Here is a 55066-nt window from a genome sequence, read left to right as displayed (position 1 = left end):
ACCTGCTCAAGCAAGGCCTGGCCGTGGACAAGCTGGTGCTGGTGCCGGTGTGGCACGATGCACGAGATGTGTTCACCGCCCGTGAACGCATCGCCCTGGCCTTCGCGGAAGCGGTCACCCACAGCGACGTCTCGGACGCCGAGTACGCAGCGGCCTCCGCGGAGTTCAGTGCCAAGGAACTGGCCGACCTGGCTTATGGTATTGCCTTGATGAACGCCTTCAACCGCCTGGGTATCACCTTTCGCACCACGCCGGCGGCTGCCAGCTGAAACATTGCGCAATAAGGCAATTTAATGGCCCATTTGTAACAAAATCCTCGCCAGAATCGCTTTTATTTTCAGGTGGTTAGGTGAGGATGCAAATGCGCTCTGTTGGAATCATGCTGATCGCCTGCTCCCTGGCTGGCGGCGCGGCTGCCGTGCAGGCACGGGAGCTGCGCGAGGGTGACAAGTACATGTGCAGTTGGGGCGCCGGCACCGCCGCCAGGGCCCAAGAACTCAAACTGTCCGGCGTTTCGCTATACGCGGCGCGGCAGAAGATCCAAAGCATGAAGTTCAACAAGTCGTGGATGCGCATGATGGCCATGGGCATCACCGAGCAGACCTACGACAGCCGTTCACGGCTCAAGCCCGAGGCGATCCGCCAGGGTTTCTATCAGGATTGCGTGCGCTACAAAGTCGCACGCAAATAACCGCTTAACGTGACAGCGGCGAGCTGGCGTCCTCCTGGAAATACACCTTCGCCGTTTCAATGAACCGCCGATTGGCCTGGGACAGGTATTCGCTGGCGCGCCAGCACAGGTTGAAGTGCATGAATTGCGCCGGCTCGAATGACACGCCGGCCAACCCTGGCTCTTGCTCCTGCACCGACCGCAGCAAGGTGGAGACGCCCATGCCGTTGCGCGTGGCGGTAATCACCAGCGGCACGAAGTTGCTTTCCAGGGCAATGTTGAAACGCACCCGGGCGTTGCTGCAAAAGGCGTCCAGCAGATGGCGTTGCAGGAAGGTGTTGTCGAACACCAGCATCGGTTCGTGTTGCAGCCGCTGCGCCGCAATGGACGAGTTGCCCGCCAGCGGATGATCTTCGGCCATGCACAACACCATCTCATCGCTGCCGAGCAGCACCGACTCCCATGCCGGATCCACCCGTCGCGACTCTAGCAGCGCCACATCGATATCCCGTGTGGCCAGGCGTTCGCTGATGTCATCGGCGCTGCCTTCCACCACATGCATGGCAATGCCGGGGTACTGGGCGCGAAATTGCATCAGCAGTTCGGGAATATGGCGGATGCCGTACATGGGCGGCACGCCCACGCGGATTTCGCCGCTGTGCAGTTGGGTCAGGTCCTGCAATTCACGGCGGGCACCGGCCAAACCTTCAAGACACGCTTCGGCGCGTGCCAGGAACAGCTGGCCTTCGGCGGTCACGCTGATCTGCCGCGTCGCGCGGTTGAACAGGGCCACACCCAGTTCATCCTCCAATCGGCTCACCGCCATGCTCAGCGCCGGCTGTGCCACGTGCAATGCCTGGGCGGCCTTGGTGAAGCTGCCTTGGCGGGCGATTTCGACGCAGTACTCCAGCGCTTTCAGGTTCATGATGGCTCGCATAACAAAGAGTGATAGCTGGTTTCACAAATGGATATTTTCTGTGATGAAGGCAAGTCTATAGCCTGTCGGCATTCTTCTCCATGCCGAGTACCCGACCATGCCCAACCATTGGCTCTTCACACTGATTATCGGCGCGCTGGGCGGCAGTCTTGCCAGTTGGGCGGGGTGGCCGTTGCCCTGGGTGATCGGTTCGCTGGTCGCCGTGATGCTGACCCGTTGCGCCGGCAGCCTGGTGCCGGAAATTCCCCACGGCCGTCAGGCCGGGCAACTCATCGTGGCGGTTGCCATCGGCTGTCATTTCACGCTGCCGGTGATGCAGCAGGTGGCGGCTCATCTCGGGCTGATCGTCACGGCGGTGTTGCTCACGCTGGTACTGGCGCTGTGTTCGGTGCTGCTCCTGCATCGCTGGGGCGTGCCTTTCAGCACCGCATTCTTTGCCTTGATGCCGGCCAATTCCAGCGAGATGGTGCACCTTGGCCGCCAACGCCAGGCGGACACCAGTTTTATCGCCGCCGCCCATAGCATCCGATTGTTGCTGATTCTTTTGACGGTGCCGGCAGCCGCCACCTTCGGCATGCCCCCCGTCGCTGCGCATGCACCGTTGCCGGTGATCTGGCCCTGGCTGATCTTCATCCTCGGTGTGGGCTGGCTGGCGGCCCTGGGTTTCAAGCAGTGCAAGTTGCCTAACCCTTGGACGTTCGGGCCGTTCCTGATTTGCGCGGTGGGCGTGGGCTGCAATCACCTGTCGATGAGCATGCCGGGCTGGCTCAGCGGCAGCGGCCAGTTGCTGATCGGCTGTGCATTGGGCGTTGCGTTTGACCGCAATTTCTTCCAGCGCGCGCCGGGCCTGCTGGGCAAAGTGCTGCTGCTATTGACCGGCTCGGTGGTCGCCAGCGCATTGGCCGCCTGGGCGCTGGGTGCCGGGTTGGGCATGCCGTGGCTGTCGCTGGCCCTGGGCATGATGCCCGGCAGCGCGCCGGAAATGAGCCTCACCGCCGAGGCCCTGGGCCTGGCCGTGACATTGGTGACGGCGATGCAGGTCATCCGCATGTTGTTGATCCAGGCGGCGTGCCTGCCGTTGTATCGCCTGTTGGATCGGTCGCCTCAAGCACCGGCCAGTGCAAAATCTGCGTAGACCTGTCCAACTTCGCCCCGGCGCCACTCGCCATACTGGCGCCAGGTAACGACGAGGCCCAAGCCATGACTGACTATGTATTCACCCCGACGCCCATCCCATCCCTGGCCGTGCAGGGCAGCGAAGCCCGCTTCCCGCTGCGCCGGGTGTTCTGTGTGGGCCGTAACTACAGCGAACACGCCCGTGAGATGGGGCATGACCCGGACCGCGAGCCGCCGTTCTTCTTCATGAAACCGGCGGATGCCGTGGTGCCGGCCGAAGGCGTGGTCGCCTATCCGCCACTGACCACCGACCTGCACCACGAAGTGGAACTGGTGGTGGCCATCGGCAAGGGCGGGGTGGACATCAGCCCGGAACAAGCGTTTTCCCACATCTGGGGGTATGGCGTCGGTATCGACCTGACCCGCCGCGACCTGCAAGCCCAGGCGAAAAAGCTCTCACGCCCGTGGGATTGGGCCAAGGCGTTCGATGCATCCGCACCGACAACTGCGCTGCAGCCGGTGAGCGTGGTCGGGCATCCGTCCAGTGGCAAGATCTGGCTCAACGTGAACGGTGAACAGCGTCAGGTGGGCGACCTGGCCGACCAGATCTGGTCCGTCAGTGAAGTGATCAGCCATGCCTCCAAATCCGTTGCACTGAAGGCCGGCGATTTGATCTTCACCGGCACTCCGGTAGGTGTCGGCACCTTGCAACCGGGCGATGTCGTCACCGCCGGCATCGACGGCATCGGCGAGTTGCGTTTCACCCTCGGCCAGGGTTGAGGCTACAGTGGTGCCCAGGCCACCCGAGAGACCGTTATGCCAGGCACCCGCGTCACCACTTACGGCATGCAACAACGCAGCGACCGCCCCGACTTCTATATCCGCGACAAACGCGGGCGGGCGGCGCTGACCAGCCCTCATCGCCATGAGTATTTCCAGATCCAGATCAACCTCGGCGGCGACACCGTGCAGCATATCGGCGGCGCGGTGCGGCCGTTTCCGCGCAAAGCCCTAGCGTTCATCCTGCCCCATCGCTTGCATGTGATTCCCCATCCCGAAGAGGGCGAATTCATGCTGATCAACTTCAGCCAGGCGTTTTTCCTGCCGCAATTGACCTGCGACCCCTTGGACCTGGAAGACATCCCCATCGGCCAGGCGCCCGAGCTTTCGCCGTTTCGCTTTCAGGAACAGCTGGACTTCATCCTTGAAGATGCGGCGTTCGAGCAGGTAAAAACCTGGCTCGCCCATATGCGCGAACTCGATGCCCACCGTACCTTCGGCGCCCGCGAACGCCTCAAGGGCTATCTGTTTCAACTGGTCGGCCTGGTCTGCGAGCAATACGCCGAGCCGTTGCAGGCCTTCGCCGCCAACAATGCCACGCGGCGCGGGCGCAAGGATGCGTTGGCACGGGTGCAGGGCTATATCCGCGAGCACTTGCATGAACCGACCCTCAACCTCACGGATGCAGCGGCGGCGGCGTTCCTGTCGCCCAACTACCTCACTCATTTGTTGCGCAAGGAAACCGGCAAACCCTTCTCGCAACTGGTACTCGACCGGCGCATGCAGTTGGCGCGCACCTTGTTGCTCAACAGTGCGCAGATGATTGGCGTGGTCGCGCACCGCTGCGGTTTCACTGACGAGGCGTATTTTTCCCGGTGTTTCCGCAAGGCCCATGGCCTGGCACCGGGGCAGTTCCGTCGCCAGCAGCGCGAGGCTCTGTAGGGCGTTTTACAAATCCACGACATTCACTGTGTTTCTATTTGCATACAATTGCGCTTCGTCACAGATAGAGCAGGGCGCTCGAGGATTATGCAACAGCCACAAGATGCGCCGTCCAACAGCTTTCGCTACTTCGTGCTCGGCGTGCTCTGCGCTGCAGTGTTGCTGGGATTCTATTTTGTGCGGCTCAACGCCGAGGTTGACCGCGAGCGGGAAGCCGCCAACGAACGCCTGACGCTCTGCCGGCAGGTGGAAAGTGTGGGGCGCTCTGTACTGCCCAACAGCCTAGAAACACAAGAAGCCTGCAAGCAACTGAATGAACGTATATCCAAAAGTGTGACGCCGCTTTAACCCAATAACCCTTTTTTATAAGTGGAAATACTGTTGGTAGTTGCACCATAAAGTGGCACTGATACACCGCGCTACCTTAAAAAACGTGTGGTTATTGAATGACTTACAGCACTTTTAATCCGACGAAAGGATTAAAATAATCTTGTTACAGGTTTTTACAATCGTTACTATAGCCGGGCGTTCACCTCCCACGGTTTATGCATTTTTAAATCCCAAGTTTCCATCAGCTACTTGGGATTTTTTTTGCCTGCGATTTGACCCTCGCGTCACATTTCACCGTCAGCGAACTCCGCGCGCATGCGCCCATTACGTTTGGCCTGGTACAACAACTTGTCGACGGCCTCGACAAACCCCAGCATCGGGCTGTCGGGTTTCACGATGCGCGTACCGACGCCCAGGCTCAGGGTCAGCAGGTTCGACACCGGCGAAAAACCGTGCTCAATGTGCTGCTGGCAGATCAGGTGCAGGCAGCGCTGCGCCACCTGCCGGGCGGACGCCGCATCGGTTTCCGGCAACAACCACACAAACTCTTCGCCGCCAATACGCGCAATGAAATCCCTCGGACGGTTGGCCGCCTGGGACAGGGTGTTCGCCACCTGACGCAGGCATTCATCGCCCTTGATATGGCCGTAGTGGTCGTTGTACTGCTTGAAAAAATCGATATCCAGAATGATCAACGACAGCGGCAACTGGCTGCGCTGGGCGCTGGCCCATTCGCGCTCCAGCACAGTGTCAAACATGCGCCGGTTGGCGATGCCGGTCAGGCCATCTTGGTAGGAATATTCCTCGAGTTGTTTTTGCAGGCGCACCAGGTGCTCTTCGGTCTTCTTGCGTTCGCTGATATCGAACATGAACCCGATCAGCGCTTCGACTTCGCCGTCCTTGCGCACCACATGCACCACGTCGCGAATCCACACGTAGTCGCCGTTCACCGTCAGCGCGCGGTAGTCCGCTTCGTGGTCAACCCCGGCGCGCGATTGCGACACGCAGAAATTCACCACGTATTCGCGATCATCCGGGTGCATGCGCTCGACCCAGTCGTCCACGCTCACCCAACTCTGCGGAGTCCAACCCAGCAAGGTCTCGATCTGCGGGCCGATGTAACTGAAGGTCATGCTCTGCCAATCGATGCGCCAAGGGATGGCCTTGGTCGACTCCAGCAAGGTCTTGTACACATCGCTGTCGGGCTGGCTCGGAGGGTCGATGCTCATGGTGGTTTGGCTCAAGATGATGGCGAAAAGCCAAGAGCGTCTGGTGATCGACGCTTCGAGTCAAGCCCTCCCCGGAGCAGCAGACGAGAGGTCAAAAAGCGGGTTTTCTGGCGTCAGTGATTCGGCGTTTCCGGAGCGAAATGAGGCATGGCTAACACTTTTGCATTAATGCTTCCATGCCCTGTAGAACCTCATCTACTCTGTCTCCATCACAACACCTCGTGAGGCCCAGGGATGGGAACTTGTCATGATTTCAATCGTTGAATTCAACCGCATCATGGCCTCGGGTTTCCTGCCGCTGGCATGCGATTGCACCTTGAACAGCGACGGCTCGCTGCGCATTAATATCTTCGAGCCGGAGTCCGGCCGGGTCGACTTGCTGCTGACCGGCGTGTCCCCCGAAGGTTTGGACAGCATCCGTTCCATCTCAAACCTGATTGGCGAGTTGCGCACCGAAATCAAGGCCGGGCGCCGGGGGTTTGCGGCGGTCGGCTAGCTGTTGACGCTGTGGGTCGGCGCATCCAGCGCGCCGTAATAGCGCCAGCAGCAGTGGCGGTGTTCCGGCACGATCACGCAGCCGCTGAGGCTGGCGATCAGCAGTGCGGCAACCAGCAGGTAAAGTCGGCGGGACATGGTGTTTCCTCTTGGGTTGATCAGCGTTAATCCTTCAACGTTGTCACCGGCGTAAATCCGTCGCGAAGCTTTCAAACCTTTCATCAAATGCCTTCCTCCCCTGGGCAATACTGCCTGCGACAATAATCTGCGCATCCTGCGACGGATTTTTCGACACGCCCCGTTCAACCCATCAGCAACCGGCACTTTCGCCCGTTGCATGAAGGAGTTGCCATGAGACCCCAGGCCACATTGCGCTTTGCCTTGCTTGCTCCGCTGGCCCTTGCCGCGTTTGTCAGCACCCCGGTGTTTGCCCAGACCGAAATCATCATCCGCCAGGCGCCGCCACCGGAGCGCGTGGAAATGGTCCCCGTGGAGCGGCCCGGTTACGCCTGGGACCGAGGCCACTGGCGCTGGGAAGGGCGCGGTTATGGCTGGGTGCCGGGTCACTGGCAGCCGGTGATGCGCAACGCACGTTGGGAGCCCGGCCATTGGGAAGCCCACGGTCCCAACTGGTACTGGCGCGAAGGGCATTGGATCCGCTGACCGAGAACTGCCCGATTGAACGACACTGATCCGGACGTTGAACTGCTCGCACGTATCGGCAACAACGAACCTGCGGCCGTCAATGAAATGGTGACGCGCAAACTGCCGCGTCTGCTGGCACTCGCCAGCCGGATCTTGGGGGATGCCGACGAAGCCAAGGACGTGGCCCAGGAAAGTTTCCTGCGTATCTGGCGCCAGGCATCCACCTGGCGCAGTGGCGAGGCGCGTTTCGACACGTGGCTGCACCGCGTGGCACTCAACCTGTGCCATGACCGCTTGCGTCGGCGCAAGGAACGGCCGTTGAACGAGGAGGAGGCGCTGGAGCTGGCGGACAGCGCACCGCCTCTGGATGAACAATTGGAAAGCACCGAGCGCAGCGCGCGCATGGCCGCCGCACTGGCCGCTTTGCCCGAGCGCCAGCGCGAGGCGATTGTGTTGCAGTACTACCAGGAGCTGTCGAACATCGACGCCGCGGCCCTGATGAACATCAGCGTCGAGGCACTGGAGAGCCTGCTGTCGCGGGCCCGACGCCAGTTGCGCCGCCAACTTGCCGATACATCCGGGCTTGCCCGCCCAGGAAGGGGAACATCATGACACCCGAACGATTTGCTTATCTGGCCGATGCCTATGGCGCCGACCTGCAGCGTTGGCCGCTGGCTGAGCGCGGGGCGGCCGAGGCGCTGCTCGCTAGCGGCAATCCCAGTGCCCGTGAAGCGTTGGATCAGGCCGGCTGGCTCGACGCTCAGCTGGACAGTCATCAACTGGCATTTATCGACCCGGCGCTGACCCGACAGATCCGTGAGTCGGCGCCGCGCCGTGCGTCGTTTTGGTCGCGCTATGCCGGCTGGCTGTCACCGGCGGGGCTGGTGGGGGTGGGCGTTGCCGGTGTCGTCACTGGGATGTTGGTGGCGTCCTTGAGCGTGCCGTTGCCGATGGTGTCTGCCGAGGTGTTGCCCAGCGTGTTTGACCAGGGCGATGCGCAAGTGATCTTTACCGTCAACGCTGAGGAAACCGAGCAATGAGCGCCCAATCTCTTAAACCGTGGTTGCTGGTCTCGGTGCTGCTCAATGTGTTTTTGATCGGCGGGGTAGGCGGGGGGCTTTACCACTGGATGGCGAGTGCCAAGCCTGTTGAGGCGGTGGTCAATCAGCATGGGTTGCGCCAGGCGATGGTCAAGTTGCCGCCGGAGCGGCGGCGCGAGTTGCGCCAGTTGTTGCGCCATAACCGTGCCGATAGCCAGCCGCTGGTGATGGCGGGGCGGGAGGCGCGGTTGGGGGTGATCAAGCAGTTGGAGGCGCCGACCTTGGATCGGGATGTGTTGGTGACGGAGCTGGCCAAGGCGCGGGAGGCGGATATGGCACTGCGGGCGTTAGTGGATTCTGCCTTGGCGCAGTTTGCCGGTACGTTGCCTCGGGAGGAGCGGCAGAAGCTGGTGGAGGCGTTGTATCTTCGGGGGCCGGCGGTGGGGGGAAAGCCTCGGTCTTGAGTGTTGCGCGTCGGGCGGCGCAGCCGTAGCGGCCCCAAATCCATTGGGGGCCGCTTCGCAGGCTCAGGCGCGAATCGACGCCAACATCCGCTCCAACATTGCATCACACCTGACCAGTTGTTCCATCTTCACAAACTCATCCGGCTTATGCCCCTGGTCCATGCTCCCCGGGCCGCACACCACCGTGGGGATACCCACCGCGTCAAACAACCCACCTTCAGTGCCAAACGCCACTGTTCCGAACTCCCGTGAACCGGAAAACGCCGCGATCAATTCTGCCGCCTGGCTGCGCTCATCGGTGACCAAACCTGGGTAGGCCGACAGCTCGGTAAAGCGAATCGCACTCTGCGCACTTACCGCCTGCATGCGCGGCAACACCTGCTGCTCGGCGTAGGCCTTCAGTTCATCCGCGACCTTGGCCGGGTCCTGCGACGGCAACGCACGCACCTCAAAATCAAACCGACAATCCGCCGGTACGATATTCAGGGCCTTGCCACCGCTGATCACGCCGGTTTGCACCGTGCTGAACGGCGGATCAAACCGCGCATCCTGGGTCTCCCGCAGACGCTGGCCGATCCTTCCCAACTCGCCAATCAGCTCGGCAGCCTGCTCAATCGCATTCACCCCATACGGTGCGTAGGCCGAGTGGCACGCCTCGCCATGCACATCGCAGCGCATGGCCAACTTGCCCTTGTGGCCGAGCACCGGCTTGAGTTCGGTCGGTTCGCCGATGATGCACAGCATCGGTTTCACTGGCCGTTCTTCAAGCACTTTGAGCAACGAACGCACACCCAGGCAACCGACTTCCTCGTCATAGGACAGGGCGATGTGCACCGGCATCCGCAACGGCGCCGCGACCAACGCCGGCACCATTGCCAACACGCAGGCGATATAACCCTTCATGTCGGCGGTGCCGCGGCCGAACAGCTTGCCGTCGCGTTCGGTCAGCTCGAACGGCGGTACGGTCCAGGGCTGGCCGTCCACCGGCACCACATCGGTGTGCCCCGACAGCACGATCCCCGGCAACTCAACCGGGCCGACGCTGGCAAACAGGTTGGCCTTGCTGCGCTCTTCGTTGTAGACCAACTCGCTGGATACCCCGAAACCGGCCAGGTAATCGCGTACAAACTCGATCAGGTGCAGGTTGGATTCGCGGCTGGTGGTATCGAACCCCACCAGCGTCTGCAGCAGTTCGCGGCTGGTGCTCATCGTTCGTCTCCGGCCACGCCGTAGCCGGGGGAACGGTCCGGGGCGAGGGCGCGGTCGATGTAGTCCTGCACTTGCGGGCGATAGGCATCCCAGAGCTTTTGCAGTTCAAGGATCGGCTGTTCGTCAGCCCAATCCACGCGCAGGTTGATGATCGGCCAGGTCAGTTCGCCCACCACCACCAGCGCGGCGGAGTGCACCGGGCCGGCTTCGCCACCGGCGGCGATGGCGGCGTGCATCGCCGCCAGCAGGCGATCGGCCAACTGGCCTTCGCCTTGCTCAAAGGCCGTGACCATCGCTTCGATCACCGCGCGGTCGGCGAGCATGTTGCCCGCCGCCACACACTGTTCGCCCGACACGGCGTTATGGGTGCCGAGGGTTTCGCTGCCGCTGAAATGCACGCTACGGCCCAGGTGATCAATCGCCGTCAGTTGCCGGTACTGGCTGTAGCCGTTGCGCGTCAGGGCCTTGTCGATCGCGTCGGCAGGGGCGAGGCCTTGTTCCAGCAGGTCCAGCACGTCCGGGCCCAGGGCCGGGAGTGTGATGTTCTGGGTCGACACCGCGCCCACACCGGGCCGCAGCCATGGGCAACGGGCACCCACGGCAATGCTCGATGAGCTGATGGCAACGCCCAGCTGGCCGGTTTCGGCGCAACGGCCGACGATTGAAAAAGTCATGTACGGCTCCTTACTCGGGAATAACGGCGATCACATCGATTTCCATCAGCCACTGTGGCTGGCCGAGGGCCGACACCACCAGCCCGGTGGAAATCGGGAACACGTCCTTTAGCCATTTGCCGACTTCCTGGTACACGGGTTCGCGGTAGCGCGGGTCGATCAGGTAGGTGGTGGTCTTGACGATGTGCGACAGGTCGCTGCCGGCCTCTTCCAGCAGCTGCTTGACGTTTTTCATGGCTTGCTCGGCTTGGGCGCGCGGATCGCCAAGGCCGATCAGATTGCCCTCGAAATCCGTGCCCACCTGGCCGCGCACGTACACGGTGTTGCCGGCGCGCACGGCCTGGCACAGGTCGTTGTCCAGGCTCTGGTTAGGGTAGGTTTCCTTGGTGTTGAACATGCGGATGCGAGTGTGAGTAGGCATCAGAAAAACTCCGGCAATAAAGGGATCAGGCACTGACAGGCGAGGGACGAACCGCCGGGGCGGCTTCGTGGTATTCAAGGTATTGACGCTGGATCGCGATGTGGTCGGCCACATACTTGGCGTCATGCCAGACGCCCCAGATAAACGACGAACCCCGGCGCGATTGCCACGGCAAGCCGAGGAAGTAGATCCCGGCTTCACTGGACACGCCACGCTGGTGCTGGGGCTTGCCGGCTTCGTCGAAGGCGGCGACCTTCAACCAGCTGTAGTCCACCGCAAACCCGGTGGCCCAGATGATCGAGGTGACGCCGGCCTGGGCCAGGTCCAGTTCCAGGATCGGATTTTTGATGCAGTCCGCATCGGGGAACACACGACGGGCCTCGGGCTCCAGCGGCAGGTCAACGCCGTTGCGCTCGATATAGGCGTCGGCCGCATCCAACAGGGCCAGGTAGTTTTCATCGCCGCGTGCCAGGTTTTCCACCAGGTTTGGTTGGAAGCGGGCGACGCTGCCATCGAACGCTTGCGTGAGGCCGACCAGGGTCATGCCTTGCTGGGCCAGCTCACGGAAGTCGATGGTCTTGCCGCCGTGTGCACCGCTGACTGCGATGGTCACGTGCTCGCGGCCGGGTTTCATGGCCGCCTGGTCCCACTCCCCCAGCACCCCCAGCCACCAGCAGAAGTCGCGGTTGCGATAGGCGCGAGGCGGGCGATCATGGGCGCCGACCGAGAGGTACACCTGGCGCCCGGCGCGCTGCAATTCATCGGCGATCTGCACGCCAGAGGAGCCCGCGCCCACCACCAGCACGGCGCCGGCCGGCAGTTGTGCGGGGTTGCGGTAGTCGGCGGAGTGGATCTGGTGCAACGCAGTGCCTTTCGGCGCGATGGCCGGAATCACCGGTTTCTGGAACGGCCCGGTGGCAGCAACCACACGGTTGGCCTCGATCACGCCTTCGCTGGTCTGCACGGTAAAGCCTGGGCGACCGACATTACGCACCACAGACAGCACCTCCACGCCGGTACGGATCGGCGCGTTGAACTTGCGGGCATAGGCTTCGAAGTAATCCGCCACACGCTCTTTCGGCGCAAACCCATCCGCAGCGACCGTGTCGAATTCCAACCCCGGAAAGCGGTCATGCCAGGCCGGCCCATTGGCCACCAGCGAATCCCAGCGCCCGGTACGCCAGCGCTCGGCAATACGGCTGCGCTCCAGCACCAGGTGGGGCACACCTTGCTTGCTCAAATGCTCGCTCATGGCCACGCCAGCTTGGCCGGCGCCCACCACCAGCGTGTCTGTTTTTGTTATTGCTTCAGTCATGTCTCTGTCCTTGCGTAATGCAGTTGGATTCAGCGTTTGCATGACTTCAAGGCTAGGGGGAGGGGGGCTATAAATAAAATATTATTAAGCTGGGAAGTGAGCATAAATATCGGATGCAGAGCGCTGGGGCGCGTCACAAAAGTGTGCCAATCTGATCGGCCCTTCACCTCAGGCACAGCCCATGTTCAACCTTCGTGTGATGACCCCAGCCGACTACGACGCCGTCCTCGCGCTCATGCAAAATACCCCCGGCATCTCCCTGCGCAACGCCGACTCCCGCGAGGCTACCGAGCGCTACCTGGCACGCAACCCTGGCTTGAGTTTTGTCGCTGAAGCCGCAGGACGACTGATCGCTTGTGTGATGTGCGGCCATGACGGGCGTCGCGGCTATCTGCAACATGCGTTGGTGCTGCCGGAGTATCGTCGCCAAGGTATCGCACAGGCCCTGACGCAACGCTGCCTCGACGCGCTGGTGCAACTGGGCATTCACAAATGCCACCTCGATGTGTTCAAGACCAACATCAGCGCCGCTGATTATTGGCAAGGCCAAGGCTGGAAGCTGCGCACCGACATTGACCGCTATTCCTTCACCCGCGCCGGTAATGAGAACGCCTAGAACTCCCCGGAATACTTCACCGCCGCCGCCGCACGCGACGGTACATCCAGCGTGCGCAGCAGCGACGACACATGGATACGCACGGTAAACGGCGAGATATCCAGGGCCTTGGCGATTTCCTTGTTGGTCTTACCCTGGGCGATCAGGCGCAGCACGTCCTGCTGGCGGGCGGTGAGGGTGTGGGTGTCCAGTGGCAGCAGGCCGGAGGGGGCGAATTTGACCAGTACTTCGCCTTCGCGGATGGCCAGCAGCGCCTGGCCGATCTCGTCGGGGGCGATGTTCTTGCCGATGAAGCCGTCTGCGCCCAAGGCCATTACCTGATCGATCAACGCCGGGTCATCCACCATCGACACCACGATCAACGTGGTGCGCCGCAGTTGCTGGCGCAGGTCGACCAGTTGGCTCATGCAGGTCAGGCCAGGGAAGCGCAGGTCGAGGATCAGGGTGTCGACCTCGCGGCCTTCGCGGATCAGCGCGAGTACCCCGTCCAGGTCGCCCGCTTCCTGCACCACGGCGTCCGGCAGCAAGCGCTGTACGGTGCGCAGCATGGCTTCGCGAAACATTGGATGGTCGTCGGCGATGATGATGCGACCGGTCATGTGGGTGCTCCTTCCTGGGGCAAGGCTGTGCGGTTGCATGCTACCTTACCACCACGTCCGAGGCCTGCCTGTGACGCAAGTTGGATTTGTTGATTGCCCCACAAGGACGTAACCCCATGAGTCTTGAGACCAACTCCGAACTCGACCAGGCCAACCTGCGCATTGTGGTTGCCTCCATCGCTATCGTTTACATCAGCGTGTTGGGCTTTCTGCCGGGACAGTCGGTGGACACTTACCTGCCGGTGATCCTGTATATCTTCCTGTTCCTGCTGGCCTCCATTGTGTTGCGCCAAGTTATCGCCCGATGGCCCGGACACTACCCGGCACGGCGGATTTTCGGGATGCTTCACGACTACACCGGCACCTCGTTCGGCATGGTAGTCGGTGGCGAAGCAGCACTGCCGTTGTATGCGGTGATGGTGTGGGTCAACCTCGGCAATGGCATGCGCTACGGCTCGCGATACCTGGCGATTGCCACGGCGTTGGCGTTGCTCGCGCTGTTGATCGTGTACCGCCTCACGCCGGTGTGGCAGGCGCAACCTTTCATGGTGTTGATGCTGATGATCACCAGCACGGTGATCCCGGTGTACGCGCATATCCTGCTGGAGCGCACGCGCAAGGCGTCCGAGCAAGCCATCGCCGCCAATCTTGAAAAGTCCCGTTTCCTCGCCCAGGCCAGCCACGATCTGCGCCAGCCGATCCACTCCATCGGCCTGTTCACCGCGTGCCTGCGCGAAGCGCGCCTGGGCGATGAAGAGCGGCGGCTGGTGGACAACATCGACCGGTCGCTGCTGAACGTGTCGCAACTGTTCCGCTCGATTCTCGACCTCTACACCCTCGATAACGGCCGTCTGCTGCCCAAATACCAGGCGGTGCACCTGGGCGAGTTCCTTGCCGACCTGGTGCGGCAGAACGCCGAGGCCGCACGTTGGGCGGGCGTGGAACTGCGCCTGCGGCCGTGTGCGCACTGGGTGTTGGTTGACCCGGCGCTGTTGGCGACCATGGTGCAGAACGTGCTGTCCAATTGCTTTAAGTATGGCGCGCAGCGTCCGGTGCTGATCGGCGTGCGCATCCGCGACGGCGGCTTGGCGGTGGAGATTCATGACCGGGGGCGGGGGATTGCCGAGGAGCATCTGTCAAAGGTCTTCGAGGAGTTTTATCGGGTACGCCACCTGCGTGACAAAGACGTCGAAGGCGTGGGCCTCGGGCTGTCCATCGTCAAGCGCCTGGGGCAGTTGATGGGCGTGCACGTGAGCCTGCGCTCACGGGTGGGCCGTGGCACTTCCGTGAGCCTGTATGGCCTCACCCTGGCCACCGCGCCGCGTGCAACAGCACCGCGCGACGACACGCGCCAGGCCGGGTTGCTCACCGGTTTGAAGGTGTGCCTGGTCGAAGATGACCACAACGTGCTGCTCGCCACCCAGGCGCTGCTGGAGCGCTGGGGGTGCGAGGTGCAGGCGGAGTCTTCGGGGCGTGATCTGGTCAGTGACTGCGACATCATCGTCGCCGACTACGACCTGGGTAACCACGCCACCGGCATCGAATGCATCGACGCCCTGCGCGAACAACGCGGCTGGGCGGTCCCGGCGCTGATCCTCACCGGGCACGATGTGGAGAAAATCCAGGCCGCGTTGCACGACCGCCAGATCGCCATTCTCTCCAAGCCTGTGCGCCCCGCGGAACTGCGCGGTGTTCTGCGGGAACTGAGTCAGGAGGCGGTTACTGGGTAAAGCCCTGGAGTGGGTTGCCGCGTGCACCTTTGGGCTGGCAGTAGGCGGCAGGTTTCATCATGCCGAAGCTGGCCACGGCAAACATGCCGCCGCTGGCACCGCTGGGCACCGAGCAGTTGTACTCGCCGGATGCCGCGCTGGCCACGTAGTAGGTGGTCATCGAGTCGCTGCGCACGTTGGAGATACGCTTGACCGGCTCGCCCAGGTTGGTTTCCGACAGCGTCTTGAGATGGTCTTCAGTAGGCTTGATGTTGCTGCAGCCGGCCACGCCAATGATCAAGGCGCCCAGCAGGGTGAGACGGGTAACGGAGGATTGCAGTTTCATGGTGCTTCTTCCTTGGGGTTGTTATGGTTTTTCCAGCGCACAACGCGCCCACGCGCAAGGGATGCACGGTGCCGGGAGAGCGCTGGAAGTGCCGGGGAATATAGCGCTGCAAGGGAGAAGGGTCGATTAGCACAAGTGTGCTAATGGCACACTGAGGTCATTGTAGTGAGCGGGACAAGCCCGCTCACTACAGGATTGGGTTTACCCCACCGGCAACTCCCCCGTCACAATCGCCGTGATCAAAAAGATGAAAAACATCGGGATCGACCACTTGAAGAATTCCTTCTGGTACTCCCCGAACGTCATCTCCGTACGGTTCATCAACAGGAACAACCACGCCACCGTCGGGCTGGCATACCGCAGTGCCTGACCCATGAACGACGCCACGCCGATCTCGGTCGGGCTGATGCCGAACTTGTAGGCAATGGGCGCCACCACCGGCAGGATGCCGAAGTAGTAGGCGTCCACCGGCAAGGCGTAGCAGGCGAGGGCGCCGAGGAAGGCGAAGATCAGGGCGGTGTGGCTGCCCATGGAGTCCGGGATCAGGCTGGCCATGTGTTCGGCCACGGCGCCGGCCATGCCGCTGCCGTTGAAGATGCCCAGGAAACACCCGGCCGCCAGGATGATCGAGGCCACGGCCACGGCGTCGCCACCGTTGGCGGTGATGCGTTCGCGTTGTTCCACGGCGCTGTAGTTGACGGTCAGCGCAATCGCGGTGCCCAGCATGAACACCACGGCACCGCTGGCCCAACCGGCAATGAGGATAACCAGCATGCCCAGGGTCAACGCGAGGTTGAACAGGAAAAGACGCGGGCGCTTAAGCTCTTTGTCGTGGTCCTTGATCACATTGACCATCTGCAGGATTTGCTCGGGCGTCACGATGCCTTTTTCACCCTTCACAAAGCCCAGGCGTTTGCGCTCCTTGATGCCCATCAGGTAGGCCATGAAAAACACGTAGAGGAACGACACGCCGAGGATCGGCAGGATCGCCACGAACAACGTGTTGACCTCCACGTTCAGCACCGCCGCCGCGCGTGCCAGTGGGCCGCCCCACGGCAAGCAGTTGCCCAGGCCGCACGGCAGGATGATCAGCATCGCCAGGTTCGACAGCTTCATGCCCATTTGTTTGTACAGCGGCAGGAACGCGGTGGTGATGATCAAGATGGTGGTGGTGCCGTCGCCGTCCAGGGTGACCACGGCCGAGGTAAAGGCTGTGACCAGGATGATTTTCAGCGGGTCGCCGTTGGCCTTGCGGATCAGGAAGGTGCACAGCGGATCGAACAACCCGACGTTCATCATCAGGCTGAAATACAGCACGGCAAACAGGATCATCACCGTGGGGTTGACCGTGCCGAGGGAGACCTTGCCGGCCTCGTTCTGCGAGTAGAACAGGCCCTCGCGCACCCAGGTCATGATGGTGCCCATCGGCACGCCATTGAACAGGCACACCAGTACTCCAACGGCCAGCGATACCACGATCAGGCCGGTGAACGGCGAGAGTTTTTGCTTGATGACCAGCAACAGAAATGACGTGATCAACACATAGCCCAGAACTGTCAGCATCTGAACGTCTCCACAATATTATTTTTATAGTGAGCGCAGCGGGTTGGGGTGCCAGGCACCCCGGATGCAGCCTTGGGCGTTACTGGCCTTCCAGCAGTTGGGTGACCCACGCCGGGGCCAGTGGGGGAAGAGGCAGGCCGCTGTCTCGGCAGCGAGTGTATTCGTCGATCACCTCGCGGCGCTGGTTTTCATACGCACTTTTTTTCTCGGAGGCCTCCAGCACTTCCAGCAGCCGCGCGCGGGGGACCACGGTGACGCCATCGTAATCGCCGAACACCAGGTCTCCCGGTGCAACTTCCACACCGGCACAGGTCACGCTGGCGTTGATCTTGCCGGGGCCTTGCTTGCCGGGGCTGCGTTGCATGAAGCCCTTGGCGTAGATCGGGATGTCCAGTTGTGCCAACGGCACCTTGTCGCGCACACAGCCGTCGATGACCATGCCGGCCAAACCCACGGCCTGGGCGGCGCCGGCCATCAGGTCGCCGATGTAGGCGCGGCCGGGGTAGGCCTTGCCGGCCACCACCAGCACGTAGCCCGGCTGGCCCTGGTACACGGCCACGTGGATCGGGAAGTTGTCGCCGTCTTCGGTGTCGACGGTGTAGGCGGTCCCGAGCATCACTTTGCGTTCATCCAGCGGCATAAGGTCAGCGTCCATGCAGCCGTTGCGCGGGATGCCGAGGCTTTGCATGCCGTCGCACAGTTGTGCGGGGCTGAGTTGGCGGAAGCGCTCCAGCAAATCGTTCGGGATCAAATCGGGCAGGGGGAAGTACTGTTCAGTGTTCATGGCAGGTTCTCAGACGTGGGCAGTCAGATGGGCGATGGCGGTGCGAAAATCCATATCGCTGCCATCGGGGCCGAGCAGGCTGGCCCAGTCGGTGGCGGCCAATTTATCCAGCTGGCCTTGGGTCGCACGGGTCATGGTGGCGTCCACGCCAGCGGCTTCGAGGGTAGTGACCGCATCGTCCATTTCCGCACTGCGGCGCTTGGCGTGGATCAGCGTGCGGGCGGTGAAGGTATTGGCCAGTTGCTCGACGGTCTTGCCGTTCAACGAGTCGCCGAGGGACGCGACCAGCGTGTCCAGCACGCCGAATTTCTCGCCGGCCTGGAAGGCTTCCAGCAGCAATTGCGGCAGGCCTTTCATGACCACGCTCTTGAGCATTTTGATGGCGGAGGCGGCACCGGCTTCAGCTTCCAGCACGGTCAATTGCATGCCGCGTGGCGTGAAGGCTTCGGCAAACGCAGCAGCACCGCTGCCGGCCAGCAGCATCGGCACGCGGTGGTTATTGCCGGGGACGGTGCCCATCACGGCGCTGTCGCAAAAGCCTACGCCGGCAGGGCGCGGCAGCTGGTCGATAGCCTGTTTGACGGTAGGCGCGGCGGAGTTCATATCGACGTAGGTTTGCCCTGCCACCAACAGCGGCAGGACTTTGCGCGCGATGCCCAATGCGCTGCTGGCGCTGGTCAGGCACACCACGAAGCGCGCGTCACGGCAGGCGTTTTCCAGGGAGTCGAAGAGGGTGACGTGCTGCTGGTCGGCGCGTTGCTGCAGGGCCGGGCTGACGTTGGCGTCGAACGCACCTATCTGTAGATCGCCCGTGGTGCGCAGGCCGGCGCAGAGGTGGTAGGCGGCTTCGCCAAACCCGATGAAGACGATATCCATGCAGTGTTTCCTTCATTGTCTTTGTTATTGATGAAGGAAGAGCAAGGGCTGTGCCATGGTTTTAATTGTCATTAAAAACAATAAGTTGAAATTAAGCGTCGGGCCTTGAGAGGGTTTGGTTTATTTCAGGGTCTTTCAAATAAATGCAGGCTGAAATAATCTGCAATCCTCGTCCGCGCTAATCGAGCCCCGCCATGCAAGGCACCATCGCCGTCATTTCCCCCTCCAGTACCCTGACCGCCGTAATGCGCGGCATTCTCGGCCAGCGCGGGTTGTCGCTGGGGGTGGTCGAAGCGGCGCAGCACGACGCGGTACTCAAGGCCCGCGAGCTGATCGCAAGCGGCGTCAGCGTGATCATCAGCCGTGGGCGTACCGCCAGCGTGTTGCGCGAACAGTTGCGAGTGCCCATCGTCGAGGTCAAGCACACGTTTTTCGACTGCATCAACGCTTATCACCGGGCGCAGCAGGTCTCGGCCAGGATCGCCTTTCTGGCAACGTCCGAGGGCTACGCGACCATCCTGGAAAAAGCCCGGCCCTTCATGCCGGAGGTCGCGATCTGCCGGATCGACCCGCTGGGCAGCCATCAAACTACAGAAACGCAGCTGGACCGTTTGCTCGCCGAGGGCATTGAAGTGGCGATTGGCGGGCTTTCATTGCGTCAGGCGGTGATCGCGCGCGGCATGCACTACATCATGTCCGAAGCCGATGCGGATGCCGCCGATGAGGCCATCGACGAAGCCCTCCATCTCTTGCAGGTCGAGGAAGAACGGCGGCTCAAACGCGTCGAGCTGCAAAGCCGCTACGAGATGATCCAGTCGATCCTCAACTGTGTGTCCGAAGGCATCTTCAGTGTCGACAGCCAGCGCACGGTCACCAATATGAACAGCGTGGCCACTGCGTACCTGGGCAGCCTGGCAATCGGCGACAGCATCGACGGCCTGCTGACCCAGGACTACTTCAGCCAGGTGCTCAACCATGGGCGCCCGGTACGGGGGGCGCTGATCACCTTGGGAAGGTTGTCACTGACCCTGAGCATCGCACCGATCACCTTGGACAACCTGGTGATCGGCGCAGTCGCCACCCTGCAAAACCAGACCGAAATCACCGCCATTGAACGCAAGATGCGTCGCCAGTTGGCCCGCCAGCACCTGGCCGAAAAAAACTTCGACGACATTATCGGTAGCAGCCCGGCGCTGGCCAAGGCCAAGCGCCTGGCCCTGACCTACGCAGCGGTGGACAGCACAGTGATGATCGAAGGCGAAACCGGCACCGGCAAAGAGTTGTTCGCCCAGAGCATCCACAACGCTTCGCGCCGCAAACACGGGCCGTTCGTGGCAATCAACTGCGCGGCGTTTGCCCCCGGCGTGCTGGAGAGTGAACTGTTCGGCTACGTCAAAGGCGCCTTCACCGGCGCGCTCAACGAAGGCAAGGCAGGCGTGTTCGAACTGGCACACACCGGCACACTCTTTCTCGATGAAATCAACGAAACCTCCACCGATATCCAGGTCAAGCTGCTGCGCGCGTTGCAGGAGCGCAAAGTGGTGCGTATCGGTGACGATAAGGTCACGCCGGTGGATATCCGCATCATCACCGCGAGCAACAAAAGCCTGCCGAAATTGATGGTCCAAGGGCTGTTTCGCGAGGACTTTTTTTACCGTATCTGCGTGCTTAAATTGCACCTGCCGGCGCTGCGTGAACGTCGCGCCGACATCCCCGAGCTGGTACGCCACCAGCTGCGTAGCCTGCCGATGGACACCGCCGAGCCGTCGCAAGCATTGCTGGCGCGCCTGAGTGGTTACCCCTGGCCGGGCAATATCCGGCAACTGGGCAATATCGTCGAACGGTTGGCGGTGATGAGCCAAGGCCGGCCGTTTGCACAGCCGTGGCTGGAGGACGTGCTGGAGGATCTTTCTGCGGACGTGCCGGTTGCGCAGGGCGCACCCATCAGGAGCGAAAAGGCGCTGCTGCACGAAGTGCTCACCAGCGTGCGCGGCAACCGCGAAGAAGCGGCCAAACGCTTGCAGATCAGCACCACCACCTTGTGGCGGCGAATGAAGAAATACCTGGATGAGGACCCTGGGTGTTTTGACAGCGCGCGCTACTGACCCGCAAAGGCCGCGCGCAACCGCTCAATCACGTGATGCACCGTGTCTCCCTGGATGAGCGGTGGCGTGGGACTCTCGCCAAACTCACGCCATACAAACAACGTCAACTCAGCGCCATCGGTCAATGTTTGCGCCAGTCCCTGTTTGGCAAAACCTTGCAGCACCCGATAGCGCTCGTCCCGCCAAAACGCTTCCTCCACCCAGTCGTACACCGGGATGAAATGAAAATGCAGCGGGAACCCCGGCATGTGCCCGTAACGGCTGATGTACAGCCATTTCGGTTTCAGCTGCGCTTCCATCACCCGCTGAGTCTTCGCCAGCAACCCACCTAATTCGGCGAGCGCCGCTTCCGGCATGTCGGCCAGGGAGTGGATCGGCGCCTTGGCGCCCAACATCAGGTAGCCGGGCAATGCTGAGGCCAGGTGGTGGTTGAGCAGCCAGTGTTCGGTTTCGTGAAGGATGTACGCGGGGTCGATGTGCATAAGCGAATCCAGGGGAGCATTGCGAGCAGGATACCTGTATCCCAAAAAAGCGTTTGATCTGTGCCTATCGCCCGTTGCTTCAGATGAATAGCCTCAAGCCTCGCTAACCAACCTTCGAGCTCATCATGGAACTCACTGCCGTCCCCTTTGGCACTACCGACTGGTCCACTGTCGAACCCGTGATTCATCCGGGCGTTATCGGCAAGGCGTTATGGCGCACCTGCCACTTCGGCACCACCCGCGTGCGCATGGTCGAATATACCCCCGGCTACCAGGCGGATCACTGGTGCTGGAGAGGGCACATTCTGTTGTGTCTTGAAGGCGAGTTGCACACTGAATTGGAAGACGGCCGTCAGTTCACCCTGACGGCCGGAATGAGTTATCAGGTGGGCAATGACATGGAAGGCCATCGCTCATCGACGAGTATTGGCGCGAAGCTGTTTATTGTGGATTGAGGCGCACGATCAACTTGCCGAAATTGCGCCCTTCCAGCAGCCCGATAAACGCCTCGGGTGCCTGGGCCAGTCCGTCGACAACATCCTCGCGCCATTTGAGTTTGCCTTCAGCGATCCACTGCGCAGCTTCTTTCAAGAATGTGTCCTGTTGCTGATCGACAAATTCGGTCTGGATAAATCCGCGCACGGTCAGGCTCTTGGCGAGGATGTCATGCATTGTTGCGGGCAATCGGTCGATCGTTGCTTCTTGAAGGGCGCCATCGTTGTAATGGGCGATCAGACCGCACACGGGTATCCGTGCAAAATCATTGAGTAGCGGTCGCACGGCGTCCCAGACCGGCCCGGCAACGTTTTCAAAGTACACGTCGATACCCTTGGGGCACGCCTTGGCCAGCTGTTCGGCAAAGTCCGGGGCGCGGTGGTCAATGACTGCATCAAAGCCCAGTTCGTCCTTCACGAATGTGCACTTGTCCACTCCACCGGCAATGCCCACGGCGCGTGCACCGTGCAGGCGAGCGATCTGGCCGACCACTGAGCCGACTGCACCGCTCGCCGCTGCGACGACGACCGTGTCGCCGGGCTTGGGCTTGCCGATATTGAGCAGGCCGGCATAGGCCGTGAACCCCGGCATGCCCAGCACGCCGAGGGCGGTGGTCAGCGGTGCGATGCCTGGGTCCAGGCGGCGCAGGTCTTGCCCATCAGACAACGCGAAGCGCTGCCAGCCGGCGTAGGCCAAGACGAAATCGCCTTCGTGCCAATCGGCATGACGTGAGTGTTTGATACGCGCCACGGTGCCACCGACCATCACTTCACCGATGCCCACCGGCTCGGCATACGATTTGGCGGCACTCATGCGCCAACGCATGTAGGGGTCGAGAGACAGGTAAAGGTTTTCCAGCAGCACCTGTCCATCGACCGGCTCTGGGATGGGTGCGTATTCGAGGCGGAAATCGCTGGTCTTCGGTCGGCCATCGGGACGAGCGGCCAATACGATGCGTGGGTTCCGGGTGTTATCCATGATGTGTCTACTCACTGATTGAACAGGCTGAGCAGCGTAGTCATACGGTGGCTATCACGGTAGGCTGATAGCAGTTGATTCAGAGTTATGCCAAACATGATATCCGACGCGTTTGAACCCTATTTGCTGCGTACTTTTGTTGCGGTGTGTCATCACGGCAGCCTCAGTGGCGCTGCGCAACAGGCGGGCAGGGCGCAATCGGCGCTGAGTGCGCAGATTCGCCGGCTGGAGGAGTTGCTCGGTCAACGCCTGCTGCGTCGCACTGGGCGTGGCGTAGTGCCGACCACTGAGGGCGAATTGTTGCTCAGCTATGCCACACGCATTCTGGCACTCGGCGAAACGGTGGCGACACGCTTGAAGGAACGTACGGTGATGGGCACGGTGCGCGTCGGCCTGTCGGAAGACATCGCCGTCTCAGCGTTGCCGGCTGCCCTGGGCCGTTTACGCCGTGCCAGCCCCCACGTGCACCTGGACATCACCGTGGACCACGGCGATGCCCTCGCTGAACGCTGGCACGATGGTTTGCTCGACGTGGCCGTCGGCGTGAGCTCGGTATTTGCCGCCGACCCCGTGCATACCTGGAACATGCCGCTGTATTGGGTGTGTGGGATCGATGATGAGATCGACCCGACGTCGGCGTTGGATGTGATCGTGTATGCCGAACCCTGCGCGTGGCGGCGCCTGATGTTCGACGCGTTGTTGGCCGCCGGCCGCGATTTTCGCGTGACCGTCACCAGCCCGAATATCGGCGTGATCATGGCTGCCGTGGAAAGCGGCCTGGGCGTCGCATTACTGCCGGCAGAAAATATTCGCCCGGACACCATGCGTGTGATCTCGCTGGGCCCCAGCGGCAGTCAGGCCTTGAGCGTCAATTACGGATTGTTCGCGGTACCACGTCAAACCGACAGTATTCGCGCAACGGTCGACTTGCTCAGCGAGAGTTTTCACCTGATGACGCAGCCAAGGCCAGGTGGCCTGATCCCTTGCGATACACCCCACCCAACTCCCGCGCCAACCCAATGAAATTCTGCAACGGCGCCGACGGATTGAACGTGCGTCGCACCAGCGTGATCGGCGCCAGCAGCTTGGGCCGTGCGTCTTTGATCCGGCAATACACCACGCTTTCGCGGTGCACATCGCGCATCGACGCCGGGACCACCGAGATGCCTTCGCCGGCGGCTACCAGGCTGACGTTGGTGAGCATGCGTTCCACTTCAAAGGCGATTTTCGGTTCGAAACCGGCGTTCTGGCAGGCCTTGATCAGGTTCGCGTACATCCCCGGTGCGCCAGGGCGACGTACCAGGATGAAGCGTTCATCCTTGAGGGCCGCGAGGGGGATGGCGCTGGCGGGGGTGTTCAGCAGCGGGTGGCCGATGGGCAAGGTCAGCAGCATTTCTTCATTGAGCAGGCGATGGAACGTCAGGCTCTGGTGCGTACTGACCGGCGCGCGCAGGATGCCGATGTCGATGCGTTTTTCGACACTGTCTTCGGTCACTTCGCGGGCGCTGCCTTCGTTGATCGACAACTCCACGCCGGGGTAGCGCTCGCGGTAGGCGCGGATGATCCGAGGGATCAGCGGATGGGCGGCGGCGGAGCTGGTGAAACCGATCACCAACGTGCCTTCGATACCCTGGGCGGCGCGGGAGGCTTTGAGCGAACCCTGTTCGACACGGGCGAGGATGATCCGCGCTTCATCGAGGAACACCAGGCCGCCGGCGGTGAGGTCGACGCCCTTGGGGTGGCGCTTGAACAGGTCGAACCCCAGTTCGGTTTCGAGGGCGCGGATCTGTTGGCTGAGGGGCGGTTGCTGCATGTTCAGGCGCGCGGCGGCACGGGTGAAATGTCGCTCTTCAGCCACCATGATGAAATAGCGTAAATGGCGAAGTTCCATGGTGGTATATCCCGTGACAAGACTTTATTATTTGCGGCCGGCAGCGACCGTGGCGCCCAATATGCCCAAAGCGGCAAGGGGCGACAATAACAATAAATAAAAACAGGCTGGAGTAACGATGCCGACCCGATACGCCAAGAACGGAACCCTGCCTATTCTGATTGCCATCATACTTGGCATGATGTTGGGCCTGGTTTATCCGAACCTGGCGATTGAGATGAAAGTGCTCAGCGACGCTTTTATCAAGATGGTCGGCTGGTTGATGCCCTTCCTGTTGTTTGTGCTGGTGTCCACCGGGGTCGCGGGTATCAAGCGCGAGCCGCATCACCGCCATGTCGTGCGGCGGATCATTGTGTATTTCCAATTGATGTCTTGTGCTGCGCTGATGCTCGGAATGGCCACCGGCTGGGTGTTCAACCTGGAACACAGCGCGTTGCCGACGCCACCCGTACTGCCGGAAAACTTCCTGCATGAGCTGTCGCTGCTGTCGGCTTCCTCGACGTTGTACCGCGTGTTTACCCAAAGCCTGGTCTTGCAAGTGATGTTTGCTGCGATGGTCTGCGGGTTGCTGCTGGGGCGGGGCAGTGCGCTCGGCAATCGCTGCCTGGGCTGGCTGGAAACGGCGGTGCAAGGTCTGTTCTACGTGTTGCGGATTATTCTCACGTTTGCCCCGTTGGCAGCGTTTGGGGCGATGGCCTTCGTGGTGGGTAAATACGGCGTGAGTTCAGTGTTGCCCCTGCTGAAGTTTGTCGTGGTTATTTATCTGGTCAGTGCACTGTTTGTGGTTTTAGTGTTCGCCACTATTACGCGTCTGGTCGGGGTGAAGTTATCCCGATTGATCGTGTATTTAAAAGAAGAGTTATTGCTGGTGACATTTACCGGCTCTTCAGTCGCCGCACTTCCAGGCTGCGTGAATAAACTTGAAGCACTGGGCTGCGACCGGCAATTAGTGCGCCTGGTATTGACCACCGGCTACACCTTCAACCTGGCCGGCACCAACCTGTACCTCACCACCGCGATCATGTTCCTGGCCCATATGGCCGGGGTCGAGATCGCCTTGCCGGAGTTGCTCGCGGTGCTGGTGATCTGCCTGGTGACGTCGCTGGGCTCTACCAGCGTGGCGGGTTCGGCGTTGTTCACCTTGATCGCGACCTTGAACATCCTGCAACTGGTGCCGCTGGAAGGGGTGGGGCTGCTGCTGGGGGTGGAACGCTTGATGAAGTGCCGCTCGTTGACCAATGTGCTGGGCAACTGCGTGGCGTGCCTGGCGATTTGTGGGTGGCAGCGATCGATTGATCGTGGGGTGTTGCAACGGGAGCTGTCATGAACTGGCTTTATGTAGTGAGCGGGCAAGCCCGCTCACCACAGTAGCAAAAGCAAACCGCAACATTGTGGACCGGGTGTTAGCCCTTGAGCTTATCGAACGCCTTATCGAGATTTTCTTCAGCGCCCTTGAGCTTCTCACGCCGCTCTTTCAACCACTGCTGATCGCCTTCCAGCGTCTTGCGCGCCTCCACCAGCATGCGCTTGACCTCCTGCGGCTGCGGCCCGCCCGTGCCTTTGCGCGTCTGCACCATGGTGGTTGGCGACAGCGCCGCACGGAAGCCGGCCTCGTCCAGCGGCAAGGTATTGGGCGTCCACTTGTATTTGTCCGCCGCCTGGCGATACAGCTTCTGCGCGTCGGCGTAGGGGAAGGTTTTCGGCGTGGTGCCGTTGCTGCGCGCTTCGGTGACGATCAGCGAGGCAAAGCTGTGGCCAATCCGGAACGGCACCTTGAACTGGCGCTCCAGGGTGTCGGCCAGCTCCATTGAGGTGGTCCATTCCGATTCCAGTTCTTCCAATGCGCGCTGCGGGTTGATCTGCAGCGCGTCGAGCACGGCATCCATGCTGTCGAACATTTCCTGGGTGGAACGGAACACGCCCAGGGAATCGAACGCGAATTTGTAGTCGGTCATGCCGGTGGTGACGTTGTGCGCGCGCAAGGTCACCGCCTGGGCCAGGCCGACCACATCCGAGGCGGTCTCGCGGGCACGCATCAGCAGGCCTGGGTTGCGTTTTTGCGGCATGGCGCTGCTGGTGTAAGTGGCTTCTTCATCCAGCAGCAGCCACGGGCGGATCTGGTGATACTGGGTGTGGATGTCGCCAATCATGGCGCCCACGCGAATCGCCGATGAGGACGCCAGGTTGGCTGCCTCGAGCGGAATGTCATAGGTCGACACCTGGCTGGAATCCAACGAATTCTCACGCACCCCATCAAAGCCCAGCAGCTCGGCCAAGCGCTCGCGGTTCAGCGGGTAGGCCGAGTTGGCCAGCACGGCGGTGCCCATCGGGCTTTTGTTCAGGCGTGTGTACAGCTCGCGGATGCGTTGGCCGTCTCGGTCGAACGCGGCCTCAAAGGCCAGCAGGTAATGCGCATAGCTGATCGGCATGGCCTGCACGCCGTTGGTGTAGGCCGGCACCAGGGTGTCGACGTTCTTGTCGGCAATGTTCAACAGGCGCAGGCGCGTGGCGTTGAGGGCTTCGCTGTAGGCCAGCACCTGGCTGCGCAGGGCGGCCAGGCGGTAAGTGGCGAGCATGTCCTGGCGACTGCGGCCGGAATGGATCAGCGAGGCCTCGGGACCGATCTTGTCGGTCATGATTTTTTCCAGTTGCAGCACATCGCTCGGGCGCGTGCCGCCGGGCTGGTCGGCCTGGGCAATCGCATAACGCACGCCGCCAGCGATCTTCTGGCCCATCTCGGGTTTCACAATGCCTTCTTCGGTGAGCATCACGATCGAGGCTTTGTTGATGCGGTTGAGCCAGGCGAATTGAGTCTGGGTGGGATCGCCTTTGGCTTTGCGCTCGGTTTGCGCACTGTCCGGCGTGGCGCCGACTTTTGCGGCCTGAGCGGCGCATTGTTCGGTGGTGGTGCAGGGCAGCTCGCCGGTGTTGGCCGCGTAGGCGCCAACACTGTTGAACAGGGCGAAAGCCACCGCCAGGTGCAGCAGGCTTTTTAGGGCGCGGGGGGATGAGTTCACAGGAATACCCGATTTATTGTTGGAATTGTGAGCCGTCAGGCTATCGAGTCTGTTTTCAGATTGAAAATATATAGTAAGTGTTGATGGCAGAGCTTTTAGGTATGGATACAGCATTGGATTGAATGCACTAGCCCTCTAATGCTGTTCAGGCTTTGAAGCCTGTCTTCACAATGCTTGTGCTATACCGTTCATTTTCTGCGGAACCCTTTATGCGCCAGGATCAACTCGACGGGCTGGTGACCTTCGTTTGCGTCGCTGAACATGCCAGCTTTTCGGCCGCCGCCGTGCGCCTGGGTGTGTCGCCGTCGGCGGTCAGCCAGGTCATTCGCAACCTGGAGCGGCGCCTGGGCGTTGCGTTGTTCAATCGCACCACCCGCAGTGTCAGCCTCACGGAAGCAGGTCTGGGCTTCCTGGCCAAGGTGCAACCGGCGGTCAGCGCCTTGGCGGCTGCGGCCCTGGAAGTCGGTGACAGCAGCGGCTCACCCTCAGGCTTGCTGCGTCTCAACGTGCCGCGCGCCGCGTACATGACCGTGCTGCAACCGGTGCTCGCGGCATTTCTGCAGGCGCACCCGCAGATTGACCTCGAACTGACGATGGAAAATGCCCTGGTGGACATCGTGCGCCTGGGCTATGACGCCGGTATCCGTTTTGGCGATTTCGTCGAGCAGGATATGGTCGCGGTCAAGGTCGGCCCCGCTCTGCGCATGCGTGTGATCGCATCACCGGCCTACCTGGCCCGGCACGACACACCGCAGCACCCCAGCGAATTGCTCCAGCACAACTGCATCACGTTTCGTGCGTCCAGCGGCGTGGTCGAGCGCTGGGACTTCGCCAGGGGCCTGGAAACCCTGCAACTGCCGGTGCGCGGGCGGATGATCGTCAACGACTCGTCGGCCCTGGTGCAAAGCGTGCTGGATGGCCTGGGCATCGGCTACATGATCAGTGGCCACATCGACCCCTTTATCGCCCGTGGTGAACTGGTCAGCCTGTTCGAGGACTGGTGCCCGGCCTTGCCCGGCTTCACCCTGTATTACTCCGATCGCCGTCGCGTGAGCCGCAAGCTGCGCGCACTGATCGACTTTCTGCGCGAGCCGTCCAGCCTCGCGCCGTCGCCACCACTGCAAGTACTTTAGTAAGTTTGCCTTCATAGCCTATGCGGGCTGGCGACGTTCTGTGCCGCACGGCGTGCTCCTAAGATGGTCCGTCCATCCTCAGGAGTTGTCCCATGGCCCAGACGCTGAATATCAATGGCACCCCGCACACCGTGGATGTCGACGACGACACGCCGCTGCTCTGGGTGTTGCGCGATGTGCTGGGCATGACCGGCACCAAGTTCGGTTGCGGCATGGCCCTGTGCGGCGCCTGCACGGTGCAGATGAATGGCACGCCGATCCGCGCGTGCGTGATGCCGGTGAGTGCGTTGGTAGGGGCCAGCATCACCACCATCGAAGCTATCGGCGAGACCCCCGCCGGCCAGAAGATCCAGGCCGCCTGGCGTGACTTGGAAGTGGTGCAATGCGGCTACTGCCAGTCCGGGCAGATCATGTCCGCCTCAGCGTTGTTGGCCGGCAACCCGAACCCCAGTGACAGCGATATCGACAACGCCATGGCCGGCAATATCTGCCGCTGCGGCACCTACGTGCGCATCCGTGCGGCGATCAAGCAGGCGGCCAGCGCATGATCACACGACGTGGTTTTCTCAAGGTCAGTGCCGCCAGCGGCGGTGGTTTGCTGCTGAGCCTGAGTTTGCCCATGGGGCAGGTTGTTGCGGATGAAACCGGGGTGTTTGCGCCGAATGCGTTTATCCGGATCGATCGCGACGGCCGGGTGACCTTCACCATCGCCCAGGTGGAAATGGGGCAGGGCACCTACACCTCGATCCCCGTGTTGATTGCCGAAGAGCTGGCAGTGCGCCTGGATCAGGTCACCCTCGAGCACGCCCCCGCGGATAACAAACGCTATGCCAACCCGTTGCTGGGTTTCCAGGTCACGGGCGGTTCCACCTCGGTACGCAGTGCCTGGACCCCTTTGCGTCAGGCCGGGGCCACTGCGCGCACCTTGCTGCTGGAGGCCGCCGCCTTGTACTGGAACGTGGCGCCAAGCCGTTGCAGCGCGCGCGAAGGCGTGGTCTATCACGCCGACAGCCAACGGCAACTGGCCTATGGCGAATTGGTGCAAAAGGCCGCGACCTTGCCGCTGCCGGACAAGGTCGAACTCAAGAGCGCCGAACACTTCCAACTGATCGGCCTGACCCGCCAGCGCACCGACTCGGCCAGCAAGGTCAACGGCACTGCCCGCTATGGCATCGATGCACGGCCTGAGGGCTTCAAGGTGGCCGCGATCCTGACCTGCCCGGTAATCGGCGGCACTCTGGTCAGCGTCGATGACCACGCCGCGCTGTCGGTGAAGGGCGTGCTGCAGGTGTTGCGTACCGACACTGCCGTGGCCGTGGTGGCCGAGCACATGGGCGCTGCGCGCAAGGCCCTGGCGCTGCTGAGTGTGCAGTGGAACGAAGGCATCAATGGCCAGTTCTCCACGGCGCAGATGCTCGCGGATATCGAACAGGCCTCCCAGGCGGCGGGTGCGGTGGTGAAGACCGTGGGCAACGCCGAACAGGCGTTGGCCGGCGCCAGCAAGATCCTGGAGGCCGTGTACGAAGTGCCGTTTCTGGCGCATGCGTGCATGGAGCCGGTGAACTGCACCGTGCATGTACGGCCCGATGGCTGTGACCTGTGGCTCGGCAGCCAGGTACCGGCGCGGGCCCAGGCGGTGGCGATGCAGCAGACGGGCCTGGCGGAAAACCAGGTGCAGGTACACAACCATTTGCTCGGCGGCGGCTTCGGTCGGCGCCTGGACGTGGACTTCGTGGCCCACGCCGTGGCCTTTGCCAAGCAAGTGACATTTCCCCTCAAAGTCATCTGGTCGCGTGAGGAAGACACCCGCCACAGCACCTTGCGTCCTTACCATTTCAACCACCTCAGCGCCGGGCTCGATGCCAGCGGCAAACCCACCGTGTGGACCCATAAAGTCACCGGCTCATCGATCCTCGCGCGCTGGTTGCCGGAGCGCTTCACCCATGGCATCGACGGTGATGCAATCCGCGACCCCAGCGGCCCCTATGACTTCGCCCATATCGGCGTGAACTACGTGCGCCACGAACCGCCCGCCGGCATTACCACGGGTTTCTGGCGGGGAGTGGGGCATACCCAGAATGTGTTTATGGTGGAAGGTTTCATCGACGAACTGGCCTATCTGGCTGGGCAGGATCCGATCGTCTATCGCCTGGCCCTGCTGGACAAACATCCGCGTGCGCGCAAGGTGCTGGAGGCCGTGGCGCAACACGCCCAATGGGGCGCGTCGCTGGCGCCAGGACGTGGTCGGGGGGTGGCATTGACCTTTTGTTTTGGCACCTACGCGGCGCAGGTGGCAGAAGTCAGTGTGGAGGCGGGCCAGGTGCGGGTGCACAAGGTCACCTGCGTGGTGGACTGCGGCCGTGCCATCGTGCCCGACAGCGTGGTCGCGCAGATGCAGGGTGGGGCAATCTTCGGCCTGACGGCGGCGTTGTTCGGCAACATCACCTTCAAGGATGGGCGAGTGGAACAGGCCAATTTCGACAGCTACCGCCTGCTGCGGATGAATGAAGCGCCGCTGATCGACACGTACCTGCTGGACAGCGAGGAAACACCGGGTGGGATTGGCGAGGTGTCGACGGTGACGATTGCTCCGGCGGTGGTGAACGCGGTGTTTGCGGCGACGGGCAAGCGCGTGCGCCGGTTGCCTATTGTTGTGTGACTGATTCGAGCAGGGCTTCTGTGGTGAGCGGGCTTGCCCGCTCACCACAGAAGCCTGTGCCTCAATGCATCTTGCTGTGGTCCATCCCATCTACGCCACGGGCCGGGGCCTTCACTTCAATCGCCTGCTTTTCGCCCTTGGCATTTTGTACGGTCAGGGTCAGCGGCACTTGGTCGCCTTCCTTGATCTGGCCGGTCAGGCCCATCAGCATTACGTGGTAGCCGTTGGGGTCGAGGGTCACGGCCTTGCCGGCGGGCAGGGCTACCGAGTCCACCGGGCCCATGCGCATGACGTCGTCCTTCATGCTCATTTCATGGATCTGCACGTCCTTGGCCACCGGCGAGGCCACGCTCAGCAGTTTGCTGTCAGTGTCGGCGGTGACGGTCATGAACGCGCCGCTCGACGGCTGGCCCGGCACGGTGGCGCGTACCCAGGCGTCGGTGACTTGCACCTGGGCACTGGCGTGGGCGGCGAGGCCCAGCAGGGTCATGCCGATGAGGGTGCGTTTGAGGTGTTGAACGGCAGTCATTAGCAGACCTCCATGACGGTGAGCAGGTCTTCTGCGCACTCTTTAGCGGTAAGGGATGCCTGCAGGCCCAGGCGCAGGTTGCCACGGGTGTCGAACACGAAACTGGTGGCGGTGTGGGACAGGGTGTAGGTGTCGCCGGCGGGGATCTTTTCATAAAAGATCCCGAACTCCTTGGCGGCCACGGCGATTTCTTCCGGGGTGCCGTACAGCGCTTCGAAGCTCGGATCGAAAGCCTTGACGTACTTGTCGAGAATCTCGGGGGTGTCGCGTTCCGGGTCCAGGGTGATGAACACCACCTGCATGATTTCGCCGTCGCGGCCCATCAGCTTCTTGGCCTGCGCAGCGCGCGCCAGGGTGGTCGGGCACACGGCCGGGCATTGGGTGAAACCGAAGAACACCACCGGCATCAGGCCACGGAACGAGCTCAAGGTGACGGTTTCGCCGTCGGTGTTCTTGAGCTTGAAAGTACGGCCCATGATCTTGTCGCTCAGGTCCTTGCCGTACTTGAAGTTCAGCTTGGGGCTGTAGTCACAGCCGCCCAGCAGGCTGCCCAGGCCCAGCAGGCCCATTCCGGTCAGCACTTTGCGGCGGGTGAATAAGGTACTCATCAACTGTGCATCCTGTGAAACGCCTGCATTGCTCTGGATCAATACGTCAGGCTTTGAGGGCGCCCAGTCTACCAACCCTGGGAAGTGCACGTAATCTGCGACGTTCTGCCACAGGGGCCTGCGACACTTCATCCTTGGGCGGCTCTGGTGGTAGAGTCGCCGCCATGAAATTGAGCCACCCCGACCGTTCCCTGATTGCCTGGGCCCTGTACTTCTGCGTGCTGATGAACCTGTTCGTCTGCGGTTTGGGGCATGGGCAGATGATGGGCCAGGAGTTGAATGGCATCGGCGGGGCGTTCTGTTCGGTGGACGGCAAGCCAGCGCCACTTTCCGACAAAGGGTTAGGCAGCCCGTCTTCCAGCAACATCTCGAACTACTTTGCTTGCCCGGTCTGCAACGCCTTGACGGTCGCCCTGGTGTTTTTGGTCGGCCTGGCCTGGTTGCTCGGCCTGGGACAAACCCCGCGCCCGGCTCATGAGCGGCGCAACAAGGCGCCGCCGCGTTATTCCTGGCCGTCGGCCAACCCCCGCGCTTCCCCCGCATTCTGACGTATGCCTTGGGCCTCCCGTGATCGGGTGGCATTCCCTCGTCATGACTGTGAGTGCGTTTTATGAACCACCTGTTGCCCGCAGGCGCCAGCCGCCTGGTCAGCAAGACGTCCCGCCGCCTGCACGCGGAACCGGCGCCGCCTGAATACCCGAGTAATTCCCGCAACTTCGTGCACCTGGATGCGCGGTTGTTGCCGTATTGGCACACCCTGTTCGATATCTGCCCGGCGCTGCTCAAGCTGGATCCGCCTGAAGGATTGAACCTGTTCCGCAGCTTTATGACCTGGGCTTATCGCCATCGGCCGCCACTGGATTGGACCTATCACCTGAATGTCTGCCGTTGGCTGCTGGGCTCGCCGTATCGGGCGCAGATCGACGACGAACCGATCGAGGCGTTCATGGCGGCGGCTGCCGCGCGCTGGGTCAATACGGACGCAAGCCAGGCCCAGGGAGTGGCCCTGGCCTGGCAGGCGTCACGGGTTGTCGATTGGAAAGCCCCCCGCTTTTTCGGGGCCGAACCGCAGGCGTTACCGCCGTCTCCTTGGGATTTCGCCTGGTGCCCGTTAACGGCGCGCGGTGGTTTCAGTGGGTGGTTGTCGGTGCCTTGAGGTGCTGTCGGATCCATTGCTCGACGCCTGTCACCGCAATGCGCTGCCCGGCATTGAAGGTCACGGCGGGGTCCCAGGCCACGCCGTTACCCTGGGCGAATACGGCGCGGTACTTCTTCAGGTTGTCGTCGGGGTCCTGGGCCAATTCTGCCAGCAACCTTGGCACCGACCAGGCTTCGCGCTGGAGTTGCAGGCCGAGGGTGGCGTCCACGGTGTCCGCCAATTGCCCATAAGTCAGGGTGTCGCCGGCGGTGAACACCACCTGATTGCTCAGCGCCGGTTCGGCCAGCACGATGCGTGCGGTCAACCGGCCGATATCTTCCGGTGTGGTGACTGTGACGGCGGTGTCCCAGTCGCCCAGGGCATGCACGCGGTTTTGCGCCAGGTCGACTACGCCAAATGACGGCTCGAACAGAAAACTGGTGAACATGCCGGTGGAGATGATCAGCCATTGCGTGGCCTGTTGCCCGCGCAGCAGGTCGCGCACATCCAGTTGTTCGTCGAACGTGTCTTGCGGGCTGCCGCGACCGATCACGTCGTAATCCACGCCGAATTGCCACGGCACATAGCGCTGCACGCCGCCTTCAATGGCCGCGCGTGCCAGCTTGCGTTGGGTGCCGGGGCCGGCGGCGAAACCGGTGCAGCAGATCACAGTGTGGAAAGGCGCAAACCGTTCGGCGAGCGCACCTTGGCTATCGTTCTGTAGATCACCGGCGACCAGTTCAATACCGCGCTCACGCAGGGTGTTGGCCGCCGCCGAGTGCAGGCTGGCGGGGCGCAGCAGTACAGCGATGCGTGTGGTGCGGGGCTCGGCCAGCTCGGCCAGTGCGTGCAACACGGCCATGCCCAGTTCGCCGGCACCGAGTACCAGGAGAGAAGAGGGGGTCATAGGAGGCTCCGTCTGTGTGGAAAGTCGTGGCATGCTTGCAGAATTAATCGCTGCGCATAAGAAGGCACACCCGTGATACCGAGGCTCTTCCATGGATAACGACGAGATCATCCGCCGCTCGCAAGCCGCCTGCGACGCCCTCAGCGCCGACGACGATGGCCTCAAGCGCGAGGTGCTGACTCACGCGGGAAACCGCTGGTCCTTGGGCATCGTGCATGTGTTGGGGGTGAGCGGGTGCCTGCGTCACGCCGAGATCGGCCGGCGCATGCAGGGCGTGACCCAACGCATGCTGACCCGCACCTTGCGCCAGCTGGAACGTGACGGTTTAGTGCTGCGCCATGACTTTCGCGAAGTACCACCCAGGGTCGAATACGAGCTGTCGAGCCTGGGTACGGAACTGCTGGTGCATATGATCCCGTTGTGGACCTGGGTGGTGGAGAAGGGCGATGAATTCCGCCGTGCGCGTGAGCGGTTTGATCACGCCTGATCAGGCAAACAGCCGCGCCTTGAGAACGTCGATAAACACGCGCAGCTTGGGCGACGGGTGCCGGCTCGATGGCCACATCATGCGAAAGCTGCCGCGTTCGGTGCAGTCGTGCAGCACCTGCACCAATTCGCCGCTTTCGAGCCATTCACGTATGGCAAAGTCAGGCAAGTAAGCGAGGCCAATGCCCTGGCGCGCAAAGCACACCCTGGCTTCAAGGTTGTTGCAGGTCATCGCGGCGGGCAACTGCATATCCAGCTCGACGCCGTCCTGGCGCAGCGGCCAGCGTTGCAACTTGCCGGTATTGGGGAAGCGGAACAGGATGCAGCTGTGCGCGGCCAGGTCACTCGGTTGCCCAGGCGTGCCTCGGCTGGCGAGGTAGGCTGGGGCTGCCACGACGATCATCCGGTAGTCCCCGACCAGCCGTGAGCTCAAGCGCGAGTCCGGCGCTTCGCCGCTGCGCAGCACCGCGTCGTAGCCGTCTTCCACCACGTCCACGCGGCGGTCGGTGAAGCTCAGGTCCAACTCGACGTCGGGATAGTCCTTCTTGAAGTCGGCCAGTACCGGCAGAAACGGATGACCCACCAGCGGCAGGCTGACCTTGAGACGGCCACGGGGCGCCTGGCTGACCTGGGACAACTCCGCCTCGGCTTCCTCGATCTCCAGCAGGATGCGCCGGCTTCGCTCCAGGAACAGTTCGCCCTCGGCGGTCAGGGTCACGCTGCGCGTACTGCGGTGAAACAGCCTGACGCCCAGGCGTTCCTCCAGCCGCGCCACGCTTTTGCCGACCGCCGATGCAGTAACGCCCAGCACACGCCCGGCGCCGACAAAACTGTGGGTGTGGGCGACCTGCACAAAGGCATTCAGGGTGGTGAGGCTGTCCATCGATGCACCGATTGGCGACGGGAAGTGCCGCTACCCTAGCGCAATTGCCGGCATTGCGGAATGAAAGCTCCGCAGACACAGGAACTGCCCCCTACTTAATCCCGTGAAGCGCGGTTCTTATCCTTGCGCCAAATCCTTCACGAGAGACTTGAACATGACCGACATGATGCAGCGCTGGGAAATCCCGAGCTTTGGTCTTCACACCTTGCACCTGGCCCGCGTGCCGCGACCGGTCGCAAAAGCCGGGGAAGTGCTGGTGCGCGTTGCGGCGGTATCGCTCAACTACCGTGATGCCGAAGTGGCGGAAAACGGCATGGGCGCCAGCGTGCAATTTCCCTTCACCCCGGCCTCGGACATGACGGGCACGGTGATGGCGGTGGGCGAGGGCGTGCAGCGTTTCAGCGTGGGCGACCAGGTGCTGTCGAGCTTCTTTGCCGGCTGGGTCGATGGCCAGCCCTTGTCCTGGACCGAGGCACCGCCACAAGGCGGTCCGATCCCCGGCATGCTCGCTGAGTATGTGGCCACACCCGCCGAGTGGTGCGTCCTGGCGCCACGCTCGCTGAGCGCCGCGCAGGCCAGTACCTTGCCGGTGGCGGGGTTGACGGCCTGGATGGCCCTGGTTGAACTCGGCCACCTGCACGCCGGCCAGACCGTCGTGGTGCAAGGCACCGGCGGCGTGTCGCTGTTTGCCGTGCAACTGGCGGCGGTCCACGGCGCCCGCGTGATCATCACCAGCAGCAGCGATGACAAAATTGCGCGTGCCGTTGGGTTGGGCGCGACCCATGGCATCCACCGTGGGCGCGTGCCGGACTGGCACACCTCGGTGCTGGAACTCACCGGCGGACGCGGCGCCGAGCATGTGCTGGAAATGGCCGGCGGCGACAACCTGGCGCGCTCACTGCAAGCGGTGGCCAACGGCGGGCGTATCTCGGTGATCGGCTTGCTGGAGAGTGACCAGTTGAGCGCGCCGCTGATGAGCCTGCTGGCCAAGCGCGCATCCATCGTCGGTGTGGCCGTGGGCCCGCGCCGCGCCCTTGAAGACCTGATCCGCATGGTGGATCGACACACCCTTGCCCCGGTGATCGACCACACCTACCGGTTTACCGAGGTGCCTCAAGCCTTCACTCATTTGAAGCGTGGCGCTTTCGGCAAAGTGGTGATCGAGGTCAGCCCGTGATCTACCTCATTCTTGGGTTGTTCGGCCTGTACACGTTGGAATTTGGCGTGGTGGGCATTTTGCCGATGATCGTCGAGCGTTTCGGTATCAGCGTGTCCCAGGCGGGGTGGTTGATGGGCTTGTTTGCGTTGATCGTCGCGGTGCTGGGGCCGTTCCTGGTGTTGCTGGCCTCGCGTCTGGCGCGCAAGAAGATCCTGGTGGGGGCGTTGCTGGGCTTCTCGGTGTGCAGTGTGTTGTCGGCGTTTGCGCCGAACTTCGAAACGCTGATGGCGCTGCGCGTGATCCCGGCCATGCTGCACCCGGTGTTTTTTGCTGCGGCATTTTCCACGGCGGTCTCGCTGTACCCCAAGGAGCGCGCTGCCCATGCCACGGCCCTGGCGGTAGTGGGTACCACCCTCGGGCTGGTGCTGGGCGTGCCGTTGACTACCTGGGTGGGCGCGCGTATTTCCTATGAAGCCTCGTTCTATTTTTGTGCACTGGCCACGGCAGTGGCGGCGTTGGGTGTGTTGATCAAACTGCCCGATCATCCGCGCGCGGCGCCGTTGAGTTTCGGCAAGCAACTGGCCGTGCTGCGCAGCCTCTCGGTGTGGCTGGCGATCATTGCCACCGTGCTGGTATTCAGCACGATGTTTTCGGTGTACAGCTACGCCGCCGAATACCTCAAGACCCAGGTTGGCATGGACGGCCAGACCATCAGCCTGATGCTGGTGATCTTTGGCATCGGCGGTGTGGTCGGTAATCTGCTGGTGGGGCGTTTGCTCAGTCGACACCTGGTGGTGACGGCCGTGGGGTATCCGGTGGTGTTGGCGGTGGCGTACCTGGTGTTGTATGGGTTTGGCAGCCTGTCGTGGGGGTCGATGAGTGTGATCGTGTTGCTCTGGGGCGCGGCGCATACCTGCGGCCTGGTCGTCACGCAAGTCTGGCTCACGTCTTCGGCACCCCAGGCGCATGAGTTCGCGACCAGCCTTTACGTGTCGTCGGCGAATGCCGGCGTGGTGATCGGCGCCTCCATGGGCGGTCTGTTCATCAATGCCTTCGGCACCACCGGGGTGATTGGCTGCGGGTTGGTCTTTGCCGGGTTGTCGCTGCTGGTGATTGCCTGGAAGGCCCTGGCATTCGGCGATGCCAAGGGCCTGCCTGCACGGGCGTGATCAGCGCAAGGTATACCCGCCGTCCACTACCCAGTCCTGGCCGAATACGCTGCGTGCGCCTTGGCTCAGCTGGAACAGGATCACATCGGCCACCGCGCCGGGTTCCAGGAACTGCCCGTCGAGCAGCCGTGCGTTGACGGTCTTCGCCACGGAGCCGAGTGACTCGTCATTGAGCCCCAGCGTGCTCCAGATCGGGGTGGCGGTCGGGCCGGGCGAGACCATGTTCAGCCGAATGCCGTGGGGCGCCAGCTCCACCGCAAGGGTGCGAACCTGGGCCCGCAGCGCGGCTTTTGAGGCAATGTAGGCGGCCAATCCGGGGAAGGTCACCCGCTCCAGGAACGTCCCGATGAACACGACCGACGCCTGCGCTGCCAACTGCCCGCGCAGACTGCCCAGGGTGTTCAGCGCGCCGGCCCCGTTGACCGCCCATTGTCGGTCAAACGCCGCCAGGTCGAGCCCGTCGGCCAGCTGTGCAATCCCCGCGTTTGGCACCAGGCAATCCACCGGGCCGATCGATGCTGCCAATTGCGCCAGGCGTGCCAGGTCGGCAGCCTCGGTGACATCGCCGCTGAGCCACGACAACTGCTCGCTAAACGTCTCGGCCAGCTCGCCGAGCCCACCCCATTGACGCGACATCGCCACCACCTTCGCACCGCGTTCGAGCAGGCGCTGGGTCACGGCCAGGCCGATACCGGAACTGGCGCCGGTGACGACGGCAAGGCGTTGGTTGAATTCATTGCTCATGGTGATCTCTCTGTGGGTGTCGAAGATTCACTTCACACCCATCAGGAACCATGCCAGCTAATAACTGTAAATAAATCAAGTGGATAGTGAGTTCCAGGTCATTTTGACCACAACGTTTTGTAGTCGCAATGACGAGCTGTAGTCGTTATGACTCGACGACGCTGAGCGGTGCGCGGGTTTTCAGCACGGCCTTATGGTCAGCGAGCACTTCCGGCAGGGAACTGCGCAGGTATTCCACCCAGGTCTTGATCTTGGCATCCAGGTAATGCCGGGAAGGGTAGATGGCGTACAGGCTGAGTTCTTCCAGGCGGTAGTCGGGCAGTACGCGGACCAGGCTGCCGCTGCGCAGTCCCTTGATCGCGGCGTGCACCGGCAGAATGCCGATACCCATGTCATTGCTGATCGCGGTTTTCATCGCGTCGACCGAGTCCACCAGGAACGGCGAGTGGGTGATGATGACGTTTTCCTTGCCGTTGGGACCGTCGAACGTCCAGTCCTCCAGGGGGATCACGGGGCTGACCAGGCGCAGGCAGGCGTGGTCGAGCAGGTCCTTGGGAACTTGCGCGATACCGTGGTTTTTCACGTAGGAAGGCGATGCGCAGACGATGCTGTAGGTCGTCCCGAGTTTTTGCGAAACATGGCTGGAGTCCGGCAAGTCGATGGCCAGCACGATGGACACGTCGAAACCCTCGTGCACCAGGTCGGGCGTACGGTTGCTCATGCTCAGGTTGAAGGTCACGTCCGGGTAGTGTTGGCGGTAACGGGCAATGGCGTCCACGACGTAATGCTGGCCGATGCCCGTCATCGAATGCACCTTGAGCTGGCCGATGGGACGGGTGTGGGCATCGCCGGCTTCCACTTCGGCTTCTTCGATCGAATGCAGGATCTGCTCGCACCGCAGCAGGTAGCGTTGCCCGGATTCGGTGAGGGCAATGCGGCGCGTGGTGCGATTGAACAGGCGCGTGCGCAGGTGGGCCTCCAGGTTGGAGATGGAGCGCGAAACGTGGGTGGTGTTGGTCTTCAGGCGCAAGGCCGCGCTGGTGAAACTGCCGGCTTCGGCGACGCAACGGAAGATGCGCATGTTCTGCAGAATGTCCATCGGGGCTTACCAGGGATGACGAGTTTTTCCAGTGTGACATGAAGACGCTGGGCGCTGTAAACGCTATTTATTGTGGAGTTTTGCGTAACAGTCATTCACGTTCTGGATGACTTACCGACCCTGGCACAACTGCCTAAAGTCGCCGGCCTTGTGTGCCAGCCAGCTTGTCGGGAGTCGTCTTTTCGTGCCATCACTCACTGAGTTTCCGCGCTGGCTCACAGCGCTGCCCTGGCGTCGGGGTTTCCTGGAATGGGCGCGCACCGATGGGGTGATGTGGGTCTACCTGTTCAAGGTGCTGATCGCGTCGTACCTCGCGTTGTGGCTGGCGATGCGCCTGGAATTGCCACAGCCCAGCACCGCGATTACCACGGTGTTTATCGTGATGCAGCCGTTCAGCGGGCATGTCCTGGCCAAGAGCGTTTATCGCGTAATCGGCACCTTGGTGGGGTCGGCGTTCATGGTGCTGTTGATGGCCCTGTTTGCCCAAAGCACCGAGCTGTTCCTGACTGGCCTGGCATTGTGGGTGGGCGTGTGTTCGTGTGGCGCGGCGCGCAATCGTCACTTTCGTGCCTACGGGTTTGTGCTGGCGGGGTACACGGCGGTCATGGTCGGCTTGCCGGTGGTGGGGCACCCGGAACAGGTGTTCATGGCAGCGGTCTGGCGTGTGCTGGAAATTACCCTCGGCGTGCTGTGCGCCACCCTGGTCAGCGCAACGCTGTTGCCCAATACGGCAGGCGCCGCCCTGCGCAATACCCTCTATCAACGCTTCGGCCGCTTCGCCGCATTTGTGCTGAGCGGGCTGCGCGGCAGCCACGACCAGGCGGCATTCGAGGCCACCAACCTGCGCTTCATTGCCGAAGCAGTGGGCCTGGAAGGGTTACGCAGCGTCAGCGTGTTCGAAGACCCTGCACTGCGCAGACGCAAGGGCCGGCTTGATCGCCTCAATGTCGAGTTCATGGCCATCACCACACGCTTCAACGCGCTGCATCAGTTGCTGGACCGCTTGCAGGTGCGCGGTGCCACGGCAGTGCTGAACGCCGTCGACCCAGGCCTGGTTGCGTTGGTCAAGGTGCTGGAGCCGTTCGCTGGCCAGGTGCTGACGGACCTGGATGCGGCGCACCTGTCGGCACGGCTGCAACGCTACACGCAGGGGTTGCCGATGCAGATCCGCCACCTGCGCGCCGAGCTGTTGCGCGCCCATCCCCACGCCGACGATTGGCTGGACTTTCACACGGCGTGCGAGCTGCTCTATCGCTTCGCCGACGAGTTGCACCGCTACGCCCAGACCCATGCATCCCTGGCCGACCATCAGCCCGTGCGTGAGCGCTGGGCCGAGCCCTTCCAACCCCAGACCAATTGGCTGGCGGCGCTTGCGGCAGGCCTGCGTGCAGCGCTGGTATTGCTGGTGTTGTGTGCCCTGTGGATCGCCACCGCCTGGCCCAGCGGCGCGGCGATGACCCTGGTGTCTGCACTGACGGTGGGGCTGTCGGCGTTCTCCACCAACCCCCGGCGGATGTCATTCCAGATTGCCTGCGGGACGCTGGCAGCGGCGGTGATCGGCATTTTCGAAGTGTTCTTCGTCTACCCGCAGATCGATGGGTTCCCCTTGCTGTGCCTGGTGATTGCGCCGGTGATCATGCTCGGTTCGTTTCTGCTGGCCAAGCCGCAATGGGCGGGCTACGGCCTGGGCATGCTGGTGTTTTTCGGCACCAGTTCGATACCCGGCAACCCCACGCTCTACAACCCTTATGGCCTGATCAACGACTACCTCGCCATGGTGTTTGGCATGCTGGTGTGCGCGGCAGCCGGGGCGATCATCCTGCCGCCCAACAGCCCGTGGTTGTGGCGTCGGCTGGAACAGGACCTGCGTCGTCGCGTCGTGTTCGCCATCAACGCGCCTTTGCCGGCGCTGGGCTCAGGCTTCGAAAGCGGCACGCGTGATCTGTTGAACCAGGCCCATGGCTTGTCGGCCGGCCAGCCCCAGGTGCAACACCGCCTGCTGCGCTGGACCTTTGTGGTGCTGGACGTGGGCCACGCGATTATCGAGCTGCGCCGCGAACAGGCGCAGCTGCCGACGCTGGCCTGCTACGCCGAGTCTACTGCCTGGCGCCAAGCGGTACGCGGCATGGGGCGGGCGTTGGTTCGCCTGTTCCTGAAACCGGAGCATAAGCCATGGCAGCGTGCATTGGCCGCGGTGGAACAGGCGATCGAGTGTGTGCAGCACAGCGTAGAACCCTTCGAGGCGCACTTCGAAACCTCGGCGTTACGCCGGGTGGAAAGCTATCTGCACTTCATCCGCACCTCGCTGCTGGATACACGCTCACCGTTCGCCGGATTGTTACCCAAACTGAAAAAGTGATTGGCAGTTTTGCCGGCTTTTTCCCTGTGCCCCAACCCTATACCGTGCGCGCTCCCGCTGAATGCCGCAGCACCTGGCCGACAAAAAAACAGGGCGCAGGCGGGATCGCCTCAATCACTTCTCGGAGCCTTCATGAACCACAAGACTTGCCTGGCGCTCGCCGTCTCCCTCGGCGCAGCGCAGCAGGCGGCTGCGTCGGGTTTTATCGACGACAGCAAAGCCAGCCTCGACCTGCGCAATTTCTATTACAACCAGGACACCCGCAACGCCAAGGCCGCCTCGGACAAGGAGTGGGGCCAGGCCTTCATGTTCAATTACCAGTCGGGTTTCACCGAGGGCACGGTCGGCCTGGGCGTGGATCTGCAAGAGTGGTACGGCCTGCGCCTGGACGCTTCGGGCCGGGCGGGCAAGGCCGGCGCAGACAATACCCCCGGCAGCGTCTTTCCGCTGGACGATGGCAAGGCCGCCCATGACTTCAGCAAGACCGGCATCACCGGCAAGATGCGGATCGCCCAGACCCAACTCAAGGCCGGCAGCCTGATGCCCAAGCTGCCCATCCTGACCACCGAAGACGGTCGCCTGTTGCCCCAGACCTTCCGGGGGTATCAAGTGGAGTCCAAGGACTTCAAGGACGTCAACCTGATCGCTGGCAAGATCGAGCAGGTGATGGACCGTAACTCCAGTAATGGCCAAGGGCTGTCGATTGCCGGTGCCAACGACCCCATCAAAGGCAAGGCGAGCAACCAGTTCTATTACGGCGGCGTGGACTACGCCGTCAGCAAGCAGTTGCAGGTGCAGTACTACTACGCGAGCCTCGAGAACTTTTACCAGCAGCATTTCCTCGGTTTGGTGCACAACTGGCAACTGCCGGTGGGCCAACTCAAGAGCGACCTGCGGTATTTCTACAGCACCGCCGACGGCAAGAATGGCAGCGCTGCCGGACGCGGCGAAGGTTATGTCAGCTCGGGTTACTACGGGCCGGGCGTCAATGCGGGCAAGGTCGACAACCGCCTGTGGAGCGCGATGTTCACCTATGCCTTGAGCGGGCACTCGCTGAGCCTCGGCTACCAGAAAACCAGCGGGCAAAGTGACTTCCCGCACATCAACCAGGGCCAGGGCCGCTCCCTGTACCTGATCACCAATTCCCAGTCGCTGAAGTTCGTGAATGCAGGCGAGCAGGCCACCGTCGGCAGCTACGCCTATGACTTTGCCAGCCTTGGCGTGCCGGGGCTGCGCTCCAGCGTGACTTACCTGCACGGCAGCCATATCCGCACCGCGAGTCGCGACAACCGTGAATGGGAGCGCGACTTGCGCCTGGATTACGTGATCCCCACCGGCACGTTGAAAGGCCTGGGATTTACCTGGCGCAGCGCAGTACTACGCGGTAACGACACGGCCGACAAGGACGAGACACGGTTGATTGTCAGCTACAGCATCCCGTTGCTCTAGCGCAGTGGAGTAGGCAAAAAGCGTGGGATTGGACCTGGGTTTTCCGCGGGCCAGTCCGTAGGGTCGCGAGGGAAAATCCATGAGTAAGGACGTTGCCATGTCACACGTACACAAGCTCAGCCACACCCGGCTCGAATGGCTCTGGCTGCTGCCATTCGCTGCCGTGCTCTATTACCCCTGGGCGCTGCAATGGAGCAACCAGGCCCATGTTGCCGAGGCTGGCGCGCCGGTGACGCTGGCGTTGATGTTGAGTGCCTATGCGGTGCCGGTGCTGGCGTTCTACTGCGTCTTCGTCACAGGCATGCAGCCGGTGATGACGGCACGCCTGGTACTTGCCCGCCGCCTGGCCTGCCTGGCCGTAGCCGCGCCGCCGGCCTACACGCTGATGGGCGTGTTGCTGTACCTGATGAAGATCAATGGCCATGACCTCTGGGTGTGGAGCGGCCTGTGGCTGGCGTTGATCGCCTACTTCTCGATGGTGTCGAGCACATTGCCGAGCATTGATTTCAGTCGGCACGCGCGTACCTACGTCAAGCTGCGGGTTGCCCATGGCATTGCGTCGGTGGCGATCCTGTTGGTGTTCCTGGCGCCACATCTGTTCAACCATTTGTTCGGCGTGCTGGGCAGCGATGCGCATCGGGCGGTGATGGAGGTGTTGCGCGGGGTCTACCGCAACGGCTGGCTGGAGCCGATCATCATTGTCACGTTCTTCTTCCAGATACTCAGCGGCCTGGTGCTGATCCGCCCCAGGACCCAGCAGCGCGCCGATCTGCTGGACGCCTTGCAGACGGCATCCGGCGCGTACCTGGCGCTGTTTATCGCCTCCCATATCAACTCAGTGTTCACCCTGGCACGCTACTTTGGCACCGACACCGATTACGCCTGGGCCGTGGCCGAACCGGTGGGCTTGCTGGCCGATGCCTGGAGTATCCGCCTGGTGCCGCATTACTCCCTGGCGGTGTTCCTGCTGATCGCACACCTGGCCTGCGGTTTGCGCGGGGTACTGCGCAACCATGGGGTGAGCGAAACACGTTGCGCGACCTTGACCTGGACGGTGATCGGGATCGGTGCGCTGGTGACACTGGTTATCACCGCCGGCATGCTCGGCGTACGCGTTTAGCTTGACTGGCATCCAACACAGCCTAAACAGCACGTACATCCAATTTTCCGCACTCCCAATCCCTGCAAACTCCCTCATCGCTGAAACATCAAGGCAGAGGGACACCCCATGGACCCAGCTACACAACCAGGCTCCGACGAAGTCGTCACCCTGGTGGTCAAACACCTGATCAAACCAGGCCGAGAAGCCGACTACGAAGCCTGGTTGCGCCGCATCGTACGCATCGCCGGCGCACGCCCAGGCCACCTGGGCGTCGATGTGGTACGCGGCAAGCAAGGCAACCTGGCGCTGTTCACCTGCGTATTACGCTACCGCTCCACAGAAGACCTCGAAACCTGGCTCGACTCCCCCGAACGCAAAACCCTGGTCGCCGAAGCCTCCCCCATGCTCGCCGACGGCGACAACACCGAAATCGGTGCGGTCAACGAATTCTGGTTCAACCCCGAAACCGAAAACGCTGCCAAGCCGCCACGCTGGAAACAGGCGGTGGTCACCCTGTTCGTGATCCTGCCGCTGACCCTGCTGGTGCCAATCATCTGGGGCCCGGTGTTGCGTCTGCACCCGTTCCTTTCCAATTACGTGGTCGCCACCTTCCTGATCACCCTGACCATCGTGCTGCTGGTGGTCTACCTGTTGATGCCGGCGGCCACCCGCCTGTTCGCTCCCTGGCTTGAAGCCTCTGTAAAGGAAACCCTATGAACGCCGATCTGATTCTGTTCAATGGCCAGTTCCACACCGTGGACCGTGAAAATCCGCGTGCCACGGCCGTTGCCATTCACCAGGGGCGATTCGTCGCCGTGGGCACCGACGGTGAAGCCATGGCCCTGCGCGGCAGTGGCACCCAGGTCATCGACCTCAAGGGCCGCACAGTGATCCCCGGCCTCAACGACTCGCACTTGCACCTGATCCGTGGCGGGCTGAACTACAACCTCGAACTGCGCTGGGAAGGCGTGCCGTCCCTGGCCGATGCCTTGCGCATGCTCAAGGACCAGGCGGACCGCACGCCGACGCCGCAATGGGTCCGCGTGGTGGGTGGCTGGAACGAATTCCAGTTTGCCGAGAAGCGCATGCCGACCCTGGAAGAACTCAACCAGGCCGCACCGGACACCCCGGTGTTCGTGCTGCACCTGTACGACCGTGCCTTGCTCAACCGCGCCGCGCTGCGTGTGGCCGGCTACACCAAGGACACGCCGAACCCGCCGGGCGGCGAGATCGTGCGCGACAGTAACGGCAACCCGACCGGCATGCTGGTAGCGCGTCCCAACGCGATGATCCTGTATTCGACCCTGGCCAAAGGCCCGAAACTGCCCCTGGAATACCAGGTCAACTCGACTCGCCAATTCATGCGTGAACTCAATCGCCTGGGCCTGACCAGTGCCATCGATGCCGGCGGTGGTTTCCAGAACTACCCCGATGACTACGCGGTGATCGAGCAACTGGCCAAGGACGAACAGTTGACGGTGCGCATCGCCTACAACCTGTTCACCCAGAAGCCCAAGGAAGAACTCAGCGACTTCAAGAACTGGACCGGCAGCGTCACCCTGCACCAGGGCGATGACTACCTGCGCCACAACGGCGCGGGCGAGATGCTGGTGTTCTCGGCGGCCGACTTCGAGGACTTTTTGGAGCCGCGTCCGGACCTGCCGTTGACCATGGAGCAGGAACTCGAACCGGTGGTACGCCACCTGGTGGAGCAGCGCTGGCCGTTCCGTTTGCACGCGACCTATGACGAGTCCATCTCGCGCATGCTCGACGTGTTCGAGAAGGTCAACCGCGACATTCCGTTCAATGGCTTGCCGTGGTTCTTCGACCATGCCGAAACCATCACCCCGAAAAACATCGAGCGTGTACGCGCCCTCGGCGGCGGTATTGCGATCCAGGACCGCATGGCGTTCCAGGGTGAGTACTTCGTCGAGCGTTACGGCGCCAAGGCGGCCGAAGCCACGCCGCCGATCAAGCGCATGCTTGCCGAAGGCGTGCCGGTCGGCGCGGGCACCGATGCGACGCGGGTGTCGAGCTACAACCCGTGGACTTCGCTGTACTGGATGGTCAGCGGTCGCACCGTTGGCGGCCTGGAGCTGCACGCCGAAGGCCTGCCGCGCCTTACTGCGTTGGAACTGTTCACCCATGGCAGCGCCTGGTTCTCGTCCGAGCAGGGCAAGAAGGGCCAGATCAAGGTCGGTCAACTGGCGGACGTGGCCGCGTTGTCAGCGGACTTCTTCAGTGTCGATGAAGAAGCGATCAAGTGGATTGAATCGGTGCTCACCGTGGTTGGCGGCAAGGTGGTCTACGGCGCCGGTGACTTCGAAGATTTCGCACCGCCCCGCGTGCCGGTGCTGCCGGACTGGTCGCCGGTGGTCAAGGTGCCGGGTCACTGGCGCCCAAGCTCGCCGTTGCAGGCTCAGGTTCACCAATGCAGCGGCCCGTGTGGCGTGCATGTCCACAGCCACGAAAAAGCGCGGCTTTCCAGCGTGCCGGTCAGCGACTTCCAGGGGTTCTGGGGTGCGTTTGGCTGTTCGTGCTTTGCTTTCTGATTTCCCATCCCCGTAAGGAGTTTAACCATGGCTAGCCCTCGTTTGAACAAAGATGACGCCGTTGTACTGTTGGTCGACCACCAGACTGGCCTGATCTCCCTGGTGCAGGATTTCTCGCCCAACGAATTCAAGAACAACGTCCTGGCCCTGGCCGATGTGGCGAAGTTCTTCAACCTGCCGACCATCCTCACCACCAGCTTCGAAAGCGGTCCCAACGGCCCACTGGTGCCGGAGCTGAAAGAACTGTTCCCGGACGCGCCATACATCGCCCGCCCTGGCCAGATCAACGCCTGGGACAACGAAGATTTCGTCAAGGCCGTCAAGGCCACCGGCCGCAAGCAGATCATCATCGCCGGTGTGGTGACCGATGTGTGCGTGGCGTTCCCGACCCTGTGTGCGCTGGAGGAAGGCTTTGAAGTGTTCGTGGTCACCGATGCGTCGGGCACCTTCAACGAAACCGTGCAACAGGCGGCCTGGGCACGCATGACCGCCGCCGGGGCACAATTGGTGAACTGGTTCGCGGTTGCCTGCGAATTGCAGCGCGACTGGCGCAACGACATGGAAGGCCTGGCCAACCTGCTGTCGCCGCGCATTCCCAACTACCGCAACCTGATGAACAGCTACTCGGCGTTTACCAAGTAACCCACCCGAAAAACACCGCAAAACCCTGTGGGAGCCGGGCTTGCCCGCGATGGCGGTGTGTCAGTCGACAGAAATGTTGGCTGGTACACCGCTATCGCAGGCAAGCCAGCTCCCACATTTTGCTTTGTGGTGTTGCGACTAACCGGTTATAAAACAGCCCATCGTCCACCGAGAAGCGACAATGAACCCCTTCGAAGACATGCGCCTGTTCTGCCAGGTCATGGAATCCGGCAGTTTCACTGCCGCCGCCGAGCAACTGGGCCTGTCCAAGCAGTTCGTCAGCCGCCGCCTGATCCAGCTGGAAGACCGCCTCGGCGTGCGTCTGCTCAACCGCTCCACGCGGCGTCTTGATGTCACCCCACTCGGCCAGAGTTACTACGAGTCCGCCTTGCGCCTGCTCGGTGAAGTCGAGCAAGTGGAGCAGGGCATCGCCGGGCAGAACAGCGAGCCCCGTGGCACCCTCCGCCTCAGCGCGCCGTTGTCGTTTGCCATGGCCCACCTGGGCTGCCTGTTGCCGTTGTTCCTGCAGCGCCACCCCCAAGTCTCGGTAGAGGTCGACTTGAGCGACCGTCCCGTGGACCTGATCGGCGAAGGCTACGACCTGGTGCTGCGCATCGGCACCCTGGAAGATTCCACCTTGATTGCCCGGCGTATCGCCAGCATCCCTCGGGTGTACTGTGCCAGCCCCGACTACCTGGCCCTGCGCGGTACGCCGCAAAAACCGGAAGACCTCTCTGACCACGACTGCCTGCCCTACGGCCATGGCCGCCAGGTGCAATGGCGCTTCAAGGGCAAATTGCAGGCGCTGAATGTGAGCGGGCGTATGCGCGTGAACAACGGCGACTTGCTGCGCGACACCGCCATCGCCGGCTTGGGTGTGACCTACCTGCCGACGTTTATCGTCGGCGATGCCTTGAAGGATGGTAGCCTGGTCACCGTCCTCGACGAGTTCGCCCCCGAAGCGCTGACATTGTCGGCGGTGTACCCGCAACACCGGCAAAGCTCGCGGCCGGTGCAGGCGCTGGTGGAGTTCCTGCGTGAACGCCTGGCTAGCGGCTGTTGAACAGCTGGCGGATCAGGTTGGGCGTGCTGCCGGTCCAGCGCTTGAATGAGCGGCGAAAGTTCGCCGCGTCGTTGAAGTTCAGGTACGCCGCCACTTCGTCATTGCTATAGCCCTTGACCTGATACAGGTGCAGCGCCACTTGCTTGCGCACACGGTCGACCTGCTGCTGAAAACCGGTGTCGTGCTTATGCAGCTTGCGCTTGAGGGTCGCCGGGCTCATGGCGAAGGCGTGCGCGGCCTGTTCCAGGCTCGGCGGCTGACGCACCTGATCGCGCAGGTAGTCGTAGAGACAATCCAGAAAACTGCCGGTGAAACCCAGCTGTTCGATCTGCTCGCGCGCTTGTTGGCGCGCCACCTGGCCGGCGGTGGCCGAGGCGCCCGGCCAGGCACGGGTGAGGTATTGGCGGGGGATGCTCAGCATGTCCAGCGGTCGCTCGAAACGCGTGTCTTCCCCCAAGTTCACCCAGTATTGCTCGACATAGCGCGGCTCGGCATGGCTGAAGCTGGCCGTCCATGGCAGGCGCTCGCCACTGAGCCATTGGCTCATGGCAACCAGTGAGGTCATGCTGGCTTCCAGCAAGAAGCGCCAGTGTTCGCCGGCACCGCAACTGTCCAGCCAGTACAGGTAGGCGTGGTGCTCATCCAGTTCCAGTTGCAGCGTCACCAACGGGCTGAGCAGCACCTGTTGCTGGATCAGGATGTCGAGTGCCTGGTGCAGGTTCTGCGCATGGCCCAACGCGTGACTGGCGGCGCCGTAATAGCCGGGCAACAGGCGTTGGCCAAACAGGAAGCTGCTGTCGTCGGCGTCGAGCAGTTTGCGGCTGTTGCCGATCAAACCGAGGAACTGCTGCGGACTCAGCCGCGCCGTGCCGGCCAGGATGTCTTCGTGGAACAAGCCGGTGCCGCGCAGCAGGCGGTGGCTGTCGATGTCCCGGGACAGGGCCAGGTCGATCAGCGTGGCGGGTTGGTAGTGCCCGGGGATGAAGCGACTGTCCGCTTCATACCAACTGGTCTTGACGGCCATCTCAGGCACTTTTCGCCAGGGGTTGCTTGGCCCTGGCCAGGGCCAGGTTGAGGCGCTTGAGCAAGTCGTGGGGCGGCTCGTCCAGCGCCATGACCACGGCGGTGGTTGCCGCCAGTTGTAGGCGCTCACCGTGCAGCCGGGTCTTGTGGGCCAGGCCACGCACGGCCTGCTGCAACTCCAGCGCCAGCTCCTTGGCCTGGCGCTCGCCGGTGTTGGGCAACAGCACCACAAACCGGTCACCGGCCAGGCGGCACAGCAGGTCCTGGCGGCGCAGGTTGAGCAACAGCAAATGGCTGAGCGCCTGCAACACCGCATCGCCCTCGGCATGCCCGTAGGCCTGGTTGATGGCGGCGAAGTTGTCCAGGTCCAGGGCCAGCAACGACAGCGGCTGTTGCTGCGCGTGGCTGTCGTGCAGGCTGTCGGCCAACTGGCGCTTGAGGTAGTCGGCACCGGCCAGCGGCGTGAGTTTGTCGAACAGCCGGTGTTCGCGGAACAACCGCTCGCGTTTTTCCATCTGCGCGCTGATCGCCAGTTGTTCGCGGTGCCAGTGGTAGATGCCGATGGTCAGCAGGATCATGCCCACCGGCATCGGCCCGGACTCCAGCCAGTGATCCCAGGTGATGCTGTCGGGCAGGCGGATGAACTCATCGAGGCTGTCGATCCACCAGGAGAAAAATATGCACGACAGGCCCAGCGCCAGGTAGTTGGTGACGCGCCCGGCAGGGCGGCTTTTCAGCACCAGGCCCAGCCACACCAACGCCAACAGCGCAGAGCCGCCTTCGCCGAAGATATCCAGCCACACCCATTCGCTGAAGCTCTTGAGCTCCCCACAGGCCAGGTGCAGGATCAGCCCGAGGTTGGCGGCGATCAGCAGCAGGGAGAGTTTCCAGCGGTGGGGTTTGAGCACGGAAAACATGGCCGCGAGTCCTTGGGCAAAAAAGCGATGGGCGCCAGCACAGCAGATGGATGTGACGGTTGCGTGACGGTGGGGAGGGGTCGAATCAGCTCATGGCATACACACAATCTCCTGCCAAACACAAAACAAATGTGGGAGCGGGCTTGCTCGCGAATACGGTGGATCAGCCACACATGTGCTAGCTGCAATACCGCATTCGCGAGCAAGCCCGCTCCCACATTTTGATCGAGGTCATTTCAGCTCATTTGCTCGCCGGAACAAGCTAAAAACCGCGATTTACGTGGCTTTGCGCCAACCCCTGTCACAGAACCGTCATCCCCCACCCCTAGCGTGCCCTCCCAGTTGCCGGGCCTCTTGCCTGGCGCCAATGGATTCTTGGGGAGGATTGCATGTACAAGCGCACCGGGCTCGTCGGCTTCACGCTTACTGCCTTGGCCCTGGCGATGGCCAGCGAGCGGCTTTGGGCGGCCGAAGTGGCCAACACCGAGCACGTCGAAGTGGTCGGCCAGGCGGCAGCCATTGATCAGGCGCTCAAGGAGCAACGCAGCGCCGACAGCATCAAGAGCGTGGTGCATGCCGACGGCGTGGCCCAGTTGCCGGATGAGAACGTCGCGGAAGCAGCGCAGCGCCTGCCGGGTATCAGCGTGGAGCGCGACCAGGGCGAAGGGCGCTTTGTCAGCGTGCGCGGCCTCGGCCCGGACCTCAACAGCGTGACCATCAACGGCACCCTGGTGCCCGCCCCGGAAAGCGCACGCCGCGCGGTGGCCCTCGATGTGCTGCCTTCGGAGCTGGTGCAGTCGCTGTCGGTGATCAAGACCCTCACCCCGGACATGGACGCCAACTCCCTGGGCGGCACCGTTGATGTGCAAAGCCTGTCGGCCTTCGACCACAAGGGCCTGTTCTACACCGGCAGCACCGAGGCCAGCTACGACAAGAACACAAGCCAGACCAGCCCCAAGTTTTCCGGCGCCGCCAGTAACCGTTTCAGCCTCGGCGACGGCATCGACAATTTCGGCGTGGCCGCCGCGCTGAGTTGGCAGAAGCGTGACTTCGGCTCGGACAACGTCGAAACCGGCGGCGCCTGGGATTTCACCAATGGCGCCAAGCTCAATGAATTCGAGCAACGCGACTACGACATCAGCCGCGAACGTGCCGGTGGCGGCCTGAACTTCGACTACAAGCCCGATGACCTCAGCAGCTACTACCTGCGCACCCTCTACAGCCGCTACAAAGACACCGAGACCCGCAACGCCACCAGCCTCGAATTTGCCGACCCGCTGGCCGCCGGCGAACTGGGCGATGCCGAGGCCAAGCGCAAGCTGAAGAACCGCGAAGAAACCCAGGAGATCCAGTCCTACGTATTCGGCGGCGAGCGCATGCTCGGCCTGTGGACCCTGAGCGGCCAGGCCGGCTACAGCCAGTCCAGCGAAGACAGCCCGGCGCACATCGCCGGTGCCACCTTCGACGGCGGCGACTTTGCCAACAGCGGCTTCTATGACAAGGACAAACCCCGCCCGATCATCGGCAGCGGCTTCTACGACCCGCGCAACTTCACCCTCGACAAGGTCGACTGGGAAAAACAGAACACCCAGGACACCGAGAAAAACCTGCGCCTGGACCTGGCCCGCGACTACGACCTGAGCGGTTATGCGTCCCAGGTGAAGTTCGGCGGCAAGGTCAGCCGTCGCAACAAGGACAACGATCTGGAGGCCTGGGTCTACAAAGACTTCGACACCCTCGGTTTTACCGCCGACCAGCTCAACCTCAGCCAGTTCCAGAAGGGCAATGTCGACTATCGCCTGGGCAACTACGGGCCTGGCATCAGCCCCAGCAGCATCAAGCAGCTGATCGGCAGCCTCAACGCTGCGGACTTCTATGACGAGACCGAGTCCCGGGTCAACGACTTCACTATCCGTGAAGACATCAACGCCGGCTACCTGATGAACACCGTTGATATCGACGACTGGCGCTTCATCGCCGGCCTGCGTTACGAGGGCACCGAGTTCGAAGCCAAGGGTACTGGCGCCACCGATGGTGTGTTCACGCCCACCGAGACCAAGCGCCGCTATCACCACTGGCTGCCGGGCCTGCATGCGCGCTACCAGATCGACAAGAACACCCAGGTGCGTGCGGCCTGGACCAAATCGGTGGTGCGCCCGACCTTCGGCCAGTTGGCGCCGGGGTTCGTGATCGACGATGACGAAGCCACTTTTGGCAACCCGGACCTCAAGCCCCTGGAATCGAGCAACCTGGACCTGGGCATCGAACATTTCATGGGCCGCGCCGGCACCGTATCGGCATTCGTGTTCTACAAGGACATCAAGAACTTCGTCTACAACACCGACCTGGCCGGCACCGGGGCCTGGACCAACTTTTCCGAGGCGCATACCTACGCCAACGGCGACAGCGCCAAGCTCTACGGCCTGGAACTGGCCTACTCACAGAAATTCGATTGGCTGCCGGCACCGTGGAACGGCCTGCTGGTCGGTGCCAACACCACGTTCAGCCGTTCCAGTGCTGACATTGAAGGCTTCGACAGCACCAGCGGCGCGAATCGCAAGCGCAACATCAGCCTGCCCAATCAGTCGGACACCGTCGGCAACCTGATGCTCGGTTGGGAAAACGACAAGCTCAGCCTGCGTCTCTCGGCCAACTACAAATCGGCCTACCTCTTTGAGCTGGCCTCGATCAACGACAAGGCCCACGACCTGCATGTCGACGCCCAGACCTTCGTCGATTTCAGCGCGCGCTATTCGCTGACCAAGAACCTGCAAGTCAGCTTCGAGGCCCAGAACCTTACCGATGAGTCCTACTTCGTCTACACCGGCCACCGCAGCTACAACGGCCAGTACGAAGAGTATGGCCCGACTTACAAAGTAGGCCTGACCTTCACCCATTTTTGAATTCAACCACTTTCCAAATGTGGGAGCGGGCTTGCTCGCGAAAGCGGTGTGTCAGGCAGCGGATTCATCAACTGAGTCGCCGCCTTCGCGAGCAAGCCCGCTCCCACAGTAGATCTCCAGTGTTTTCAAAGGATTTGTTTGTTCATGAGAATTTCCAAGTTGTATTTGCTGATCGCTCTAGCAACCTGTGGTCCAGCCATGGCCGCCGACCTGGCGCTGGTCCCTTGGGCGCCAAACCTGAATGCCGAAGCGGTGGCCTTCCTACCTGGCGGCCCCCAGCGCCTGGCCGCCAGCACCCGCGACGGCCTGCAATTGCTCGACCACCAAGGTGCCGAACTGGCCCGCTTCAAAGGCAATTTCAGCAGCCTTGACACCCGCGCTGCTGGCACCCAGGTGCTGGTAGCCAGCCTCGACAACGACCGCCAGCAAGCGCTGTTGGTGAGCCTTGATGCCGCGAGCAAAACCTTTGGCAAACCGCTGTACCTGCCCACCCGCGACTACCCGGTCAATGGCCTGTGCCTGTTCCGCGACGCAGCCGCCAACCTGTTTGTGTTCCTGGTGGGGGAAGAGGGCAAGGGCGAGCAATGGCTGGTAGGCAACGGTTCGACGTTGTTAGGCGAGCCTCAGCGCGTGCGCGGTTTGCCATTGCCGCCGTCGGCACAGTTCTGCCAGGTGGATGACGCGACCCAACAGTTGCTGGTCAATGAAGAAAACGTCGGCTGGTGGGCCTACCCGGCGCACCCGGAGGCGGAGGTGAAACGCACGCCGGTGGCATTGTTCGACAACCCCAAACGCGAGGCCGGCGCCATGGCGC

General features: G+C 62.2%; 57 protein-coding genes and 1 pseudogene (1 of these 58 cut by a window edge). 34 read left to right on the top strand and 24 right to left on the bottom strand.

The genetic code is table 11. From position 1 onward, the window contains the following. Both HX823_RS27850 and HX823_RS27845 read left to right on the top strand, forming a co-directional pair. A protein-coding gene (locus HX823_RS27850) for a carboxymuconolactone decarboxylase family protein (RefSeq protein ID WP_177077790.1) crosses the window boundary here: on the top strand, window positions 1–269 show its 3' portion. Its footprint begins 172 nt before the window's first position; only the last 269 of its 441 coding nucleotides appear in the window; its start codon lies off the left edge, out of view; its stop codon occupies window positions 267–269. Between the two features lie 92 nt (window positions 270–361). After that, window positions 362–691 (top strand): hypothetical protein, encoded by a 330-nt coding sequence (locus HX823_RS27845; RefSeq protein WP_177077788.1) that lies wholly within the window; start codon window positions 362–364, stop codon window positions 689–691. Window positions 692–695: 4 nt separating this feature from the next. Here the strand turns inward: HX823_RS27845 and HX823_RS27840 are convergent, their stop codons facing one another. After that, on the bottom strand, window positions 696–1595 hold the full coding sequence (locus HX823_RS27840) for a LysR family transcriptional regulator (protein WP_038851547.1): 900 nt from the start codon (window positions 1593–1595) through the stop codon (window positions 696–698). 109 nt (window positions 1596–1704) lie between these two features. Here HX823_RS27840 and HX823_RS27835 point away from each other — a divergent pair, with 109 nt between their 5' ends. The 4 genes from HX823_RS27835 to HX823_RS27820 all read left to right on the top strand — a co-directional run bounded on the left by HX823_RS27835 (window position 1705) and on the right by HX823_RS27820 (window position 4793). Further along, complete coding sequence (locus tag HX823_RS27835) at window positions 1705–2742, top strand: AbrB family transcriptional regulator (protein ID WP_177077786.1); 1038 nt, start codon at window positions 1705–1707, stop codon at window positions 2740–2742. A 65-nt stretch (window positions 2743–2807) separates the two neighbouring features. Beyond that, entirely contained in the window at window positions 2808–3503 is a 696-nt protein-coding gene (locus HX823_RS27830) for a fumarylacetoacetate hydrolase family protein (protein WP_177077784.1), read from the top strand. 36 nt (window positions 3504–3539) lie between these two features. After that, entirely contained in the window at window positions 3540–4445 is a 906-nt protein-coding gene (locus tag HX823_RS27825; RefSeq protein WP_177077782.1) for an AraC family transcriptional regulator, read from the top strand. 87 nt (window positions 4446–4532) lie between these two features. Further along, complete coding sequence (locus HX823_RS27820; protein WP_038851552.1) at window positions 4533–4793, top strand: hypothetical protein; 261 nt, start codon at window positions 4533–4535, stop codon at window positions 4791–4793. A 266-nt stretch (window positions 4794–5059) separates the two neighbouring features. On the opposite strand, the gene HX823_RS27815 is transcribed toward HX823_RS27820, so the two are convergent. After that, window positions 5060–6004: a GGDEF domain-containing protein gene (locus HX823_RS27815; RefSeq protein WP_177077780.1), complete on the bottom strand. Its 945-nt coding sequence runs from the start codon at window positions 6002–6004 to the stop codon at window positions 5060–5062. A 247-nt stretch (window positions 6005–6251) separates the two neighbouring features. Here HX823_RS27815 and HX823_RS27810 point away from each other — a divergent pair, with 247 nt between their 5' ends. After that, complete coding sequence (locus HX823_RS27810; RefSeq protein ID WP_038851554.1) at window positions 6252–6500, top strand: DUF1652 domain-containing protein; 249 nt, start codon at window positions 6252–6254, stop codon at window positions 6498–6500. On the opposite strand, the gene HX823_RS27805 is transcribed toward HX823_RS27810, so the two are convergent. Then, entirely contained in the window at window positions 6497–6637 is a 141-nt protein-coding gene (locus HX823_RS27805) for a hypothetical protein (RefSeq protein WP_177077778.1), read from the bottom strand. The two genes, HX823_RS27810 and HX823_RS27805, sit on opposite strands and share 4 nt — an antisense overlap. A gap of 213 nt (window positions 6638–6850) precedes the next feature. Between HX823_RS27805 and HX823_RS27800 the strand changes: the two genes are divergently transcribed. From HX823_RS27800 to HX823_RS27785, 4 genes are read left to right on the top strand one after another with little or no spacing between them, the layout of a single operon-like run. After that, the gene (locus tag HX823_RS27800; RefSeq protein WP_038851555.1) at window positions 6851–7162 is read left to right on the top strand and encodes a YXWGXW repeat-containing protein; all 312 of its coding nucleotides are present in this window, start codon (window positions 6851–6853) and stop codon (window positions 7160–7162) included. Between the two features lie 15 nt (window positions 7163–7177). Continuing rightward, window positions 7178–7756, top strand: coding sequence for an RNA polymerase sigma factor (locus tag HX823_RS27795; RefSeq protein ID WP_038851558.1), 579 nt, complete (start codon window positions 7178–7180; stop codon window positions 7754–7756). Beyond that, on the top strand, window positions 7753–8184 hold the full coding sequence (locus HX823_RS27790) for a hypothetical protein (protein WP_177077776.1): 432 nt from the start codon (window positions 7753–7755) through the stop codon (window positions 8182–8184). Before HX823_RS27795 ends, HX823_RS27790 begins: the two co-directional genes overlap by 4 nt. Continuing rightward, complete coding sequence (locus tag HX823_RS27785; protein ID WP_177077774.1) at window positions 8181–8648, top strand: periplasmic heavy metal sensor; 468 nt, start codon at window positions 8181–8183, stop codon at window positions 8646–8648. Before HX823_RS27790 ends, HX823_RS27785 begins: the two co-directional genes overlap by 4 nt. Before the next feature lie 63 nt (window positions 8649–8711). Here the strand turns inward: HX823_RS27785 and argE are convergent, their stop codons facing one another. Genes argE through HX823_RS27765 form a run of 4 tightly spaced genes read right to left on the bottom strand, consistent with a single transcriptional unit; the run spans window position 8712 to window position 12309 of the window. After that, the gene (argE, locus tag HX823_RS27780) at window positions 8712–9857 is read right to left on the bottom strand and encodes an acetylornithine deacetylase (RefSeq protein WP_177077772.1); all 1146 of its coding nucleotides are present in this window, start codon (window positions 9855–9857) and stop codon (window positions 8712–8714) included. Continuing rightward, window positions 9854–10531 carry a DUF1028 domain-containing protein gene (locus HX823_RS27775; protein ID WP_177077770.1) on the bottom strand — a complete coding sequence of 226 codons (678 nt, stop codon included), beginning with the start codon at window positions 10529–10531 and terminating at the stop codon, window positions 9854–9856. Before HX823_RS27775 ends, argE begins: the two co-directional genes overlap by 4 nt. A 10-nt stretch (window positions 10532–10541) precedes the next feature. After that, complete coding sequence (locus HX823_RS27770) at window positions 10542–10952, bottom strand: RidA family protein (RefSeq protein ID WP_068934259.1); 411 nt, start codon at window positions 10950–10952, stop codon at window positions 10542–10544. Between the two features lie 25 nt (window positions 10953–10977). Further along, on the bottom strand, window positions 10978–12309 hold the full coding sequence (locus HX823_RS27765; RefSeq protein WP_371317986.1) for a flavin-containing monooxygenase: 1332 nt from the start codon (window positions 12307–12309) through the stop codon (window positions 10978–10980). A 139-nt stretch (window positions 12310–12448) separates the two neighbouring features. On the opposite strand from HX823_RS27765, the gene HX823_RS27760 reads away from it, so the two are divergent. Further along, window positions 12449–12883 (top strand): GNAT family N-acetyltransferase, encoded by a 435-nt coding sequence (locus HX823_RS27760; protein WP_177077766.1) that lies wholly within the window; start codon window positions 12449–12451, stop codon window positions 12881–12883. Here HX823_RS27760 and HX823_RS27755 read toward each other — a convergent pair. Continuing rightward, window positions 12880–13482: a response regulator transcription factor gene (locus HX823_RS27755; RefSeq protein WP_177077764.1), complete on the bottom strand. Its 603-nt coding sequence runs from the start codon at window positions 13480–13482 to the stop codon at window positions 12880–12882. The genes HX823_RS27760 and HX823_RS27755 overlap by 4 nt on opposite strands. Before the next feature lie 116 nt (window positions 13483–13598). Between HX823_RS27755 and HX823_RS27750 the strand changes: the two genes are divergently transcribed. Next, entirely contained in the window at window positions 13599–15212 is a 1614-nt protein-coding gene (locus HX823_RS27750) for a hybrid sensor histidine kinase/response regulator (RefSeq protein ID WP_177077762.1), read from the top strand. Here HX823_RS27750 and HX823_RS27745 read toward each other — a convergent pair. The 4 genes from HX823_RS27745 to HX823_RS27730 form a co-directional block, all read right to left on the bottom strand. Next, window positions 15202–15537, bottom strand: a complete 336-nt coding sequence (locus HX823_RS27745) for a hypothetical protein (RefSeq protein WP_033896666.1) — start codon at window positions 15535–15537, stop codon at window positions 15202–15204. The two genes, HX823_RS27750 and HX823_RS27745, sit on opposite strands and share 11 nt — an antisense overlap. A 201-nt stretch (window positions 15538–15738) precedes the next feature. Then, window positions 15739–17100, bottom strand: a complete 1362-nt coding sequence (locus HX823_RS27740) for a CitMHS family transporter (RefSeq protein WP_038851570.1) — start codon at window positions 17098–17100, stop codon at window positions 15739–15741. A 79-nt stretch (window positions 17101–17179) separates the two neighbouring features. Beyond that, window positions 17180–17884 carry an S-adenosylmethionine--2-demethylmenaquinone methyltransferase gene (locus tag HX823_RS27735; RefSeq protein ID WP_033896662.1) on the bottom strand — a complete coding sequence of 235 codons (705 nt, stop codon included), beginning with the start codon at window positions 17882–17884 and terminating at the stop codon, window positions 17180–17182. Window positions 17885–17893: 9 nt separating this feature from the next. After that, a complete protein-coding gene (locus tag HX823_RS27730) occupies window positions 17894–18760 on the bottom strand; it encodes a DUF1932 domain-containing protein (RefSeq protein ID WP_177077760.1) in 867 nt (288 codons plus the stop codon). Window positions 18761–18954: 194 nt separating this feature from the next. Between HX823_RS27730 and HX823_RS27725 the strand changes: the two genes are divergently transcribed. Further along, the gene (locus tag HX823_RS27725; protein ID WP_177077758.1) at window positions 18955–20865 is read left to right on the top strand and encodes a sigma 54-interacting transcriptional regulator; all 1911 of its coding nucleotides are present in this window, start codon (window positions 18955–18957) and stop codon (window positions 20863–20865) included. Here the strand turns inward: HX823_RS27725 and HX823_RS27720 are convergent. Next, the gene (locus HX823_RS27720) at window positions 20859–21347 is read right to left on the bottom strand and encodes an HIT family protein (RefSeq protein WP_177077756.1); all 489 of its coding nucleotides are present in this window, start codon (window positions 21345–21347) and stop codon (window positions 20859–20861) included. The two genes, HX823_RS27725 and HX823_RS27720, sit on opposite strands and share 7 nt — an antisense overlap. A gap of 125 nt (window positions 21348–21472) precedes the next feature. Here HX823_RS27720 and HX823_RS27715 point away from each other — a divergent pair, with 125 nt between their 5' ends. Continuing rightward, the gene (locus HX823_RS27715; protein WP_177077754.1) at window positions 21473–21802 is read left to right on the top strand and encodes a DHCW motif cupin fold protein; all 330 of its coding nucleotides are present in this window, start codon (window positions 21473–21475) and stop codon (window positions 21800–21802) included. Here the strand turns inward: HX823_RS27715 and HX823_RS27710 are convergent. Then, window positions 21789–22820 (bottom strand): NADP-dependent oxidoreductase, encoded by a 1032-nt coding sequence (locus HX823_RS27710; RefSeq protein WP_177077752.1) that lies wholly within the window; start codon window positions 22818–22820, stop codon window positions 21789–21791. The genes HX823_RS27715 and HX823_RS27710 overlap by 14 nt on opposite strands. 87 nt (window positions 22821–22907) lie before the next feature. Between HX823_RS27710 and HX823_RS27705 the strand changes: the two genes are divergently transcribed. Then, window positions 22908–23843 (top strand): LysR family transcriptional regulator, encoded by a 936-nt coding sequence (locus HX823_RS27705; protein WP_177077750.1) that lies wholly within the window; start codon window positions 22908–22910, stop codon window positions 23841–23843. Here the strand turns inward: HX823_RS27705 and HX823_RS27700 are convergent. Further along, a complete protein-coding gene (locus HX823_RS27700) occupies window positions 23752–24711 on the bottom strand; it encodes a LysR substrate-binding domain-containing protein (protein WP_177053797.1) in 960 nt (319 codons plus the stop codon). The genes HX823_RS27705 and HX823_RS27700 overlap by 92 nt on opposite strands. Window positions 24712–24829: 118 nt before the next feature. On the opposite strand from HX823_RS27700, the gene HX823_RS27695 reads away from it, so the two are divergent. Further along, complete coding sequence (locus tag HX823_RS27695; protein WP_038851578.1) at window positions 24830–26038, top strand: cation:dicarboxylate symporter family transporter; 1209 nt, start codon at window positions 24830–24832, stop codon at window positions 26036–26038. Between the two features lie 76 nt (window positions 26039–26114). Here the strand turns inward: HX823_RS27695 and HX823_RS27690 are convergent, their stop codons facing one another. Then, window positions 26115–27728, bottom strand: coding sequence for an argininosuccinate lyase (locus HX823_RS27690; RefSeq protein WP_038844272.1), 1614 nt, complete (start codon window positions 27726–27728; stop codon window positions 26115–26117). A 209-nt stretch (window positions 27729–27937) separates the two neighbouring features. Between HX823_RS27690 and HX823_RS27685 the strand changes: the two genes are divergently transcribed. The 3 genes from HX823_RS27685 (at window position 27938) to HX823_RS27675 (ending at window position 31520) form a co-directional block, all read left to right on the top strand. Further along, window positions 27938–28861 carry a LysR family transcriptional regulator gene (locus HX823_RS27685; RefSeq protein WP_038844270.1) on the top strand — a complete coding sequence of 308 codons (924 nt, stop codon included), beginning with the start codon at window positions 27938–27940 and terminating at the stop codon, window positions 28859–28861. Between the two features lie 92 nt (window positions 28862–28953). Further along, window positions 28954–29409, top strand: a complete 456-nt coding sequence (locus HX823_RS27680) for a (2Fe-2S)-binding protein (protein ID WP_177077748.1) — start codon at window positions 28954–28956, stop codon at window positions 29407–29409. Continuing rightward, window positions 29406–31520 (top strand): molybdopterin cofactor-binding domain-containing protein, encoded by a 2115-nt coding sequence (locus HX823_RS27675; RefSeq protein ID WP_177077746.1) that lies wholly within the window; start codon window positions 29406–29408, stop codon window positions 31518–31520. The genes HX823_RS27680 and HX823_RS27675 overlap by 4 nt, the downstream gene beginning before the upstream one ends. 61 nt (window positions 31521–31581) lie before the next feature. Here the strand turns inward: HX823_RS27675 and HX823_RS27670 are convergent, their stop codons facing one another. Next, the gene (locus tag HX823_RS27670) at window positions 31582–32049 is read right to left on the bottom strand and encodes a copper chaperone PCu(A)C (RefSeq protein WP_033896646.1); all 468 of its coding nucleotides are present in this window, start codon (window positions 32047–32049) and stop codon (window positions 31582–31584) included. Then, window positions 32049–32657 (bottom strand): SCO family protein, encoded by a 609-nt coding sequence (locus HX823_RS27665; RefSeq protein WP_016976099.1) that lies wholly within the window; start codon window positions 32655–32657, stop codon window positions 32049–32051. The genes HX823_RS27670 and HX823_RS27665 overlap by 1 nt, the downstream gene beginning before the upstream one ends. A 164-nt stretch (window positions 32658–32821) precedes the next feature. On the opposite strand from HX823_RS27665, the gene HX823_RS27660 reads away from it, so the two are divergent. Both HX823_RS27660 and HX823_RS27655 read left to right on the top strand, forming a co-directional pair. Then, complete coding sequence (locus HX823_RS27660) at window positions 32822–33205, top strand: DUF2946 domain-containing protein (RefSeq protein WP_033901858.1); 384 nt, start codon at window positions 32822–32824, stop codon at window positions 33203–33205. A 62-nt stretch (window positions 33206–33267) separates the two neighbouring features. Then, the gene (locus tag HX823_RS27655) at window positions 33268–33813 is read left to right on the top strand and encodes a putative natural product biosynthesis protein (protein WP_177077744.1); all 546 of its coding nucleotides are present in this window, start codon (window positions 33268–33270) and stop codon (window positions 33811–33813) included. Here the strand turns inward: HX823_RS27655 and HX823_RS27650 are convergent. Beyond that, entirely contained in the window at window positions 33788–34702 is a 915-nt protein-coding gene (locus HX823_RS27650) for an aromatic alcohol reductase (protein ID WP_177077742.1), read from the bottom strand. The two genes, HX823_RS27655 and HX823_RS27650, sit on opposite strands and share 26 nt — an antisense overlap. 91 nt (window positions 34703–34793) lie before the next feature. On the opposite strand from HX823_RS27650, the gene HX823_RS27645 reads away from it, so the two are divergent. Further along, the gene (locus tag HX823_RS27645; protein WP_177077740.1) at window positions 34794–35189 is read left to right on the top strand and encodes a helix-turn-helix domain-containing protein; all 396 of its coding nucleotides are present in this window, start codon (window positions 34794–34796) and stop codon (window positions 35187–35189) included. Here HX823_RS27645 and HX823_RS27640 read toward each other — a convergent pair whose 3' ends face one another. Beyond that, entirely contained in the window at window positions 35190–36071 is an 882-nt protein-coding gene (locus tag HX823_RS27640) for a LysR family transcriptional regulator (RefSeq protein ID WP_177077738.1), read from the bottom strand. Between the two features lie 154 nt (window positions 36072–36225). Between HX823_RS27640 and HX823_RS27635 the strand changes: the two genes are divergently transcribed. Both HX823_RS27635 and HX823_RS27630 read left to right on the top strand, forming a co-directional pair. Beyond that, a complete protein-coding gene (locus tag HX823_RS27635) occupies window positions 36226–37248 on the top strand; it encodes an NAD(P)-dependent alcohol dehydrogenase (RefSeq protein ID WP_177077736.1) in 1023 nt (340 codons plus the stop codon). After that, the gene (locus tag HX823_RS27630) at window positions 37245–38399 is read left to right on the top strand and encodes an MFS transporter (RefSeq protein WP_177077734.1); all 1155 of its coding nucleotides are present in this window, start codon (window positions 37245–37247) and stop codon (window positions 38397–38399) included. The genes HX823_RS27635 and HX823_RS27630 overlap by 4 nt, the downstream gene beginning before the upstream one ends. Here the strand turns inward: HX823_RS27630 and HX823_RS27625 are convergent, their stop codons facing one another. Further along, window positions 38400–39143: an SDR family NAD(P)-dependent oxidoreductase gene (locus tag HX823_RS27625; protein ID WP_038844250.1), complete on the bottom strand. Its 744-nt coding sequence runs from the start codon at window positions 39141–39143 to the stop codon at window positions 38400–38402. Between the two features lie 145 nt (window positions 39144–39288). Further along, a complete protein-coding gene (locus HX823_RS27620; RefSeq protein WP_038844248.1) occupies window positions 39289–40242 on the bottom strand; it encodes a LysR family transcriptional regulator in 954 nt (317 codons plus the stop codon). A gap of 271 nt (window positions 40243–40513) precedes the next feature. On the opposite strand from HX823_RS27620, the gene HX823_RS27615 reads away from it, so the two are divergent. The 7 genes from HX823_RS27615 to HX823_RS27585 all read left to right on the top strand — a co-directional run bounded on the left by HX823_RS27615 (window position 40514) and on the right by HX823_RS27585 (window position 49409). After that, window positions 40514–42601 carry an FUSC family protein gene (locus HX823_RS27615; RefSeq protein ID WP_256350285.1) on the top strand — a complete coding sequence of 696 codons (2088 nt, stop codon included), beginning with the start codon at window positions 40514–40516 and terminating at the stop codon, window positions 42599–42601. Between the two features lie 132 nt (window positions 42602–42733). Further along, the gene (locus HX823_RS27610) at window positions 42734–44050 is read left to right on the top strand and encodes an OprD family porin (protein ID WP_177077730.1); all 1317 of its coding nucleotides are present in this window, start codon (window positions 42734–42736) and stop codon (window positions 44048–44050) included. 79 nt (window positions 44051–44129) lie between these two features. Next, window positions 44130–45170, top strand: coding sequence for a hypothetical protein (locus tag HX823_RS27605; protein ID WP_256350284.1), 1041 nt, complete (start codon window positions 44130–44132; stop codon window positions 45168–45170). A 108-nt stretch (window positions 45171–45278) separates the two neighbouring features. Beyond that, window positions 45279–45869, top strand: a complete 591-nt coding sequence (locus tag HX823_RS27600; RefSeq protein ID WP_038844242.1) for an antibiotic biosynthesis monooxygenase — start codon at window positions 45279–45281, stop codon at window positions 45867–45869. Further along, on the top strand, window positions 45866–47704 hold the full coding sequence (locus tag HX823_RS27595; RefSeq protein ID WP_177077728.1) for an amidohydrolase: 1839 nt from the start codon (window positions 45866–45868) through the stop codon (window positions 47702–47704). The genes HX823_RS27600 and HX823_RS27595 overlap by 4 nt, the downstream gene beginning before the upstream one ends. A 27-nt stretch (window positions 47705–47731) precedes the next feature. Beyond that, a complete protein-coding gene (gene ycaC / locus HX823_RS27590; RefSeq protein WP_016980087.1) occupies window positions 47732–48346 on the top strand; it encodes an isochorismate family cysteine hydrolase YcaC in 615 nt (204 codons plus the stop codon). Window positions 48347–48527: 181 nt separating this feature from the next. Then, a complete protein-coding gene (locus tag HX823_RS27585) occupies window positions 48528–49409 on the top strand; it encodes a LysR family transcriptional regulator (RefSeq protein WP_038846116.1) in 882 nt (293 codons plus the stop codon). Here HX823_RS27585 and HX823_RS27580 read toward each other — a convergent pair. Together HX823_RS27580 and HX823_RS27575 are read right to left on the bottom strand one after the other, a co-directional pair. Then, window positions 49396–50433 carry an AraC family transcriptional regulator gene (locus HX823_RS27580; RefSeq protein WP_038846118.1) on the bottom strand — a complete coding sequence of 346 codons (1038 nt, stop codon included), beginning with the start codon at window positions 50431–50433 and terminating at the stop codon, window positions 49396–49398. The two genes, HX823_RS27585 and HX823_RS27580, sit on opposite strands and share 14 nt — an antisense overlap. A 1-nt stretch (window position 50434) precedes the next feature. After that, window positions 50435–51349 (bottom strand): GGDEF domain-containing protein, encoded by a 915-nt coding sequence (locus tag HX823_RS27575; RefSeq protein ID WP_033897155.1) that lies wholly within the window; start codon window positions 51347–51349, stop codon window positions 50435–50437. A 389-nt stretch (window positions 51350–51738) separates the two neighbouring features. On the opposite strand from HX823_RS27575, the gene HX823_RS27570 reads away from it, so the two are divergent. Both HX823_RS27570 and HX823_RS27565 read left to right on the top strand, forming a co-directional pair. Beyond that, the gene (locus HX823_RS27570) at window positions 51739–54252 is read left to right on the top strand and encodes a TonB-dependent receptor (RefSeq protein WP_177077726.1); all 2514 of its coding nucleotides are present in this window, start codon (window positions 51739–51741) and stop codon (window positions 54250–54252) included. Window positions 54253–54396: 144 nt separating this feature from the next. Further along, window positions 54397–55066 (top strand): annotated as a pseudogene (locus HX823_RS27565) (3-phytase); the annotation flags it as partial.

Source organism: Pseudomonas sp. P7759 (assembly GCF_013386445.1).
GTDB lineage: Bacteria > Pseudomonadota > Gammaproteobacteria > Pseudomonadales > Pseudomonadaceae > Aquipseudomonas > Aquipseudomonas azotoformans_A.
Note: the sequence above shows the minus strand (reverse complement) of the source record. Positions and strands in the feature narration are given on the sequence as shown.

Bases quoted from the DNA above. Each gene is read 5' to 3' on its own strand.
- HX823_RS27845 (WP_177077788.1), top strand. From the start codon at position 362: ATGCGCTCTGTTGGAATCATGCTGATCGCCTGCTCCCTGGCTGGCGGC.
- HX823_RS27840 (WP_038851547.1), bottom strand. From the start codon at position 1,595: ATGAACCTGAAAGCGCTGGAGTACTGCGTCGAAATCGCCCGCCAAGGC.
- HX823_RS27835 (WP_177077786.1), top strand. From the start codon at position 1,705: ATGCCCAACCATTGGCTCTTCACACTGATTATCGGCGCGCTGGGCGGC.
- HX823_RS27830 (WP_177077784.1), top strand. From the start codon at position 2,808: ATGACTGACTATGTATTCACCCCGACGCCCATCCCATCCCTGGCCGTG.
- HX823_RS27825 (WP_177077782.1), top strand. From the start codon at position 3,540: ATGCCAGGCACCCGCGTCACCACTTACGGCATGCAACAACGCAGCGAC.
- HX823_RS27820 (WP_038851552.1), top strand. From the start codon at position 4,533: ATGCAACAGCCACAAGATGCGCCGTCCAACAGCTTTCGCTACTTCGTG.
- HX823_RS27815 (WP_177077780.1), bottom strand. From the start codon at position 6,004: ATGAGCATCGACCCTCCGAGCCAGCCCGACAGCGATGTGTACAAGACC.
- HX823_RS27810 (WP_038851554.1), top strand. From the start codon at position 6,252: ATGATTTCAATCGTTGAATTCAACCGCATCATGGCCTCGGGTTTCCTG.
- HX823_RS27805 (WP_177077778.1), bottom strand. From the start codon at position 6,637: ATGTCCCGCCGACTTTACCTGCTGGTTGCCGCACTGCTGATCGCCAGC.
- HX823_RS27800 (WP_038851555.1), top strand. From the start codon at position 6,851: ATGAGACCCCAGGCCACATTGCGCTTTGCCTTGCTTGCTCCGCTGGCC.
- HX823_RS27790 (WP_177077776.1), top strand. From the start codon at position 7,753: ATGACACCCGAACGATTTGCTTATCTGGCCGATGCCTATGGCGCCGAC.
- HX823_RS27785 (WP_177077774.1), top strand. From the start codon at position 8,181: ATGAGCGCCCAATCTCTTAAACCGTGGTTGCTGGTCTCGGTGCTGCTC.
- argE (WP_177077772.1), bottom strand. From the start codon at position 9,857: ATGAGCACCAGCCGCGAACTGCTGCAGACGCTGGTGGGGTTCGATACC.
- HX823_RS27775 (WP_177077770.1), bottom strand. From the start codon at position 10,531: ATGACTTTTTCAATCGTCGGCCGTTGCGCCGAAACCGGCCAGCTGGGC.
- HX823_RS27770 (WP_068934259.1), bottom strand. From the start codon at position 10,952: ATGCCTACTCACACTCGCATCCGCATGTTCAACACCAAGGAAACCTAC.
- HX823_RS27765 (WP_371317986.1), bottom strand. From the start codon at position 12,309: ATGCAAACGCTGAATCCAACTGCATTACGCAAGGACAGAGACATGACT.
- HX823_RS27760 (WP_177077766.1), top strand. From the start codon at position 12,449: ATGTTCAACCTTCGTGTGATGACCCCAGCCGACTACGACGCCGTCCTC.
- HX823_RS27755 (WP_177077764.1), bottom strand. From the start codon at position 13,482: ATGACCGGTCGCATCATCATCGCCGACGACCATCCAATGTTTCGCGAA.
- HX823_RS27750 (WP_177077762.1), top strand. From the start codon at position 13,599: ATGAGTCTTGAGACCAACTCCGAACTCGACCAGGCCAACCTGCGCATT.
- HX823_RS27745 (WP_033896666.1), bottom strand. From the start codon at position 15,537: ATGAAACTGCAATCCTCCGTTACCCGTCTCACCCTGCTGGGCGCCTTG.
- HX823_RS27740 (WP_038851570.1), bottom strand. From the start codon at position 17,100: ATGCTGACAGTTCTGGGCTATGTGTTGATCACGTCATTTCTGTTGCTG.
- HX823_RS27735 (WP_033896662.1), bottom strand. From the start codon at position 17,884: ATGAACACTGAACAGTACTTCCCCCTGCCCGATTTGATCCCGAACGAT.
- HX823_RS27730 (WP_177077760.1), bottom strand. From the start codon at position 18,760: ATGGATATCGTCTTCATCGGGTTTGGCGAAGCCGCCTACCACCTCTGC.
- HX823_RS27725 (WP_177077758.1), top strand. From the start codon at position 18,955: ATGCAAGGCACCATCGCCGTCATTTCCCCCTCCAGTACCCTGACCGCC.
- HX823_RS27720 (WP_177077756.1), bottom strand. From the start codon at position 21,347: ATGCACATCGACCCCGCGTACATCCTTCACGAAACCGAACACTGGCTG.
- HX823_RS27715 (WP_177077754.1), top strand. From the start codon at position 21,473: ATGGAACTCACTGCCGTCCCCTTTGGCACTACCGACTGGTCCACTGTC.
- HX823_RS27710 (WP_177077752.1), bottom strand. From the start codon at position 22,820: ATGGATAACACCCGGAACCCACGCATCGTATTGGCCGCTCGTCCCGAT.
- HX823_RS27705 (WP_177077750.1), top strand. From the start codon at position 22,908: ATGCCAAACATGATATCCGACGCGTTTGAACCCTATTTGCTGCGTACT.
- HX823_RS27700 (WP_177053797.1), bottom strand. From the start codon at position 24,711: ATGGAACTTCGCCATTTACGCTATTTCATCATGGTGGCTGAAGAGCGA.
- HX823_RS27695 (WP_038851578.1), top strand. From the start codon at position 24,830: ATGCCGACCCGATACGCCAAGAACGGAACCCTGCCTATTCTGATTGCC.
- HX823_RS27685 (WP_038844270.1), top strand. From the start codon at position 27,938: ATGCGCCAGGATCAACTCGACGGGCTGGTGACCTTCGTTTGCGTCGCT.
- HX823_RS27680 (WP_177077748.1), top strand. From the start codon at position 28,954: ATGGCCCAGACGCTGAATATCAATGGCACCCCGCACACCGTGGATGTC.
- HX823_RS27675 (WP_177077746.1), top strand. From the start codon at position 29,406: ATGATCACACGACGTGGTTTTCTCAAGGTCAGTGCCGCCAGCGGCGGT.
- HX823_RS27670 (WP_033896646.1), bottom strand. From the start codon at position 32,049: ATGACTGCCGTTCAACACCTCAAACGCACCCTCATCGGCATGACCCTG.
- HX823_RS27665 (WP_016976099.1), bottom strand. From the start codon at position 32,657: ATGAGTACCTTATTCACCCGCCGCAAAGTGCTGACCGGAATGGGCCTG.
- HX823_RS27660 (WP_033901858.1), top strand. From the start codon at position 32,822: ATGAAATTGAGCCACCCCGACCGTTCCCTGATTGCCTGGGCCCTGTAC.
- HX823_RS27655 (WP_177077744.1), top strand. From the start codon at position 33,268: ATGAACCACCTGTTGCCCGCAGGCGCCAGCCGCCTGGTCAGCAAGACG.
- HX823_RS27650 (WP_177077742.1), bottom strand. From the start codon at position 34,702: ATGACCCCCTCTTCTCTCCTGGTACTCGGTGCCGGCGAACTGGGCATG.
- HX823_RS27645 (WP_177077740.1), top strand. From the start codon at position 34,794: ATGGATAACGACGAGATCATCCGCCGCTCGCAAGCCGCCTGCGACGCC.
- HX823_RS27640 (WP_177077738.1), bottom strand. From the start codon at position 36,071: ATGGACAGCCTCACCACCCTGAATGCCTTTGTGCAGGTCGCCCACACC.
- HX823_RS27635 (WP_177077736.1), top strand. From the start codon at position 36,226: ATGACCGACATGATGCAGCGCTGGGAAATCCCGAGCTTTGGTCTTCAC.
- HX823_RS27625 (WP_038844250.1), bottom strand. From the start codon at position 39,143: ATGAGCAATGAATTCAACCAACGCCTTGCCGTCGTCACCGGCGCCAGT.
- HX823_RS27620 (WP_038844248.1), bottom strand. From the start codon at position 40,242: ATGGACATTCTGCAGAACATGCGCATCTTCCGTTGCGTCGCCGAAGCC.
- HX823_RS27615 (WP_256350285.1), top strand. From the start codon at position 40,514: ATGTGGGTCTACCTGTTCAAGGTGCTGATCGCGTCGTACCTCGCGTTG.
- HX823_RS27610 (WP_177077730.1), top strand. From the start codon at position 42,734: ATGAACCACAAGACTTGCCTGGCGCTCGCCGTCTCCCTCGGCGCAGCG.
- HX823_RS27605 (WP_256350284.1), top strand. From the start codon at position 44,130: ATGAGTAAGGACGTTGCCATGTCACACGTACACAAGCTCAGCCACACC.
- HX823_RS27600 (WP_038844242.1), top strand. From the start codon at position 45,279: ATGGACCCAGCTACACAACCAGGCTCCGACGAAGTCGTCACCCTGGTG.
- HX823_RS27595 (WP_177077728.1), top strand. From the start codon at position 45,866: ATGAACGCCGATCTGATTCTGTTCAATGGCCAGTTCCACACCGTGGAC.
- ycaC (WP_016980087.1), top strand. From the start codon at position 47,732: ATGGCTAGCCCTCGTTTGAACAAAGATGACGCCGTTGTACTGTTGGTC.
- HX823_RS27585 (WP_038846116.1), top strand. From the start codon at position 48,528: ATGAACCCCTTCGAAGACATGCGCCTGTTCTGCCAGGTCATGGAATCC.
- HX823_RS27580 (WP_038846118.1), bottom strand. From the start codon at position 50,433: ATGGCCGTCAAGACCAGTTGGTATGAAGCGGACAGTCGCTTCATCCCC.
- HX823_RS27575 (WP_033897155.1), bottom strand. From the start codon at position 51,349: ATGTTTTCCGTGCTCAAACCCCACCGCTGGAAACTCTCCCTGCTGCTG.
- HX823_RS27570 (WP_177077726.1), top strand. From the start codon at position 51,739: ATGTACAAGCGCACCGGGCTCGTCGGCTTCACGCTTACTGCCTTGGCC.